Here is a 57,671-nt window from a genome sequence, read left to right as displayed (position 1 = left end):
TCACCTACTTTCAAGGAAGTTACGCCTTCTGCCACCTTTTCTATAATGCCCACACCCTCATGTCCGGGGATAAGCGGAAGCTTGGGTTTTACCGGCCAATCACCATGTACCGCATGTAAATCGGTATGACACACGCCACAGGCTTTAATTTTCACTAATATCTCACCATATTCCAATTCTGGGATGGGTACTTCTTTGATCTCAAGTTTTTGGTTAAATTCATTGACGACCGCTGCTTTCATTGTCTTGACCTGTTGTTTTGCATTTACAGTGCTAGCCCCTTGTTTTACATTCATGATTCATATTCCTCCCTTAATCTAGTGGATATTATTTCTTACTACTACTTAACAAAATGCAAGTGCCATGCCACTGCAAAAAGGCCAAGACGACAGCGTTCACTTAAAAAAAGTGCCGAAAAATCGGCCCATTTGGACGAATTAACGGCTCAAGTTGGACGAAATCCGGTTTGTATATTGCAGAAAAAATAGCTCACCCTATAAATAGGAGGTGTCCAAAACATGGACCAATTTGAAAAAGCCTATGAATCATATAAACAGCAGGGAACACCGCAAGCAAACCAACTTGATGCAGCAGGAAAAGAAGAAATCATCGCCGTAAGGAAAAATGAGGAGGACAATATTATCGCCATCAAGACGAACTCCGGCCGCGAACTCGACTACCCCACTGCCCTTTCAGAAGCCAAAGCAGGCATCCTGGCAAATGTTGACGTCTTTCATAAATATGGACGTGACATATTGCGGAGTGAGCCCGATGGAATAAAAGAAAATAACCTGGACCAACTGCCGGAGTTTTGAGGGGGAGACTGCCTGATATGGGCAGTTTTTTCTGTTTGGATGCGTTAAAAAAGAACCAGCATGATTAGCCGGATCTTATTTTTCATACTGATAAGATTCAGAGATTTCGAGCAGTCGGCCACAGGACTCGACAACCTCGATGATTTCCATCCATGACATGTCCAGACCCAATTCATTAGCATGGGAAATCTTATCCCGTAACTTCCGGATGGCATTCGCATCCTTCTTCCCTTTACTTTTCGAAGGGATTTGGAAGAAGCGCCTCAAATCTTTATCTTTATGTATGATATCGAATTTATCACTGATTTGCAGGCACTCTATTATATTGATATCCTCGTTTTTATCGATTCTCCTTCTATATAATTCGGTTGCCTTTTCTAAACGGTCTTCGCTGATCATTGGATACCAGCTGCCATCGCCGAATCTATCCTGGATGATATCGCTCATCCTCATTTCCAATAAAGTAATGTATCCGAATATCAGCATCCTGATCGGAGGCTTTTGAAGATCTGCATGGGTAATCAACTTTTTAATCGAATTATTCTCTAATACGAACACCCTTGTTTTATTCTTGAAAATCTGGAGAAGCTGGATCAAAGGGGTTGAATCCGAAACCATTTCCCTTGGTGAAAAGTTTCTCAAATATTCAGAGATGCTTCCTTCACCGAGTTCCTCCCTTTCGATATACCCGATGATTTCCCCCTGATCTTGCACTGCCAATATATCAAAATTCTTTTTTTCCAATGCTTTCTGGATATCCACCGCCAGATCGTTTTTATGGCAAAACTCAAGCTCCTGGGCAATGCTCTTAACCGTTATATTCTCTTCATAAAGAGTTTTAAGACTAAGATAGCTGTTATTGCTTTTTCTTTTGCTTTCATTTAACATCTTTCAACCTCCGCTCAGGAACACTTTCTGCCCGATTTTCCGCTTAAATCATAGAAAATGTATGCGGTCGCCACTAAAATAAAGTCCACCATAGTGGACTCAATTCCATTCATGTGGATTTTTTGAAACCATCAAAGGCCATCAACTGCATTGCCTACCGCCGTTTCCTCATTCACTTTCTCTTCCCAACCTTTGCAAACATCCACCCAACCCTCTGCGCCTGAATATTCAAACAACTCAGCGAGTTTAAGTTCTATTGCAGAGTTCGCACTGCCGCATGCCGGGAACAATGACTCAAAGCGTTTCATCGATACATCAAGAAAAACAGCTAGATCATTTGCCAGACCAAACGGGCAAACTCCTCCGATGGCATGGCCGGTCTGTGCAAGCACTTCTTCAGGTGAAAGCATTCGTGCCTTGAAACCGAACGTCTGACGAAATTTCTTATTATCCACTTTCGCGTCCCCTGCGGCAACAACCAAAATGGCTTTTTCACCTTCCCCCTTAAAGGAAAGAGTCTTAGCAATCCGCGCTGGGATAACACCGATGGTTTCCGCTGCTTCAATCACCGTAGCACTCGATGTTTCGAACTCCATTACATCGCCTTCCCGATCCCATTGTTTAAAATGGTTTTTGACACTCTCGATCGACATACTATATTCACTCCTTTGAAGTACATATTGAAATAATATCATCCTTCATTGCAATAAATCAAAATCCAATTGAGCTACTTCCCGTGCTTGGAAACTTATAAATTAAAACCATTCTTTACAAATTGACGAAACAAGCTTACATGGGATACTATTAAACATCGGGCAAACGCCTAAACGTGGTTCGTAACCATCCCACGATAAAAAACTAGGGAGAGAGTAAAATGAATGTTCGTACACTCGTGATAAGCGGGTTATTGGCTGCCTTGTATGTGGCGGTCTCATTGGTGTTCCAACCAATATCATTTCAGATGTTCCAATTTCGTGTACCGGAAATATTGAATCATCTGATTGTATTCAATAAAAAGTATATCTACGGTATCGTCGGCGGAGTCTTCATATCGAATCTGCTCTTTTCGCCGATGGTGCCATATGACTTGATTTTCGGGGTGGGGCAATCTCTGCTCGCCTTATTGCTTGTCATTTTTGTTTCTCGGTTCATAAAAGGCATTAAAGGACGGATGACCGCCACGACTATCTTTTTCACTTTCACAATGTTTTTAATTGCAATTGAACTGAACCTTGCCCTGGGGTTCCCATTCTGGTTAAGCTGGATGACCACGGCTGTCGGTGAATTCGTTGTCCTCTTGATTGGAGCGCCAATCATTTATGGAATGAACAAAAGAATTCAGTTTGAAAAGTGGCTTTAATGGAATCTTCGCGTCGCGAACCCACTATAATGAAAAGAGCTGTCTGCATGATGCGGCAGCTCTTTTTTTTCACCAATGAACTCGAAAATGATAAACTACTAGTAAGAATGGTGGTGGCCCTTTGAAAAAAGTCCTGACCATAATCGGTCTATTGGTAATTGCAATATTTATTTTTTCTAATGCAGAGTTATTCACTTTGGTTTGGAAAAGTGATCTAGATTCTGTTATTGGCATTTTGAAGGAAAACCTTTTGCTTACATTTATTGTGACATTCGTATTAATGTTTGTACAAAATTCTTTTACAATCATTCCCTTAATTTTGCTCCTGACTATCAATGTCACGATATTCGGATTCATATATGGATATCTATGGAGTTGGTTTACAAGCGTTGTTGCCTCAGGTTTCATTTTTTATGCAGCAAGAAACTGGTTTCAGGAGCTTCTCTTAAAGAAGATTGGCGAAAAGTGGCAAGAATCTGTTGTGGAGCATGGCTTCATGTACGTTTTTACAGGCAGGATTTTCCCTCTGATCCCAACAAGCTTAATTAACTTGGTAGCTGGAGTCAGCACCGTCACTTTCAAGGATTTTTTATTAGCGACGTCACTTGGCAACCTTATATACTTTTTCTTCCTTTCGCTCATTCCATATGGACTGCTATCTGTTGAAATGAACCAATATACGCTAGCAGCACTCGCACTCTTCTTCTTACTATTTTTCATTATCTATAAGCGTGCAAAAAAGAAAAAGAAACAAACCTTCTTCAGAAAAAACAGGTGACCACTTTGGCCCCTGTTTTTTATTTAGGATTCTGCATATATTTTTTTCCGATAGTTTGTTAAAATGTGTATGTAATTTTACCTTAGAAATGTCTTAAAATCAGGGAGAATCTCCATGTCCAAACGCTCCATCTTAGCAATATATATCCTATCCGGGATTCTTACACTAGTCGTGTTCGACTATTTTTTAACTACAAATATCCAAAACAAAGAGGTCTTCATTCAACTTCAAAGAGCGGAAGGATTTGTTTTCCTTTTATCAATAGGCTTGGTTTTATATCTTTATTTAGCTAAAAGGGAAGAATTCAAGCAATTAAAAGAAGCGGAACAACGTCGGCGTACACTCATCAATTCAATGGTGGATTTCGTTAACTTCAAGGATGGTGATGGCCGTTGGCTTGAATCCAATACCTTCGGCCTTCAATTATTTCAATTGGAGCATGTAGACTATAAGGGAAAAAGAGACAGTGAGCTCGCAGAATACTCCGAATTTTATAAAGAGTCGTTGATTTACTGTGAAGTTTCCGATGAAGAAACGTGGGTAAAAGGGGAAATCACAAGGTGTGAGGAAATCGTCCCTCTTCCCGATGGCAATCACAAGACCTTTGATACGATCAAAGTTCCCCTGTTCAATGAGGATGGTTCACGAAAAGGCTTAGTCGTCATCGGCAGGGATATTTCTGAAAGAGTAGTCGCGGAGAATCAATTATTCGATAGTGAACAACGCTATAAATCATTGTTTGAACACAACCCTTATCCGATGCTGATGCTTGATTTAAACGGAATGATCACGACCGTAAATCCAAGGTTTGAAACGGTAACAGGCTTTCAACAAGAAGAAATACATGGAGCCTCATTCATTAATTTGAACTTCTCAGCAGAAGACGCGGAATTGATCCGTACATCTTGCCAATATGTCATGGAAAACCAAAAGGGGATAAAAAAAGGGAAAGATATAGAATTCCTGACGAAGTACGGGAAGTCCATCTTACTTTCTTGTTCGTTTGTCCCGATGATGGTTGGGGAGGATTTAGTCGGAATCATTACTTATGCTAAAGAAGTCACTCAAATTCGGGAAACCGAAGCACGCTTAAGAAGAACTGAAAAATTATCGATAGTCGGCGAACTTGCCGCAAGTGTGGCCCACGAGGTACGAAACCCTCTGACTTCTTTAAAAGGTTTCGTCCAGCTGCTTAAAAAGAACGACCATCCCTATGAACAATACTACACGATCATGTTAAGTGAATTGGACCGGATCAATCTTATTGTAAGCGAGTTACTCGTTCTGGCAAAACCACAGGAACTTCCATTCAGCAAACATCAAATCATCGACCTGATGAATGATGTCAAAACCTTGTTGAAACCAGAGGCGGACTCGTACCCCACCCAAATATCAATATCTGTTAAAAACGAAATACCGCTTCTATTATGTGAGGGAAACCAATTAAAACAAGTATTCATAAACATGCTCAAGAATTCAATGGAGGCATCCGCCGATTACATTTGGATTGATTTCGAACGCATCGACAATAACCTTTCCATTACCATCAAAGATAATGGAAGCGGAATTGAAAAAAACCGGATAAAGCATCTTGGCGAGCCTTTCTATTCTTCTAAAGAAAAAGGAACCGGATTAGGACTGACAGTCAGTTGCCGAATCATCGAGGCGCATCGGGGAAAGGTCCGCTTTAACAGCGAACTAAACCAAGGAACCGAGGTCCAAATCATTTTGCCCATAAAAATATAAACCTGAGGACAAGCCTAAACCTTGTCCTTTTTTTGCAGGATTCAGACTCATCCTATTTAATCAGGGAGGTGAAGAAACCCTTTATATTCCCAAAAAATGACCCGGTCTCAACAGGTTGTTTGCGATTAACCTGGCCTCCAGTATTATTGGATGTATCGCTCCCCGACTTGCCGGCTGTACTCATTTGCGTTGCCTCAACTTCCACCTCTTTTGTTTTGACATCATCCACGGTTTCTTCCTCATCCATTTCCACATCCATATCCTTTTCGAAAACAAGGACGTAAGTACGGCGCTCCCCATCCTTTGAAACGGTAACGGAAATGGCCGTTTTCGCTTTATCCTTGATTTTCACTTTTTTACTGCTCTCACCGTCATATTCAATCGTTGCTCCGCTGGCATTTGTCGTTGCATTCATTTCGACTGAAGAAATATCATTATCGACCTCGATATGATAGGTATGCTCATTAGATTCAAAAGATTTGTTCCATACTCCTGATGATACAGTCAGATTGTTCAACACTGGTGCATTATTGCCCTCAACTCCTAAGGAACCTGCTGACGTTACCTTCTCTATAGAATCGGTTTTCGCCTTTTGTGTTGAAACGCTTTCAAGTTGCTGTGCTTTCGGTACTTGGCTGACACCACTGCTTGGGTTTAGATTATTGGTGGATTCCGTTGATGTTACAGATGATTTATTCCCCTTATCCGTGGATTCCGTTGGTGTTACAGATGATTTATTCCCCTTATCCGTGGATTCCGTTGGTGTTACAGATGATTTATTCCCCTTATCCGTGGATTCCGTTGATGTTACAGATGATTTATTTCCCTTATCGGTGGAAGGTTGAGTTTTACTCGTTCCTGTTGAGGGCTCCTGCTGAACTTCACCCTCTTTAGGTGCAGTATTCGATTCTTCTTTTTCCTTGGCTGCCGCCCGTGTAATCGTAAGCGTATATGTTTTTTCATCTCCATTTTCTGCTGTAACGATAATCTTCACCGTTGTCTTACCGATTGGAAGGGTAACCTTTACACCTGCACCGGTTGCATCCTTTCCATTCACCTTTACAATTGCGGTACTGTCACTCAATGTCGGAGTTACTGTAATGGACTGGACTTCATTTTCAACAGAAGCATTATAAGCTGTCACTTTAGAATCGAATGTTAATGAGCCTTTTGATAATCCAATCGATGTTAAAAGGTTATTATCACTTTCAATTTTTTCGACCTTGAGAGTATAGGCAACCGTTTCATTTTGCCCATCGCTGACGGTGATTTCAAATGTATTCATGCCAGTTTGAAGCGGTAAGTCCTTCACCTTCCCCTCTGTCATTTTGACACCATTCACGTATATAGCTGCATTCTCGTTAGGACTTGCTGCAAGTAAGTTGATCTTTTCCACATCATTCCCCACTGCCGAGCTATAGTCGTGTACATCTTCTGAAAATTTTTGATCCAGTGCTATACCCTCTATTTCTAGCCTTGAAAGACTATTTACCGTTTGTTCCTCTTTTTGAATGACGGAAGTGCCTTCCGCAGCCCCTGCCACGGGCATATAAGTGGATGTTCCCATCCCCACAAGGGAACCAACCAAGATCACCTTCACACTTTTTTCTTTTAATCCCTTCTTTAGCAAAGCCTATCCCTCCTATAATTCCTGCAAACATGATAGGGTCAGGTTATCAAAGGAACCTTAATTATTTCTTAATGGAGTTTATACCAACAGGATGCCTATTAATGTTTTGCAAAGCGGAATTCCAAACCAATATTTATGGCTATAATGGAGGAAGGAAGGTAAATCTAAACTTATTGTTATACTTTTCTAGCGAACCTTTCAAACTGCCTTTAGATAACTAATTTATTTTCACTGTTTTTTCACATTTTCCTTTTATAATGAGCTTACATGATTTGATGAAAGGGTGATGGCACACCAAGATGAAAAAATATTTATGGCTGGTAGTCAGCCTATTCAGTTTGCTTTTATACCCGGCAATGGCTTTTGGTCATGCTACGGTAATAAGCTCTAATCCTAGCCCGAATGAAGCGATGGATACTCTTCCTGAAAAGATCAGCATTCAATTCAGCGAGAATATTCAACCATCTTTCCATTCGCTTGAGGTATTCAGCCAAGGTGGGGACAAAATTCAAATTCAAGACAGTACAATCTCGGAACAAAGTGAAAAAGTACTGGAAGCTAAGTGGAAGGGCACTATCGACGAAGGGATTTATTACATTAAATGGAGAGTGGTTTCAAGTGATGGACATCCCATTGAAGGAACAATTCCCTTTCAATTCGGAGATTCAGAGGGCCTTTCAGACCAAGAAAATCCCGAAGTGAATGCAAGTTTTCCGAATTCCATCAATGTTATCCTTCAAAGTCTTCAATACATATGCTTCGCTGCACTTACTGGAATCCTTTTTTTTAGATTATCGTTAATGAAGGATTCTCGACTTTTTGAAGCAAGCAGAAGAACACGTCTATACCTTTGGCTTTCATATGCAGGTTTAGCATTTTCCATCTTCTTTAATCTGCCTTTAAAAGTTACGATTGACGCTGGCGTGGGTTGGGCAGATGCATTTAAATTGAGTTATATAAAAGAAGTATTGAATGCTACAAACTTTGGAACGGTCTGGATCATAGAAGTTCTAATATTGCTGCTTCTATTTTTAGTGATTTATTTCATGCTCGAGAACTCCCTGAATAAATCATTGCCTATCTTTTCCTTCATCATAATAGCCAGCTTAATGATTTGTAAGGCTTTAACTGGACATACAGCAGCTGTTCCTAATCAGGTTCTGGCCGTTTTGATGGATTTCCTTCATTTGTTGTCCATGGCTTTATGGCTCGGCGGCCTTATGGCCTTATTGGTGATTTTACCTGGGCTTGCTGATCGGCAGGCAGTCCAAGAAGATAAGAAAACATTTTACTGGTCAATCATTCAAAGGTTTTCCAGATGGGCATTTCTGTTTGTAATCATACTGATTGTTAGCGGGATATATAGCAGTTTACAGCATGTTCCGACTATCCATTCATTGTTCAACACAACATATGGACAATTGTTACTGGCGAAAATCGGTCTCATGTTAGTCATGATCGTTTTAGGAGGCTTTCATTTTCTCAGAGGGAAAAAGCAAACGAAAAGACTTGGTTATAGTGTGGGAATGGAGTTTGGTTTAGGGATCGTCATACTTCTCATTGCAGCTCTATTAACAAATGTCCAAACTGCCATGTCTTCTCCCGGGCCCATTGAAAAGACGTTACGGACTGAAGAAAATAATGAGGTTACATTAATGGTGACTCCCAATGAAGTCGGGGATAACGTGATTCAAGTAAATCTCTCCAATGAAGGCAAGCCCATTGCTGAAATAGAGCAGCTTACAATCACTATGCAGCCGTTAGATACGCCACGCGGTGAAATAAAACTGCAAATGAAGGAGAAAAACACAGGTACATTTACATCAAAGTCATTATTAACCATGCCAGGAAAGTGGAATATCCATGTTCACGGATTAACTGAAAGCCTGGATTCAATTAATGCTGATTTTATCATTTTCATAGGGAATTCATAACAGGAGGTTTATACTAATGAAAAATATTTCAAAACTACTTATTTTCACATTTGCTGCATTATTCATTTTTTCCGGTTCAGCATATGCTCACGTTACAGTCAAGCCTAGTTCATCTGCACCTGAGGCGTGGGAAACTTATACACTCAAAGTACCAGTAGAGAAAGAAACTGCCACTACAAAGGTGACTTTAAAAGTACCTGAAGGGGTTACTTTTGAAAGCTATCAGCCTGTACCAGGGTGGAAAGTAACAACAGAAGGTGACAAAGATGGGCATGTAAAAACGGTAACTTGGGCAGCAACTGATGAAGGAATAGCTGCTGGACAATTCCAGCAATTCTCTTTTGTAGCACAAAATCCTAAAGAAGAAACGAAAGTTGCCTGGGATGCATTTCAATATTACGAAGATGGTGAAATTGTTGAATGGAGCGGTGATGAAGGCTCAGACCTACCGCATTCTGTAACGGAGATTACGGTTGCGCCCAAGGCTGATTCAGAACCAGCGGACCATGGTCACAAAGATGAGGCTGAAACTAATGATTCCACGGCAACTGACAATTCAAAGGATTCAGCAACAACAGAAGGTGATGGCAATCAAACGCTGATCATCACTCTGGCTGTCATTTCACTAATTCTGTCCATTGTAGCGCTTTTTGCAGCTCTAAGGAAAACTAAAAAATAATCATTATGGAAGGTGTCCCAAATTTCTTGGGACACCTTTTTCAATTTTATTATTCCATAACCATTGTTTTACTCGGTAACTATGAGGTTTTCTGCGGAAACCTTAATGGATTGATTAACCCTTTGTTCCGCTATAGTTAAGTTAAGCAGTCCATTCCCTTGTGCTTTTTTGCTTATTCCGAGATCTTCCGTACTTTTCACTAACTGTGCATATAATTCCGCTTCAGTTAGCGTGCGGCCAAACTCTTTTTCAGCAATCACTTTCAAGAGAGCTGCTGCACCGCTTACATGAGGCGTAGCCATTGACGTTCCGCTCAGCCTAGCATATTTATTTCCTGGATACGTAGAGAGAATATCAACCCCTGGCGCCACCAAGTCTATTTCATCATTTGTATTTGAAAAATCCGCTAAATTTCTGCTTAAATCCACAGCACCGACTTCCACCACTTCTGGATACGCACCCGGATAATCCAATTCGTCCGTTTCATGACGCCCATCCCCACTATTTCCAGCTGCGCAGACAACAAGGATATCTTCCTGAAGCGCCCTTTGAATGAGCTTATGTTCTGCCTCGTCCGCAGGACCTCCAAGTGATAGTGAAATAACTGAAACCTTTTCTTCATTCGGTCCCCGCCAATTGATCGCATACTCTAAAGCTCCATTGATCCAATTAATATCGCCTTGGCCTTGTCCATTTAAGGCCTTTAACGCTAATATGCTCGCTTTCGGGGCCACTCCCACTACACCAACACTATTAATGGCCGCCAAAACCGTACCGCTCACATGTGTTCCATGCCCGTTATCATCTTGAAAATCACCGGTATTGGTAAAATCTTTCCCGCCAATGATTCTTTCTTTGAGGTCTGGATGTCCCTTATCAATGCCTGTATCGATGACGGCAACCACCACGCCCTCACCATGGTTACTTTTTTCCCAGATTGCCGGGGCTTTCACAAGCTCGACACCCTCAGGAATCTTTTCTTTCACAGTCTCCATTACTTCAAGAACTTTGTACGGTATTAATCTTTTTTCTCTTGTCATTTGATTACCCCTTCCTTCGTTCAAAGTTAAACCGCCATCATTGTAGGGATTTTCATCCCGTCTGGCTGCCGTCTACCGTTGAAAGAGATGAGATCAAAAAACTCTTCTCCCTTATATATACCAGATTTTTGAAAATAATAAAGAAGTTTTCGGAAAATTCCGTCTAAATGACTACTTTTTATTCCTTTTAATGCTATTATCTGGTATTCTCATTATAGAACAAACGTTCGTAAAATGCCATGTTTTTTTTATTTATTACACAATTCGTTTTCAACCGTTACGATTTCAAAAAAAAAGAAGTGACTCCTAATCGAGTCAACTCCCATGAATGATCAAGCTGCGCCGCAGCACTTTTTGTATTTTTTTCCGCTTCCGCATGGACAAGGATCATTCCTGCCGATGACCGGCTCCGTATGAACATGAGGCATTTTAGCTGCCTTTGCACTTTCCATGATGATTTGCGTGCCTTTTTCCTTCATATGCTGATATCGCTGTTTAAATAACTCCATTACGTCTTTACTGTATTTTAACGTGTCCTCCGCAATATCCATTGCCTTTTGCTTGGAAATATTATAATCCTCTAGGGTAAATTGATTATCCTTGAAAGAAACCCTCACTCCAAAATGCTGTCTTGCCTGTTTATTGGTCTTGCGCTCCTCAACGAATTCAAGGTATACTTCCTGGCAATCACATGTCTGATGCATGCAATAGTAATCATATATCCAATACGTTTTGTCTTCGTACTTACTCTTTAAAGCAATTCCATCCTCCACGCCAAAAACATCCAAATATTTTATCGCTTTTCCATCAAGTATCTCAAATGGATCAATCGTTCTCATCTATAGACACATCCTAATTCATCAAAATTTATTCTTCCTCTGTATTGTACAACCTAATTCATCAATCGTCACTTGAAACGAAGCCTGACGAATCCAAATCCCTTTTATTAGATTTAAGGAAGCCTTATTGAAGGCAAAAAAAAGCTGCATCAGTGTGTTTACACTGATGCAGCTGCCCCTCAACCCTTCATCCGATCCAAGTGGTCAATTCATCAATCGGTGTTTTCTTAGCAGGTTTTGGCTCCATATCAGGATAACCCAAGTATATGAAAGCCAATACTTCTCCTTTTGAGGATAAATTGAAAAATTCACGGACCTTTTCATGATAAGTTATTTTTCCCGTTCTCCATACTGCTCCCAGACCTAGGGAATGTGCTGCAAGAAGCATGTTTTGAATGGCACTGTTCACCGCCGCATATTCTTCTGCCACGAGGACATTATTCTTATCACTAGGCTCTATGCCCACTGCGATGATGACTGGAGCCCTTAATGGATTCTTTTTTTGCCTTTCGAGCTTGCTGATTAAACTTTCAGGGGTATCATCAGCATTTTCAATTCTTGTGATTTCTTCGAACACCTCTCCAAGTTTATTTCTTCCTTCTCCTGTCAATACAAAAAAGCGCCAAGGCTCCGTTCGATGGTGATTAGGTGCATACGTTCCAGCTTCAATGATTTGCTCGATCATTTCCTTAGGTACCGGATCTTGCTTAACGATTCCAATGCTTCTTCTCGTTTTTATAGCCTCGATAGTTTCCATGTTATCTCCCCTTATCCTTTTATCTCTAATAGTTTCTGCTTCAGTTCATTTTCCATTGAAGCCAATTCCTGTTCGGCTTGTCGGCGTTTATGCCTTCCTTCTTCTTGAATCCTCATGGTTTCCTCAAGTGTGGAAATCAAGTTGGCTTGGGTATTCTTTAATGTTTCGATATCGACAAGTCCGCGCTCATTTTCTTTTGCCGTTTCAATGGTATTCGTTTTCAGCATCTCAGAGTTCTTCAATAACAAGTCATTTGTAGTCTTGGAAACCTGCTTTTGTGCTTCTACAGCATGCCTTTGCCTGATTAAGGTCAATGCAATCGCAACCTGATTTTTCCAAAGGGGGATGGCTGTCATGATCGAAGATTGTATTTTCTCGACTAGCGCCTGATTCGTGTTTTGGATCAGCCTGATTTGCGGTGCGCTTTGAATCGTGATTTCGCGACTCAATTTCAAATCATGAAGCCTTTTATCCAACCGTTCAGCAAATTGCAGCATATCATTGACTTCTTGAAACTTCATTTGATCATTGCTTGATTCAGCGGACTTCCTTAGCTCCGGAATCGTTTTCCCATGGATTTCTTCGAGTTTAATTTCCCCGGCTGCAATATAGACATTCAATGCCTGGAAGTAATCCTTATTCGTTTCATATAGCTTTTCAAGGATTACGATATCCGATAGCAGGATATTCTTGCTCCGATCGAGTTTCACACTGATTCGATCAATTTGGGCACCAGTTTTTTGATATTTGGATAGCACTTCCTGTACAGATCCCGAGAGCTTCCCGAACATACGCGCAAAGAAAGAGGGCTTATCCGGTTTTAGCTCATCCGGGCTCAGCTCGTTTAACTTTTTCATTAAATCATTGATAATGCTGCCCACTTCACCCACATCTTTTTTCTGGACATGCTCAAGCATGGAATTAGAAAAGGTCAGAAGCTTTGATTGGGCGGGTGTACCATAGGATATCATCGCCTGATGATTCGTTGGGTCGATTTGTTCGGCAAGCTGATATGCCTTTGCCCTGTTCTCTTCAGGAATGACATCAATCAGCTTAACCGGTTTCGCTTCCTGGGAAGATACTTTCTCCAGCTCCTGCACCCCATCAAATGGATTGGCTAAAAGATCATCGATCAAACTGGCATTATTCGTTTTATTCAACAGGTTTGGATCATTGTTATTCATTTTAACCTCCTGCTTTCATCAATTACTTGTGACTCTTTTCTAGTTTTAATGGATTGCTTAGCAACATCCAATTCGAAGTTAAGGTGATCGATATCATCGGCAATCACTTTATATAAATCCTTTTCTATCGTATTAGTGAGTTCCTTTAAAGTTTTGCGAGTCTCTGTTAAGGAAAGTTCGAGTTCCCTATTCTTTTTTGGCTGCTGTGCTAAAAAAACATATTTCTCCGCAAGCTCCATAGCGGAATCCAGATGCGAGTAATAAAATTGTTCCGCCTGGTAAAATCGCTTCGGTTCTTTCTTTGTCAGACTATATATTTTTCTGATCATTTTAATCATATCCTTCCTCTGTTTAAAAGAAGAGATATGCCTGACCGAGATTAATGCTTTTTGAACCCGCCATATCTTGGATTTTGCTTCAATTAAATTTTTCTTTATATATTGATATTCTTTTCTCGTCAATTCATGTTTTTTGAGGTATCTTGATGAAAAATATACGGAACTTAGCCAGTATGAAAGCGCCCCTCCTGCTAAAGAAATGACAACGGATAGGGCAAACGGTTGATTCAATGCAAAATAGCTAATCATCCAAACCGGCAAAACCATTGGAAATGCAATCAATATCGGAACAAAATCAGCAAGAAATCGATTCATAATCATTACACTCCTGACTTACACTCTTTTCTATATATACGGATTATCCCATGGATTGGTTTCAAGATGGATTAAAAGAATTTCTCCTATCCTAAACGATATAGGAACCGGATGGTTTCTGCAAATTTATTGAAATTTTTTCTGTAAATTAACTCTTCTCCCCATTCGTATGGGCTAACGCCTAGTCACTTCATCGGAACTTACATAAGTTATAACGTATCCATCCTGATTTTAAAAAAGGAGAGTTGACCATGAATTCATACGGATTTTACCCTATTCCACAACAAAATGGAAATCACCAGTACTTTGAGCCTAATTATAACCCATATTTCCAACAGCCCGAACGATTTGATTACATGCCACAGCAAGATTGGAACCTTCAGCAGGTACAAGAAAATCCATATAGCCAGGTGCCCGACCAATTCGATGTTGAAAGGCAGCCTCAACAACTTGAAAGAAGAGTCCGGGAACTTGAGCGTCAAAACGAGCGTCAATCAAGGGAACTCACTCGGCTGAACCAAGAAATTACAAGGATAAATCGAGAAGTGAACCGTGTAAACCAGGAAATAACCAGACTGAGTCAAAATGATCAACGTCAAACGAATAGGCTGAATCGACTAAATCAAAGACTTCGTGCCGTTGAACGAAACCTTAACATCCCCTTCACCGCAACAGATGATGGTTTTTAAAGAAATAGCAGGAGCTCCTTATGGGCTCCCGCTTTTTTACTTTCTCCATGCTTTTATCGAAGGCTCTGTTAGTCAGCCAGTACATGAGGTTTAATCAAACGATTGATTAAATCTTTAAATTAAAATGATTAATCAATTAAGTAGTTATAATTATTGATGCGTTGGTTAAAAAGAAAATAGGAGTCAGCCATTCCCGCGGAATCCTTTAAATCATTTAACAGAAGATTCCATAATGAAAAAACAAAAAACGAACGGGAGTATACTTGCACTCTCGTTCTTTCTCTTTTACAGCATTATCCGTTTCAACTTTTCGTTTCTAGATTCCTGTTCCTCCTGGGTAGACAAGTCATACTTCTTCAATAGATGAAAAAGTTCATTCAATGTTTCTTGCGAATTCCCTTTTTCAAGATATCGATCTAATGTTTGACTCAATTCGGTTGGTAAAAATGCCTTTTGACTCTCAAATTTCAGCCTGACATCTTGTTGCGAATGATTAAGATTGCATGCACCCATTTAAAATTCACCTCTTATTTGATTCTACCATCGTATTATGGACATTACCTTGTCAATTCTTCCTCTTGCTTATAGTAGTCCTCTACCTTAATGAACTCTGGTGAGGTATGTGTGGCCATAATGCCATGATAACTAATATCCAACCCAAGTTCTTCTTCTTCTTCAGTGGATCTTATAGGCAGCCAAACATTTATAACTTTAAAAACGAGCCATGTTACTGAAAAGCCCCAAATGCATAACACCACTAATCCTAACGTTTGAACTCCGAGCAAATGCCATCCCCCACCTGCAAACAATCCGTTTTCAGTGGAAAAAAGCCCGACCGCTATCGTACCCCACATTCCTGATGCCGCATGAACGGGAAAGGCACCAACCGGATCATCGATTTTTCGGGCTTCCAACCAATTGGTCGCAGCTAACATCAACATTCCAGAAACCGCTCCAATCAGTAATGCTGCCAGATCACTAACGAATGCACATCCAGCTGTAATCCCGACAAGACCTGCAAGTGAGCCATTGATGACGGAAGGTGCATCCGAGCGTCCATATCTAAATAGTGTATAAAGCAAGGTCACCGCTCCCCCTGATGCTGCTGAGAGCATCGTGACAATGGCAATATGGCCAATGCGTACATCTGTAGCCTGCAAGGTACTTCCTGCATTGAACCCAAACCAGCCAAACCATAAAAGGAATGCCCCGACAGATGCCAGTGGGAGATTACTCGGCAGCGAAATGGAGCTAGTCCCCCGTGAAGTGAATTTACCTGCTCTCGGACCGATTACAATGGCAGCCGCAAGTGCAGAAAAACCGCCTAGTGCATGAATGACTGCAGACCCTGCGAAGTCCTGCATGCCCAACCCGCTTAACCAGCCAGCCCCCCATACCCAGTGACCGGCAATCGGATAGATGAATGCCGTCATCATTACGACAAAAATAAGATAAGCCCGAAAATTGATCCTTTCCGCAACCGCTCCCGAAACTATCGAAATAACGGCGATGACGAATGCCCCTTGAAATAACCAAAATGCATCCATGGAAATCGTAAGGTCGATGTGCGACAAATCGCCTTTCAGCAGAAAGCCACTTGATCCAATGGTTCCAAATACATCGGTTCCATACATTAAGCCAAAACCAACGACGAAATAGCAAAGCGTTCCGATCGTAATATCAGCAAAAACCTTCATGATGATATTCACATTATTCTTCGTACGGACGAACCCCGCCTCCAATAAAGCAAACCCGCCCTCCATTAATAGAATCATGGCTGCTGTCAGCACCACCCAAACCGTATCCAATCCAGCGTTTAACGTTTCTAGAGTCATCTTGGTGTTCCCTCCGCTTTCTGCCAGTCCTTTATTTCTTTAATGATGTCCGATGGTAAATTCATTTCCCGTTTTTCCGTTTCAGCTTCGAGTAAACCAATCACCTGATTTAAAAAAGCAACCTTCTGTTTTATCATCTCAATTTTTTTATATCTATCCTTAACATTCACCAAATGCTCAACGGCCTGGTGATGACTTGGGGCACGCCCTGTAAAAAAACGTTTAAATGGTGATAGGGATTGATACCAAGCTTCCTCAGCTCTTCGTTTTTGCTCATATTTATGTATTTTACCTTTTATCGATTCAATTTCCGACTCCTGTTTGCTTTTATAAAATAGCAGGCCTTTTAACACTTCTTCAGTTGAAATTTCAAAAACAACTCTACTATACAAATCGTCCCGAATATAAATGTCATATCACCTCACGTAATCACGTTATGTTTCCTGTAATTATATTAAGAATTCTGAATTCAGTCAATAATTAAACAATAAAACAATTTGCGTATCAAATAGGTGGAGAATGATATTAACTACACTTCTGCCTGTTCCCTTTCCATTAATCAAACGTTTGATTAATTCAATCCTAGAGAAATTTGGAAGGTATAGATAATCATTTTTTCCTTACTCTAATAAGGCAGTTACAAACTAAGGAGGTTCATACATGACAGTAATAAACGATGTCAAAACAACTATAGCAGGGCTAAAAAGCGCTCAAGCGAGCTTTGAAACCTTCGCTCTTTCCACAGATAATGAGCAAGCCAAACAGCTATACCAACAAGCTGCCCAACAAACACAAACAATCGTGGACAGCATCACGCCTCGCATTGAAGAGATTCAAAACGAGGAACCTCAATATAAACAATAATCATTCATATAAAAAGGTTGGTTAAAGCAACCAGCCTTTTTTATATCTTTAATCCATAAGGAGAATGAAGCCTTCCATTCTTTTTTCTTTAATAAAGGACGGGGCTTGAATATACCATAGGGTTACATACAAGCAATCCAATTGACCGAAATGCAGGCAATCAAGCCTAAAGCTAATGAAACAGGATGAAGTCGCTGAAGCTATTAATTCATACGCTTACAAATTTTCGTAAGACCTTAATAAAAGGATTTCAAAAGGAATTGACTCAAGGATCTATGTTTATTCCAAGGTTTTATCTTAGCACTGACAATACTCTACAATGGGGTGGTTAATAATGCTTACGGGGCATCGCACATGGGTGTTTGATCAAAAGCCTGTCATCGTCTCCACAGGAACCGTTGGCGGTCCATTTGAAGCAGAAGGTTTGCTTGCGGATGATTTCGATCTTCTCCATTCCGATTTATGGATAAATCAAGATACCTATGAAAAGGCACATAAAGTCTTATTGGAAGAAGCGAGTACAAAAGCAATCGAAAAGGCGGGTCTTCAGAAGGAACAGATTCAATTTTTCCTTGGAGGCGACCTTATCAATCAAATAACCCCTACGAGTTTTGCCTGTCGTACACTGGGAACACCTTATCTCGGCTTATTTGGTGCTTGCTCCACCTCCATGGAGGGACTGGCTCTTGGTGCATACCTTGTCAATACCAAAGGGGCAGAGTACTTATTGACAGGAGCATCAAGTCATAACGCCGCAGTAGAAAAGCAATTTCGCTACCCAACTGAATACGGAGGGCAAAAACCTCCAACAGCCCAATGGACCGTTACAGGGGCAGGGGTGGCTTTATTAAGTAGTGCCGGGGAAGGCCCTAGGGTCACTTCAGCTACGATAGGCCGTGTCATCGACATGGGATTGACTGATCCTTTCAATATGGGCGGTGCCATGGCCCCAGCTGCTGTAGATACGATTGAAGCCCATTTAAGAGAACGGAACCTAGACCCATCCTATTATGATTTAATAGTGACCGGGGATTTAGGGAAGATTGGACATGAAGTTTCTCTGGCATTATTTGAAAAACATGGTACGCCGATTAAAGAAGAGCAATATAAAGATTGCGGTTTAATGATATACAGGGATGGTCAACCGGTCTTGTCCGGGGCAAGTGGCCCTGGATGTTCCGCAACCGTCGTTTATGGTCATTTATTGAATCGCATGAAAAAGGGAGAAATAAAACGATTGCTCGTCGTGGCTACCGGCGCCTTATTATCTCCCCTATCCTTTCAACAAAGTGAGACGATCCCATGCATTGCCCATGCCGTTTCGATTGAATATGAATGAATGACAACCATGATTCACTTGTGTAATCGGGTCATATAAGGTTTGAAGTGCCTGCTCATCCGGATGAACTTTCGCAGCTGAGGATATTGTTTTCAGGAGGGTTAGCGGATGCGGAAAAGCATGGATTGATCGGTTGTTGTCACTGGCACGATTGAAGTAACCTGTGCCGGTAAAAACAGCCTCGGAGTGTTACAAGCCATTATATTTAGAGCCAAAGGATAAGGAGGATGCTGTATGACAATAGCTTCTAATGTAAAACAATGTGTCTCTAGCCTTAAAGGAGTTGAAGCAGGTTTGTCCAGCTTAGCACTCCGGACTCAAGATGATGAATCTAAACGCATCTTGCATGAAACGATGCTGGTGGTGAATGAAGTTATGAAGGATGTACAGAAGCGCGTGGGAGAGTTAGAACGGGAAGAACCACAATATAAAGGTTTTTAAATACCATGATCAAGCAGGAGGTGTTTGGTAATGCCGGATTGGATAGAAATTGTTTTGCGTTCTTTATTCTTTTTAATTGTTCTTTTTGTGATTACAAAAGTGTTAGGAAAAAAGCAATTGTCACAGCTCTCCTTTTTTGAATATGTAACGGGCATAACCATTGGTAATGTTGGGGCAGAATTAGCTACGAAAGTTGAGGGCAATGTTATACATGGTGTACTGTCCATTCTTGTTTTTGCCATAGCACCCTTCGTTGCAGGATCAATATCCCTAAAAAGTAAAACTTTCCGTGATCTTGTGGAAGGAAAAGCATCGGTTTTCATCAAAGATGGAAAAGTCATGGAAGATAATTTAAAAAAAGAGAAATATACCATCGATGAATTATTGGCATTGCTCCGGAAAAAGGATGTCTTCGATATTTCTGAAGTTGAGTTTGCCTTATTGGAAGCCAACGGGGATTTTTCCGTAATGTTAAAGAAGCAAAATCAACCTATAACACCTAAGGACCTTAACCTGTCAGTGGCTGCAGTGAAGGAGCCACAAACCATCATTATGGACGGCAACATACTTGATGAACCGCTTTCCACGATTGGACTGAACCGAAATTGGCTTCATACTGAACTGGATAAGTTGGGTGTAATCCTTGATAATGTGTTTCTTGGTCAAGCCAATTCCAACGGGGAATTAACCGTGGACCTTTTTGATGATAAACTTAAAGTTCCTTCTCCTCAAGAAAAACCGCTTATGCTCGCGACCTTGAAAAAATGCCAAGCGGACTTAGAGTTGTTTGCACTTGGAACTGAATCAAAGGAAGCTAAAGAGATGTTTAGCAAAAATAGCGAAAAGCTGCAAAGGGCAATAGATGAAGTGGCCTATATCTTAAGGAACTGATAATATATTCATTTCCTGACTTTCATAAGCGAAGTGATCAGTCCAATGATGACGATCGTCACACATGAAAAAAGAAAAATTTCGATACCTAAGGTGAATGCTGCAGCTGAAATGATTAGTGTATCTATGACGATAATCGCCAATGCAATATCCATGGAAGTAGACTTCGAGATAATTTTGGCTAACATATCCGTTCCCCCGCTGCTTGTCTCATATCGAAGCATGAGACCTATACCCATCCCTATGATGGCACCGCCAATCAAAGAACTTGTTAGTATCGACATGGAAAAGACCTTTTTCAATGGATTAAGCCAATCCATAAAAAGGGATGTCAGAAGCAATCCGTGAACACTGCTATAGAAAAAAGACCGTTCATAGTACCAGGCATATAAAAATATGGGAATACTGAGGATCAACATGGATAACCCTGTTTGAAAACCAAAGAAATAATGAAGGATGAGTGCAATCCCAATAACGCCGCCATCTATTAAATGGTGCGGAACTAAAAAGCCATTGATTCCAATACCCACCAAAAAGCTACCAACAATTACAGCAACCGCTTTTTGAAAATTAATAAAATCACCTGCCTTACATTTTATATATCCTTACTATATGTCCAAGTCAGAGCGTCAAGAATATCCATCCAAAAAAAAATTCCCCTCCTTTCACTTCAATTTAACTACGTGAAAAAGGGTCCGGTCAATGACCGAGACCCACAGTTTGTAGGTAAAAGGGGTTCGGAACACATATCTTTCATCACATGATGCTCCGAACCACCTGCCCCAAAGCAACACCTTCAACTTCTCAGGTATGGTTTCTATCTCTAAGCTTAGAAAAGCGCGTCTGGGGGAGACCCCCGCAGGCGCATGCCGAGGGCTGACCGCCCGCGGAAAGCGAGTGCCTGGAACGGAAATCAACGTCCAAATTGTACAAGCCATAAAAAAACTGTAGACAAAATGGGTTCGGAAAACGTAGGTTATGGTTTCTATCTAAATTTAAATAACAAAGTTGATTGGAGTGGAAGGCACGAGACTCCTGCGGGATAAGCGCGTCTGGGGGAGACCCCGCAGGCTCATGCCGAGGAGGCTCCCTGACCGCCCGCGGAAAGCGAGTGCCTGGAGCGGAAATCAACGTCCAAATTATACAAGCCATAAAAAAACTGTGGACAAAATGGGTTCGGAAAACGTAGGTTATGGTTTCTATCTAAATTTAAATAACAAAGTTGATTGGAGCGGGTGTGCGAGACTCCTACGGGATAAGCGCGTCTGGGGAGACCCCGCAGGCGCATGCCGAGGGCTGACCGCCCGCGGAAAGCGAGTGCCTGGAGCGGAAATCAACGTCCAAATTGTACATGCCATAAAAAACTGTAGGGCCCGGTCATTTAGACCGGGCCCCATTCCATCATTTCAATTCTAATAACACTACATTTTCAACATGTGTCGTCATTGGGAACATATCGACAGGCTGGATATCAACTGCTTTATATCCGCCTTCTTCCAAGATATGAAGATCACGCGCTAGAGTGCCTGGGTTGCATGATACGTATACGACTTTGTTTGGCTTCATCTCGATGATCGTATTCAGAAGGGACTCTTCACAACCTTTGCGTGGAGGATCCATAACGATGACATCCGCAGTGTTGCCCTTTTGATACCATTCAGCAATAACGTTACCTGCATCGCCAACCATGAATTCTGCATTTGAGATATCATTCAATTCAGCGTTGCGGCGTGCGTCTTCTATCGCTTCTTCGACCACTTCGACACCGATTACTTTTTTCGCTTTTTTAGCTAAAAATAAAGAGATGGTTCCAATGCCGCAATAGGCATCAATCACCGTTTCTTCACCAGTCAGCCCTGCATAGTCAAGAGCTTTATCATAAAGGACTTTCGTTTGGTCTGGATTGATTTGGTAGAAGGATTTAGCTGATATCGCAAATTTCACATCACCGATCATATCATGGATCACTTCGTCGCCCCATAGTACAGTCATTTTATCGCCTAAGATAACATTCGTTTTCTTGGAATTCACGTTTTGAACGATGGATTTCACTTGTGGAAGACGTTCAACGATTTCCTTCACGATTGTTTCGATGAAAGGGATACTTTTCGTTCTCGTAACGAGAACGATCATTAATTCACCTGTTTGCTTGCCATAACGGGCCATGATGTGCCGCAATACACCTTTATGCGCCTCTTCATTGTAAGCAGGGATACCAAGTTTACTGAAAATCTCTTTAACAACTTGAACGGATTCATTGATCACTTCATTTTGGATAATACTTTCTTTTGTTTCAACAATTTCATGTGTCCGCGGTTTGAAGAACCCTGCTATTAGCTTGCCATCCTTTTCACCAACAGGCACTTGCGCTTTATTACGATAATGGGTCGGATTCTCCATCCCGATGATCGGATGAACCTTCACATCCTCAAGTTTCCCGATGCGTGTCATCACTTCACGCACTTGCTTTTCCTTGTATTCCAACTGTCCTTCATAGCTCATATGCTGCAGCTGACAACCACCGTATTTATGGTAATCTTCAGTCGTGACCTCAACCCGGTATGGACTGTTTTCGATAATCTCCATCAATCGTCCGAAGCCATAACCCTTATTAGCCTTCATCACTTTAATTTTTGCTTTTTCACCTGGAAGGGCGCTCTGAACAAAGATCGGGTAGCCATCGACTTTAGCGACGCCAGCTCCTTCATGCGTTAAATCTTCAAATAAAACCTCTATAATATCATTTTTAGCAACTGGTGCTGTTTTTTTCATATCATCTTCTCTTTTCTTTTTTATGCTAGCCTGTATTTTACCACAATAGAGGCCTCGCCACAAAACCACTCACCAATTTACCCTGTTTTTCATAAAAATATAGTGGAAGGAATTTACGGATTTTTCAAGTTCCATGAATAAAAGTTCAATAAAAAATGAAAAATAAGGAAAAACAGATGAGGTGAGGAAATGGGTTTATTTAACTCTATATCGGCCTGGAATGCTACAAGGTTAGAAAAACACCGAGCAAGTATGGAGGAAAAAGGCCTCTGTCCGGATTGTTACGGACGTGGATACAGCTCCTTCGTACCTACGGAATATCATTTTTCCGATATACATGACTGTCCCGGCTGTAATGGCACCGGAGTTTATTCTGATTGGGCAGCCATGAACGGGCAGCAAATGTAATCGCATACAGTGCCAAATTCCAAATGACTAAAAAGGACCTCCTGTTAAACAGGAGGTTCTTCTATTTCCTTCACCATATAGCGAAATTCATGGCCGCTAATCGAAATGGTTTTCATTTCCATATATCCTAATCTGCTATAGAGACGATTCGCCGCTTCATTTTCATTTTCAACGACTAAAGAAATTCTTGGATATCCCTTATGTTTAGCGTAACCCTCTACATATTGAATCAGGGCACTACCAATTCCTTTTCCTTGAAAATTCGGGTCAACGGACACAGTATCCAAATAAAAATCTCTCATTTCCGCTTCCTTATCGAGCGTAACGCTTGGGTCTTTCATTTTCATTCTTAATTGTTTCACTATCGGTTCATCCAAACTTTCGGCATCCTTACCATGGTAAGCAATGATCAATCCAGATACTTGTCCATCATGTTCACTGACAAGCGTATTTTCATAGCTGATTCGATTCCCACTTTTCCTGAACAAATCGGCAAGAACGGAAAGTATTCTTTCTTCTTCCGTTTCGCCTGTCAATACCTCTGCAATTTCCTTAATCGCTAACCGGGTCAATACGGCTGCCTTTTCAGCATCCTCCGGTGTCGCTTTCCTGATATACATGTTTGCAATTCTCCTTGCTTCATTAAACTGAAAAGGCCACCAGATTCAGTGGCCTTTTCAACCTATTTATTTGCCGGATCGTCCGGCAGTATTCCTTGCGGGATGAATACATCAAAATGGCGGTACTGATTTACGAATTCAGCTGGGGCCATCCCGCCAAATTCCCCATCCAAGTTAAGCATCATGTCATTTTTGGCATGTACTTTAATTCGATTGGCTTTTTCATAAATGACGTTTTTATCATGGATATGTTCACCGCGCATTGCCAATGTCGCGACACGGACAATATCAGCGAGGTTTGCCTTTTTCAAAATAAGCAACGTGAACATCCCATCATTCAAAGAGGCGTCAGGAGCCAGTTTCTCGAAGCCGCCGACAGAATTCGTGTTAGCCACCAAGAAAAGCATAATCTCTCCTTCAAAAAGCTTTCCATCATATTCAATAGAAACTTCCGTCGGCTTTATTGAAGGAAGCATTTCAATTCCTTTAATATAATATGCTAGCTGACCAAGCATGGTTTTCAGCTTGATCGGCACGTCGTAGGTCAATTCGGTCAATCTGCCCCCGCCAGCAATATTGATGAAATACTTATCATTCATTTTCCCAATATCGACCGGCATCGTATGCCCACCGGCAATAATTTCGGCTGCCCCTTCGATCGACTTCGGTAAATGCAGCGCCCGGGCGAAGTCATTGGTCGTTCCCGTCGGAATGATTCCTAGTTTCGGACGTTTCTCTGCAGTGGCCAGTCCATTAACAACCTCATAAATCGTACCGTCGCCCCCTGCTGCAATAACTATATCATAGCCGCGTTCAATCGCTATCTTAGCGGCTTTCGTCGCATCCCCGGCACCGGTCGTCGCATGTGCAGAAGCTTCATAACCAGCTTCTTCAAGTTTTGCTAGCACACCTGGCAGGCTCTTCTTAATGGCTTCCCGGCCCGAAGTCGGGTTGTAAATCAACCTTGCTCTTTTCATTTCCCATCATCCTTATACATATTGATTCCATAATTTACATCTTAATCCTTCATTACATGAAAAGCAATATTCGAAAAAAAGAGGACCGTAATTCGGTCCATACCTTTATATGCATTTTACTAGAAATCGTATCAGGGAAATTATAATGCTTTTTACAATTTTATTCTAGTAAATGATTTCAATCATGGATATTGAACATTCACGTTAAATGTATCGGTAACCGTTAAAGTATGTTTCCCTTTACCAATATTGAATATCCCATTCTTTTTTACAATGCCTTCTTCACTTGTTTCTTCTTTCACTTCAGTCATCTTCCAGCTATTCTCAGGACCTTCAAGTTCCTCGACTCCTCTAGCATCTATCTTGATATCACTATTATCCTGAAGGAATACACTTAGATTTCCGCTATCCTTCACACTCCAGTCATTCAAGAGTTTTCTAGGCTTCAAGACAAGATCGGTACTTTGTCCGTCTATCTCCACTGCCAACTCAGCAGGGATTATAAGAGTTGCCTTAATATTCTTTGTACCACTGTCCAAAAGTCCATTTTGAATCGGCAAATCCTTGAAGCTAATATAAAGCGTATCACCTTTTCTCTCAACGAGTAAATAATCTTCAGCGTTCTTCAACAACGAATCAGCATCTTTCATTACCCTCTCACCATATGTACCAAAAACGGAAACTTCTCCGTCATTACTACTTTCAATAGTCAATGGGTATGTACCAGAGTCCAGGACAACTCTCTGTATGCCTTTCCCTGCCTTTTGATTGAAACCAGGCAAATTGACCGTTTTCTCTTCACTATTCACGGCAGCCCTTACTTGATCCATCAATCCGCTTGATGTTAGCAGAATTAAAACTATTCCCGTCGTTCCAAGCAATCCCACGAAAAGAATGCTAAGAATATCATACTTTACAAAAGAACTTTCTTTTCTCGAAAAATAAATATAGAAGAGAATCTCTGCACCCAAGATTATGAACAGCAACGGCCACCATGATAGCAGAATCGTCGTCAAATTCATATCCGCAATTTGAGAAACCAGTAAAACCAAACCCAAACCAACCAGGGAGATCCCCATTGAAATCGTTCCGACTCTCCATGTTCTCATTTTGTCTCCTCCTTGGCTCTCCCTTTTTTACTTCCCGACAGCAGTTTGATTCCCCCGCCTATAAGAAGGATGCATACAAGACCTTTTTGAAAATAATCTCTAAACCAGTATTCCAAGTTGCTTCCAATCCATTCATCTAAATGAGGAGCAATCGCCGGGACGATTATATTACTGGCCAAGAAATAGATTCCAAGGCCCACCAACCCCAACCCTACCCATTTTTGATGATTGACCATTCCCGAAATGATGGGCGTATCCTCTACTGGACCCTCTTCCATTTTCGAAGCTTTTTGCAATCCATCAAAAAAACTATAAAACCAGATAATCGGAATAAGGAAAAAGAAGAAACCTAACCGGAGTAAATCCAGAATATAAATGGCGAATAAAAAGCCGGCCATCAGCTGTATCCCACGTTTTTGCAGCCCCAAATATAAGTGACCTGCACCAGGGAAAATAGCGAATAAAGTCGCGACCGATTTACTCTTCTTCCCGGATTCCCGTCTCTCCTCGAAATCTTCCAAAACGGTTCGATCGATAAGCTCCTCACCTCTTTGCTTTTTATTCAGCTGTTGAACTGAATCAAAAAAGCTGTAAATCCAGATAACAGGCAATAGTGCCATGAAAATTAACAGACCTTCCATTTGTGTCATCAAACTGATGAATATCACCATGATGCCAAGGCCTAAAAAGCCGATGAGAAAAATAAGACCACGGTTCATGAGGCCCAGCTGAAAATGCCCTAATCCAGGAACGAATGAAAGGATGATTACATAAAATCTTTCCGCTTCCGGCTGATCTGTCATTCCCTCTACATCCTCTTCACTTTTAGGATTCCTCAATGAGGTGACCACCAAATCAAATATACTGATGAAATAAAACACCATTCCAATAATGGAAAAAGCCAGAAACGCATCCGATTGACTGATCAACGAAAGAAAAAGACCACCAAGCCCCAATCCAGCCGTGGCAAGAAAATAAAATAACCCTTTATATTTCCTTCCTAGGTAAAAATGTCCGAAACCTGGCAGAAAAGATAATAAAAAAGCTAATACCGGACTTTTATTCATTTCTAAACCCCTCCTTATTTTTCTTTTCGATAGTTTCCATCCAATTAAATGTTTTATCAATAAGTCCATCGGTTAAGGACTGTGCTTCCTTTTCACTGCTTGATTCCACAGAATCCACGTATTCTGTCAATGATTGAAATACTCCGCCTGCCATCAATAAGATCGTAAATCCGGCCGCAATCAGGTAATGTCTTGTTATCGTCCGAAGTGATTTCTCATTTCGGGGTTGCTTTTCCTCTTCAACAGAGCCGCCTTTCAATCGGCCAATCGAGTCCATGACAGGACCTGCAATATCAATATCAAATCCTTCAATGTCCTGACTGATTTCTTCTTTTTCCATCGCTTCCATATAGGCGGACAAACACTTGTCACAGGAGTATAGATGATTTTCATATTCAATTTTTAGAGCCTCTGGTATTTTATCTGCCAAATATGCAACCCATTCTGCTTCAGGAACATGATTCATGAAAAATCCTCCTCTTTCCAATGTTTTCTCATCCAATTTCTCGCCCGATATAGCTTTACCTCCACAGATTTCACTTGAATCTGCTGTTCCTCTGCAATTTGCTTGAAAGTCTTTTCCTTTATGTAATAGCCATATACAACATCCCGATATCCCTCTGGAAGGTCATTCAGCTTCCGTAATACTTGCTTTCGCCTTTCATTCCGAAAAAATACTGCCTCGACATCATCAGTTAAGCCCAAATTAGCTTCCGATGAATGTTCGTCCTGCAATTCTTCCTTTTGGCGTTCCCTTTTTCTCTTTAAATCGATTGCATGATTGACCGCAATTCGGGTAATCCAAGTTTTGAAACCTTGGTTTTTATATTGAGGAAGAGAAGTGTAGATTTTGATAAAGACTTCCTGGGTAACATCTTCTGCATCCTTTTGATTCCGCAAGACGGAAAAGACGGTTCTATAAACCGTCTGTTTATAAGTTTCAATCAACATTCGGAATGCATGATCATTCCCAGCCCTAACCTTCTCAACTAACTCATCCGTCACTTCTCTTCCTCCTTTCCTGTTAAACATTCATGTAATAGACGACACAAAAAGGAGTTACCCCTACAGATAACTCAAAAAAAATCAAAAATTATTTTCAAGCTTTTCACAGTGAAGCCTTTTCTTAATCAAGAGAAAACCGTACCACTTTAAAAGTGATACGGTCAATATTAACGTTTATTGATTTCTTCCACCAAAATTTTATTAACAAGCTGTGGATTGGCTTGTCCTTTTGTCGCTTTCATGATCTGCCCGACAAGGAAGCCGATTGCTTTTTGTTTACCGGCCTTAAAATCTTCAATTGATTGCGGGTTATTATTCAATGCGTCTTCAACGGCTGTACGCAATGCGCCTTCATCGGAAATTTGGACTAGTCCCTTCTCCTTGACGATCGTTTCCGCATTTCCGCCGTTTTCAATCAATTCTTTGAAAACTTTTTTAGCGATTTTAGAAGAGATCGTGCCATCTTCAATCAGCTTGATCATTCCAGCCAACGATTCAGCAGTCAATTTGACTTCATGCAGCTCTTTACCTTCTGCATTCAAGAAAGCTGAAACCTCACCCATGATCCAGTTAGATGCTAGTTTCGCATCCGCGCCTGAAGCGACTGTCGCTTCAAAGAAATCAGCACTTTCTTTCGTTACCGTTAAAACGGCTGCATCATATTCAGGTAAGCCGAATTCTTCGACATAACGTTTTTTCCGGGCATCCGGAAGTTCCGGAATCTCGGCAGCGATACGTGCTTTCCATTCTTCATCGATATGGATTGTCAATAAGTCAGGTTCCGGGAAGTAACGGTAATCATCGGAGCCTTCCTTAATTCGCATTAGTACCGTTCTGCCTGTAGCTTCGTCGAACCGGCGAGTTTCCTGTTCGATTATGCCGCCTTCATTCAAGACTTCCGCTTGTCGGATTTCTTCATGCTCCAATCCTTTGCGAACGAAGTTGAATGAGTTCAAGTTTTTCAATTCGGTTTTCGTACCGAATTCCTTTTGCCCAACAGGTTTCAAGGAAATGTTAGCATCACAGCGAAGTGAGCCTTCTTCCATTTTACAATCGGAAACGCCTGTGTATTGAATGATCGATTTCAACTTTTCCAGATAAGCATAAGCTTCTTCTGGGGAAGTGATATCCGGTTCAGATACGATTTCAACAAGTGGCGTACCTTGGCGGTTATAATCACAAAGTGAATAGTTCCCTTTATGTGTCAGCTTTCCAGCATCCTCTTCCATATGAATGCGGGTAATGCCAATTTTCTTTTTCTTGCCGCCCACTTCGATCTCAATCCAACCATGCTCACCGATCGGCTGATCGAACTGTGAAATTTGGTATGCTTTAGGATTGTCCGGGTAAAAATAATTTTTCCGGTCGAATTTCGTAATTTCCGCCACTTCGCAATTCAGGGCAATTGCAGCCTTCATTGCAAAATCAACAGCCTTTTTATTGACGACAGGCAATACACCTGGGTAGCCTAGGTCGATTACAGTCGTGTTACTATTTGGAGCGGCACCAAAATGATTTGGGCTCGCCGAGAAAATTTTAGAATCCGTTTTTAATTCTACGTGTACTTCTAGACCAATCACCGTTTCAAAGTCCATTTTTTTCACCCCTTACAGCTTAGGAAATTGTTTATGAAAATCTGTTGCTTGCTCAAATGCGTGAGCCGCGCGGTAAATCGTGCTTTCATCAAAATGCTTTCCAATCATTTGCAGTCCAAGCGGAAGCCCATTCGCCGCAAATCCACATGGCACGGATATACCCGGTACACCAGCAAGATTGACTGGAATCGTCAAGATATCATTTGCATACATCGTTAATGGATCGTCGACTTTCTCACCAATTTTAAATGCAGGCGTAGGTGTAGTCGGCCCAACGATGACATCGTATTTTTCAAACACATCTTCAAAGTCTTTTTTGATTAACGTACGTACTTTTTGAGCCTTTTTATAATAAGCATCATAATAACCGGAACTTAAGGAGAACGTTCCAAGCATGATACGGCGCTTCACTTCGTCACCGAATCCTTCTGCACGGGTTTGCTTATACATTTCTATTAGAGTTTCTGCATTATCTGTACGATGCCCGTAACGCACACCGTCAAAACGTGAAAGGTTAGCCGAAGCTTCAGATGAAGAAAGCAGATAATAAGCAGCTAAGGCATATTTGGAATGCGGCAAGGATACCTCTTCCCACTCAGCTCCAAGCCCCTCTAATACTTTTAACGCTTCAAGTACGGAATTACGTGCTTCTTCGCCAACGCCTTCACCAAGATATTCTTTAGGCACGGCTATTTTCAATCCTCTAACATCGCCTGTTAACGAATTCACAAAACTCGGCACGTCAACATTAGCAGAGGTCGAATCCATTGGATCTACACCTGAAATCGCTTCAAGCAAATAAGCGTTATCTTCAACCGTTCTTGTGACCGGCCCAATTTGGTCCAATGAAGACGCAAAAGCTACAAGTCCGAACCGGGAAACCCGTCCATATGTAGGTTTTAAGCCGACAACTCCACAATATGCCGCTGGTTGGCGGATCGAACCACCCGTATCGGAACCTAAAGAGAATAGGACTTCACCGGAAGCGACGGATGCAGCTGAACCACCCGAAGAACCGCCTGGCACATATTCCGTGTTCCATGGGTTGCGTGTTGCTTGAAATGCGGAGTTCTCATTAGAGGAACCCATCGCAAACTCATCCATATTCAATTTTCCGATCGTAACCGTTTCTTCCTTTTGTAGTTTTTGAACTACGGTTGCATCATAGATTGGATCAAAGTTCTCCAAAATTTTGCTCGCACAAGTCGTACGCAAATTTTTAGTGACAATATTATCCTTCACTCCGATTGGCATACCAAATAAAGCGCCTTCGTTCTCGCCTTTAACCAATTGATCATCCAATCGTTTTGCTTGACTGCGGGCGTTTTCTTCATCTAGTGTCAAAAATGCCTTCACCTTGTCCTCTACCTGTCCGATTCGCTTATACGATTCGTTAACAAGATCAGTGACACTTATCTCTTTCTTATGTAAGCGTTCATGAAGCTCAGAAACCTTTTGTTCGAACAACGACATCATTGTCCCTCCTTATTCAATTATAGATGGTACACGGATATATCCTTCTTTGCTATCCGGTGCATTTTTAACTACTTCTTCTACTGGCAACCCTGGTTTTGCGACATCTTCGCGCATAACATTCTTCATATCCAAAACGTGAGAAGTCGGGTTTACTTGATCCGTATCAAGCTCATTCAACTGCTCCGCGAATGAAATCATTTGGTCAAGCTGATGCTGAAACTGTTGTGCTTCTTCTTCCGTAATGGCCAAACGTGCCAAATGGGCAACGTGTTTAACTTGTTCCATAGAAATACGTGACATTCTCTTCACCTCCGAAAAAATATCCAAATCGACTGAATTTCGTCGCTTTTCTCCATATAATCATCGTTTAAATCATATCAAACTATTGCACAGTAAAGCAACAAGAGATAGAATGTCGAAAATCAATTATTTCATAAAGAAAAAGAGATATTTTCCGGGAAATATGGGGAAGTTGCCGAAATTTCCGGGGAAATGACAATAAGGCCTTTAAAATTCGACAAATGTTCCCTTTATAATGAATTTGCCCCCTAAGATGGAAGGGTTTACTTCCTATTATATATTTTTGTTCCAGGTTAAAGGTTATTTTGAAAATCACAAAAAATAGATCCAAATTTTAAAGCGGTTCACAAAAAAGATGAAGCCGTTAAGCTTCATCTTTTTTCATTCGTATATATGCACGGTTGGTTCGTCTTGATTTGCTTCACGGACTATAAGCGCTTCAGGTCCATTTACAGAGGTAATGGATACCTGTACGGCAATGTAGTTCGGGAAACGTTCCATTACAAGCCCGGCAACATATTGGGTAAAGCCGATCGCTTCCGAGTTCCCATAAAATTGAATGGGGATATCGATGTTCAGACTTTGCAATTGATCATCCATATAGAACGCCCTGCCAATGACTCCGTTAAAGTTAGGGAAGTATTCTTCGACATCTTCTTTAAAGTTCGTGAAAGTATTGACGTCATCACGGTATTTTTTTTCAGCACTAGCAGAAGGAAATAGGAAATACTCTTCATTTAAGTTCGTCCATTTTCCAATATTGTCAGAGTTTTTATCGATATTTGTATAGGAAATGAAATTCCCAGGGACTACTGAGGATTTTTCATTTTGCTCGAATAAGGCAATCGTAATCGGAACATTTTTCAGCTTGTCCATTTTACGCAGCCTTTTTAAGACTTCTGCAGCAATTTTCTCCCCTTCTTGCTTTAGCTTTTTACTATCGATTTTATTTTCATAGGTGGCACCGAATGCCTCTTTTTGATAGTAATGCACTGAATTCAAAGCAAGACCTATAACAACCCCGCCAAGGCTCACCGAATTATCCTTTGTTTTGACCAAGTAATTATGTTCTAAAATATGAGCAAGATAAATTGGATTTTCTTCATTCCGCTTATCAATGTCTCCTTTACCTGGATCAACCGGATTCAAGCCAAGGTTCTCTGAGGCCTTCATCTTCTTTTCTTTCAACTGACTATCGGTATATTTTCTGTTCAGCCAGGAAGATATCGTGGAACTATCCAGCATTTGCCCCTCTTGAAACAGGTAATCTTCCGGGTCGAATTGCGTTTGGGCCAACCGCATCAATCCATTTTCGAATTCTTCAATGTCATATCGGGTATTTAGATTGGATACGACCAAACCGCGTGCTTTTGATGGTTCAAACGGTAGGATTGTTTGATAGTATTCTTCCGAAATTTTATACTTCGGAATAATTGCTGTTTCTTTTTTGTCTTTGGAGTCTTGAACTACCTCTTGCTTTTCCTCAAAACTAGGCGCACATCCAGCAAGAAGCAGTATAAGAATCATCCCCAAAATAGAGTGTTTCCTCATAGCTACACCTCTTATTTATTTAGTTCCTCAATCAGTCTCTCTTCATCCCATACCATGACGCCTAGGCTTTCCGCTTTTTCCAGTTTGGAACCGGCATCTTCGCCAGCTATGACCAAATCGGTTTTCTTGCTGACACTTCCAGCAACGTTAGCTCCTAGCGCCTCTAATTTCTCTTTTACTTCGTTACGTGTTAACTGATGCAATTTACCCGTTAAAACGACTGTTTTACCGGCAAAAGCGGAATCGATTTCTTCAATAGCAACAGCTCTTGGCCCTTTAAAAGTAAGGTTCACACCGGCTGCTTCCAATTCATTCAGTAACGCATGGACTTCTTCCAACTCAAAATAGGCTACGATGGAATCGGCCATCTTATCACCTATTTCATTAATGGCCGTTAGGTCTTCACGGCTCGCCTTGCTTAATGCTTCCATCGTCCCGAACTCCCGTGCCAGCGTCTTGGCCGCTTTTGAGCCAACATGGCGAATGCCCAGCCCGAATAGTAATTTTTCCAACGAATTGGTTTTCGAAGCTTCTATTGCTTGAAGAAGTTTATTGACGGATTTATCCCCCATCCTTTCCAAAGCAATCAGTTGATCGTATGTAAGCTTATAAATATCAGCCACATCTTGTATGAGTTCTTCTTTAAACAACAAGCTAATCACTTTTTCACCAAGACTGTCTATATTCATTGCTGTACGGGAAACAAAGTGAATCAAGCCTTCCCTTATTTGTGCAGGACACTTCGGGTTGATGCAGCGTAAAGCAACCTCCCCCTCCAGCCGGACAAGTTCACTGTTGCATTCCGGGCACTCAGTCGGCATCTTAAACTCGACTTCTTCCCCTGTACGGCGCTCTGCCAGTACATTGACCACCTCTGGAATGATATCACCCGCTTTTTTCACGACCACTTGATCTCCGATTCTGATGTCCTTTTCACGGATTAAGTCTTCGTTATGAAGTGAAGCTCGCTGCACAGTCGTACCTGCTACCCGAACGGGATCCAAAACGGCGGTCGGAGTCAATACACCCGTACGGCCGACATTCAGCTCGATATCCCTTAGGGTTGTAATGACTTCTTCAGCTGGGAATTTATAAGCAATGGCCCATCGCGGACTTTTTGCAGTAAAACCTAATTCATCCTGCTGTTCAAGGGAATCCACCTTAACGACAATTCCATCAATATCATAGGCTAAGTTTGGACGTTGTTCCGTCCATTCTACTATATAAGCTATTACTTCCTCTATATTGGAGCATGTTTTTCTTTCCCGATTCGTCTTAAACCCGAGGCGATCCAATAAATCCAGACCCTCACTGTGGGAACGGACCCCTGTTTCCCCAAAATTCGCGATCGCATAAAGGAAAATATCCAAGTTCCGTTTTGCAGCAAGTTTTGGGTCAAGCTGCCTTAACGAACCGGCAGCTGCATTTCGTGGGTTTGCAAATGGTTCCTCACCGCGTTCCTCTTTAGCCTTGTTCAATGATTCGAATGATTTTTTTGGCATGAAGGCCTCACCGCGCACTTCTATGGCAACCGGCTCCCGCAACTTCAATGGAATCGACTTGATCGTTTTCAAATTAGCGGTAATATCTTCACCGATCGTTCCATCTCCACGAGTTGCCCCTCTTACGAAATATCCATTCTCATATTGAAGAGTGACGGCAAGTCCATCAATTTTCAATTCACATACATAGGAAAAATCGTCACCTACAGATTGTCTGACCTTTCTGTCAAAATCCCGTAAGTCACTTTCATTGAAGGCATTGCCTAAACTAAGCATCGGTGTGGTATGCTCCACTTTTTCAAACATATCCAAAATGGCGCCACCGACCCGTTGTGTCGGTGAGTCCGCCGTTTGCAGTTCCGGAAATTCCTCCTCATACTCAATAAGTTCACGGAGTAGACGATCATATTCAGCATCAGGTACTGATGGCTGGTCCATTACATAATATTCATAGCTGTATTGGTTCAATAACGTTTGCAGTTCTAAAACTTTCTTCTCTGCAGCTTGTAAGTCCATACGTTCAATCCTTTCTAAAGAAGACTCCACCGCACTTCTTTTAGAAGAGCGGTGTCTAAAGTCAGATATCCCTATTCTTTACCAGTAGAAGCATATTAATAGCTTATGCTTTTTCAACTGGTGCAAATTTCGCCAATAGGCGTTTGATGCCAATTGGACTTGGGAAGGCAATATCCAGTTCTTTCCCTTCGCCTTCCCCTTTTACGCTCACCACGGTTCCTATACCCCATTTTTTATGGGATGCACGGTCGCCGACAGCCCAGCCGATTTCTTCACCGCCCGTTGCGGATGGTGCAGAAACAGCTCTTCCAAAAGCAGGCACTTTTCTTGTTGAAGCAGTTGAAGGAGATCCGGTTCTTGAAGAACTGAAAGGTGTTTGCCTTGCTCTAGGAGCCGGTTTCGGTTTTAAATCTTCAAGTAGTTCCTCTGGTATTTCATTAATGAAACGTGAAACAGGATTCATGCTCGTCCGTCCATACAATGTCCGCATTTGGGCATTGCTTATGAATAGCTCATTTTCAGCCCTTGTAATTCCCACATAAGCCAGACGGCGTTCTTCTTCCATCTCCTCTTCATCCATAAGTGAGCGGCTGTGAGGGAAAACACCTTCTTCAAGGCCCAATAGAAAGACCACCGGATATTCAAGTCCCTTCGCTGAATGCAGTGTCATCAACGTTACCGTATTTGTAGCTTCTTCGGAATTCTCATCAAGTTGGTCTATATCGGCAACCAACGCCAGGTCAGTCAAAAAGCCCACCAATGATTTGTCCTCGCTGTTATCTTCGAATGCTTTCGTAACAGATAAAAACTCATCTATATTTTCAAGCCGGCTTTGAGATTCAATCGTTTTTTCCGCCTGCAGCATCTCACGGTAACCGGTTTTCTTAATGACTTCCTCCACAAGTTCCGTCACGGATAAGTATTCCTGCTGATTTGTATAGTTAGTGATCAGCGTATGGAATTCCCTTGCCGCTTTGGTAGCCTTCCCGCTTATCCCTACCATTTCAACGGATTCGAGTGCTTTATAGATGGAAACATCATATTGATCTGCATAATCTGCCACTTTGTCCATTGAAGTTGCACCAATTCCGCGTTTTGGTACATTGATTACACGGCGAAGACTGATGTCATCATCAGGATTCGCAATAAGGCGAAGATAGGCAAGTAAATCCTTAATCTCTTTACGGTCATAGAACTTGGTGCCCCCGACTATTGCATAATTTATATTGGATTTAAGCAGAACTTCCTCCATGACACGTGATTGTGCATTTGTTCTGTAAAGTATTGCTATATCTGAATATTTCCTGCTGCCGGCCTGAACTAACTCATTTATTTTACCGGCTACAAATTGCGCTTCCCCTTGTTCATTGTCCGCACGGTAATAGAATATCTTATTGCCATCTGCATTCTCGGTCCAAAGATTTTTCGGCTTCCGGTTTTGATTGTTATCGATGACCTTATTCGCCGCTTCAAGAATCTTTTTCGTCGAGCGGTAATTCTGTTCAAGGAAAATCATGTTGGCATTCGGGTAATCTTTTTCAAATGAAAGGATATTCGCAATATCCGCACCGCGCCAACGATAGATCGATTGATCGGAATCCCCGACAACACAGAGATTACGGAAGCGTGAAGCCAATAGTTTAACAAGCATGTATTGAGCCCTGTTCGTATCTTGGTACTCATCAACATGAATGTATTGAAATTTACGCTGATAATATTCAAGCACCTCAGGTACGAGCTGGAACAATTGAATCGTCATCATGATCAAATCATCAAAATCGAGCGCTGAATTTTTACGCAGCCGTTTTTGATATTCCGTATATACATCGGCAGTTACTTTAGTGAAGTAATCAGACGCCGTCTTCAGGTACTCTTCCGGCCCGACCAATTCATTTTTCGCTGAACTGATGCTACCCAAAATGGCACGGTAATCATATTTCTTTGTATCCATATTACGATCTTTCATGATTTGTTTTATGACCGATTGCTGATCCGTCGTATCCAATATCGAGAAGTTCCTATTAAAACCGATACGATCGATATCTCTTCGTAAAATGCGGACACACATCGAGTGGAAAGTCGAAATCCAGATATCTTCGGACGCACCGCCTAGTATGGCACGGATCCTCTCCTTCATCTCACGTGCCGCCTTGTTGGTGAACGTGATTGCAAGGATGTTCCAAGGCGCTATTTCCTTCTCGACCATCAAGTAAGCTATTCGGTGAGTCAGCACACGCGTCTTTCCACTTCCTGCCCCAGCCATGATTAAAAGTGGGCCATCAGTTGATTTCACTGCTTTTTGTTGCTGTTCATTCAAACCTATTAGTAATTTTTCCGCTAAATATTGCATTATCACACCACCTATACGAACATTCGTTTCTGTTTTAGTATACTATATTTATTACATGTTTTCATTTAACTGCCGCAACTGTTGCAAGTGCCACTTTCAAATCTTCATAAATCACATTGCCGACAACGATGACATCCGCAATCTTAGACATCTCTTTGGCTTGTTCAACCGATTTTATCCCACCGCCATAGAATAGTACGGTATCCTCCAAACTCTCTTTAGCTGCTTCCACCATCTGGACATCGCCGTAATCACCGCTGTATTCCAAATAAAAAATCGGCAGGTTGAACATTTTTTCCGCCATCATCGCGTATGCACCCACATCATCCATATCCAAATCGGTATTGGCTTTCGTCAATTGGGCCGCCTTGCACTCAGGATTCAGGATACAGTACCCTTCAACGAAAATTTCATCCCAATTCAAAAGGTATCCGTATTCCTTGACTGCTTGCTGATGCAGTTTCATCATCCAATCCGGGTTGGTGCTATTCAGGACACTCGGAATGAAATATAAATCAAACCCTGGCGTCACCGTTTCAACAGAAGAAATTTCCATCACACATGGGACTGTATATCGTCTGACACGTGCCATTAAATGAAGCACATTCTCAAGCGTGATTCCATCCGTTCCCCCGACCATTATTGCATCGGTACCGGATTCACAAACTTTTTCAAGGGCTTCATCACTTATTTCTTTATTTGGATCGAGTTTGAAAACATGTTTCCACTCGCGAAAATCGTACATTATAATCCTCCATTCACACTTCCCATTACACCATTATAGCATTAAGATTTTTCATTAAAAAAGAGAAGTATCGATAAAATGTTATTACCAAATGGAACCTCTGAATCTAAAATCCAATATAACATGGATACGGCTGAAAGACAGCCGGCAAAGAGAGTGCTGGACTCAAAGTAAAAAGCCGGGAAATGAATTCCCCGGCTTTTTATTATAATCGAAAGAATTAAGATTCAGTTGTTTCCTCGACGTTATCCTTAATACGGTTAAGAGCCATGGAATAAGCGTCATTTCCGTAATTCAAGCAGCGTTTGACCCTGGAAATCGTAGCCGTGCTTGCACCCGTTTCCGTTTCGATTTTATGATAGGTTTTCCCTTCTTCAAGCATGCGGGCTACTTCAAGACGCTGTGCCAGTGATGAAATTTCATTAACTGTGCATAAATCATCAAAAAATCGATAGCATTCGTCCAAATCACGCAAGGAAAGGATCGACTTAAACAGCTGATCCGTTTCTTTTCCTCTCAACTTATCAATTTGCATGTTACTCCCCCTCAATTTCATGGGTATCAAAATGAGACGTCTCTTACTAAACCAGGTTCATCCGGAATAATATTGACCCAAGTTTTCCCTGGAATCAACCCTACTTCTTTATCGTTTTTCACTGGTATAATCCGACCATCCTTATTAACCCATTCTACTTCATTCGCTTTTCCTTTTTGAAGTAAATAACCTTTTCCGCCACTTTTCAAGTCGATTTTACGACGCCCTTTATCGTCGATCACTTGATGAGCAGCCTCAATGATCAATATATTATCCAGTAAAATAGGTTTATTCGATTTATGCTCGACTGTTTGCTCTCCATTCGAATAACGTTTATATTTCTCTTCCGTGACTTCGTATTCATACTGAACATCATACTCGTCTGATCCGTAGGAAACCTCGGTTTTCAATGCCGGTTCCCCTTGAAGGCCAGCCGCCTCTTCCTTTGTAAGGAAGGCATAAGGCTCCGGTGCACCATTCAACTCATATCCCTTTTCCTTCGCACCTTTTTGGATATCCTCAAAGGAGGTGTAGGAATTATGCGGTGCTTTTCGATCTGCCGAACGTTGAAACAAAGTACCATCATAATATAATCCGTTCAAGTTATCAATATACCCTTTGTCCAGCATGGTTTTTGCCTCGGGGCTATTCCCATGACAGACATAGATGCAATCAAGGCCTTTAGCCAATTCGATATAATAGTCCCTTGCACTCCGAATCGGACCGATTTGGCTTGGCATTTCACTTTGGAAGATAGCTAAAAATCTGGTTATGTCACCTTCTGCAAGCATTTCGTAGACCATATCGGCTTCTGAGAGGCCCGATTGTGGGCGTGCTTCTGGATGATTATTAATCATCACTGCTGCAGCCCTTCGCTCACTGCCTGCATCGGTGGCTATACCTGTAAGTGGAAACTCATTGGAAGGTTCATTTTTCACATCTGTATTTTTGATGACAGCTTGGTCTTTCGGCTTACTGTCATCCGATGCAGGATCTTCTTTCGTAGAACAGCCTGCCAGCAGTAAAATAGCAATAACCATGAAAAGAACTCTCTTAAAATTCATCTTTCCACTCCTCTGATTTATTAGCCATTTCTTCTCTTATATTTTAACGCATTATAGTGGGAAAGAGTATAGTTTTATTCATTACATCATATACTCCTCGCTGGGTTAGCCTTATATATGGCAGATGGGTTGTCGAAAAGAATGAAAGGGTGTACACAGGATCGGCGAAACGATAACCTCTGTCTCGCAGCAAATGTTTCAATTCATTTTCTTCTTCTATCAGTTCAGGAACCTCCTTAGTGGACATGACTCCCTTTAATTTCAGAGGAAGTTCATGGATCACCTTGCCTTGTTCCGTTAAAATGATTCCACCGCCGATTTCCTTCAGCCGGTTAAATGCCAAATGCATATCCTTTTTCCTTTTACCGATTAGTATGATATCACCTGTATTTGTATAAGAGCCAGCAAAGCCACACAATTTGTCCGCAAACCCTTTTAATATCGTATTGATGCGCCATTTCCCTTCCCGATCGATAAGCATGAAAAAGCATTCATCATCCTCAAAGTTCAGTTCTTCATACCCAACATCATTGGAAAGGGAGTACGGTTTCGTAATGACATTATTGACCAATTCAATCCCAAACGGCATGGAAAACTCAAAATCTTCCTTTAAACTAAGATCCCAATCAAGATCAAGTGGTTTAAAATCGAAATCACTCCATTCGATTTGCTGTTTATCCGGAATGATTTCACCATCCCTTTTAACCCATTTCCCTTTTGCCATTACCGAAACCGGTGCTGGTTCCTTCACATCGGTCAGGAAGTTGATGTTAGCTACCCTTCCAGTGGCAATATTGCCATGAAGGTATTCAATGTTATAATATCGTGCAATGTTGATAGTTGCCATATTATATGCATCTATGACCGGAACGCCATTTTCTATCGCTATTTTGATCAGGCAGTCTATGAAACCACCTTCATAAAAGGAAGGCGGCGATCCATCTGTCGTATAAAAGAATTTGTCATAATGATCGATGCCCAGTTCATGGATTTCCTGTATCATCTTTGGTAAATCCGGCCGGATCGAAGAATGTCTTAACGATACATAATAGCCCTGCAGCAAGCGCGACATGACTTCATCACCTGTCATTGCCTCATGATCACAATCGGCGCCGAACAGGGTCATTTTTGCTAAAGTCTTCTCTGAAGCACCTGGAAAGTGTCCTTCTATTTTCTTCCTCATACGCTTTGCTTCCTGGATCCAGTGCAGCATCATGTCATCCCCATCGAGAAGCTTCGGCCATCCAGTTAGTTCCCCGCCCTGTAATACGGCATCATGCTCCAGCCATGATTTAACGGCCCCGTGGGAAAAGACCATATCTTCATCGATCAATTCCGTTTGTCCGTCAAAACGGCTCCACCAATACATTGTTACAGGAATGTTACGTAATTCTTTCAAAAGAGAAAACGCTTTCTTTTTATCTAACTGCAATAGAAACGGCAAGTTATCATTGATCAATGTCGTTGTGCCAAAATGAGATGCATAACGTGAAAAAGAAAGGGGATTATATAATTGAGAAGGGTGTGAATGCGGCTCAATATAACCCGGGACTAAGTACTGGTTTGTACAGTCTACCATTTCACAGCGGTCTATATTATCAGGAAGCTTATCGCCGACATATACGATGCGATCATCATATATCCATATATTCGCTTTTACCCATTTTCGTAATGCCTGATTTAAATAAGTCGTATTTTTAAGCAGAATGTGTGGTGCCCTATTGCCATCCAGCACATCTATATGTTCTCTTAGATGTTTATTTTTCCATCTATAGCGCTGTTCAAGCATAAACATTCCCCCATAATTTTATAGAAACAGATGTATGAAAAAAACCATTTTCAATCCAATTTTATTTCATAGTAACATACTTGCCTCATTAGAACAGTAATGTTAACCAGAATATTGTTAAATTTTTGTGAAGGGATGGACTTTAAGTGAAGTTTAAACAAAATATCAGTATAATAAATGCATTAATGCGAATTACCTGTGGTTTTACATTGCTAACATGGGCTATGGCTAAAATGGTTAAAAAACCATGGAAAAACCAATCTTATATATTTGTGGTCATGCTTTCTGCCATGAAAATAGGCGAAGGCATTCTCCGATATTGTCCTGTTGTCGATGCAATGGAAAACGGACAAACCTTAATGAAGAATGAACCAAAACAGGAGAATCACACTAATCAATCTGATTCATATTAAGTTTTTTCTAAAGAAGAAGCTGACTCCGCTTAGAGTCAGCTTCTTTATATTATGATGAAAAATTGTATTTTATTGCACGGTAGCCAATATCCGTTCGCCAGAATAAGCCGCCTTTCTCAATATGCCCTAACTCTTTATATACTTCAGCTTGGGCAGATGACAAATCTTTCCCTTTTGCAGCAACCAGAAGTACACGTCCGCCATTCGAGATGAAATTCCCCTCACTATCGAGAGCCGTTCCAGCATGGTAAACATGGGCGTTCGGATCAATCTTTTCCAAGCCTTTAATGATAGAACCCTTTTTATATTCCCCTGGATATCCATCAGCTGCGACGACCACTCCAAGAACGGCCTCTTCATGCCACTCAAGTTCTAAATCCTCTCCAGAAAGAACCGCTTCAAGCGTATCTACGAAATCTGTTTTTAGGCGCGGTAAAACAACTTGCGTTTCAGGATCGCCAAAACGGGCATTGAACTCAATGACTTTTGTGCCTTTTTCGGTAGCGATCAACCCGGCATATAATATTCCTGTAAAACTCCGATTCTCCGAAATCATCGCATTTACCGTGGGCTTAAGAATTGTTTCGACTGCGGTCTGAATCATTTCATCGGAAATTTGCGGCACCGGTGAGTATGCACCCATTCCACCTGTGTTCGGACCCTGATCTCCATCAAAAACCCGCTTATGATCTTGAGCAATGACCATCGGATACACTTTTTCCCCATTAACGAATGCCATCAATGAAAATTCCTCACCATCAAGGAATTCCTCAATAACGACTTTGGCAGATGCTTCGCCGAACTTTGCTCCGACTAGCATATCATGGATGGCGTCTAACGCTTCTTCCATCGTCATGGCAACTACGACACCTTTTCCTGCAGCCAAACCATCCGCTTTAATGACGATGGGTGCACCCATTTTTTCGATATATGCCTTTGCTGAATCATAATCAGAAAATGTTTCATATTCTGCTGTCGGAATGCTGTAGTTCTTCATTAAATCTTTAGCAAAGGATTTACTCCCCTCGATGACTGCAGCACGGCCATTAGGGCCAAATACCTGTAATCCTGCCTCCGTAAAATCATCGGTAAGTCCATTCAACAATGGGGTTTCGGGCCCAATCACGGTTAATGAAACTGCATTCTTCTTGGCAAAGGCAACCAAATCCCCGTGATTGTTTTCATCAATCGGAACAAGAGTCGCTACATCGGTCATCCCTGGATTTCCCGGTGCTGCAAAAACAGTCCCAACCCGTTTACTTTCAAATAGTTTGCGGGCTATGGCATGCTCCCTGCCGCCCCGGCCAATTACTAATACATTCATTATCGCACCTCATTTTTGATTAATGTTTAAAGTGACGAATTCCTGTAAACACCATCGTAATCCCATATTCATCAGCTTTCTTGATTGAATCCTCATCTTTAACAGATCCACCAGGCTGAATGATTGCCGTGACGCCCGCTTTCGCTGCCGCTTCTACAGTATCATCCATTGGGAAGAAAGCATCTGATGCCAATGCACTTCCTGTCGCTCTTTCCCCAGCTTGTTCCAGAGCAATTTTTGCAGCTCCCACACGGTTCATTTGACCTGCGCCAACACCTAATGTCATTTGATCGTTACTAACCACTATTGCATTCGACTTGACATGTTTCACGATTTTCCAGCCAAGCTCCATGGCTTTCCACTCTTCAGGGGTAGGCTCACGTTTCGTTGCCACTTTTATCTCAGCATCCTTTAAGCTATGTGCATCCCGATCTTGAATAAGTAATCCGCCTTCAATGGATGTCAATTTGCGTTCAGGCTTTTTAACCGCGTCGAAATCGATCGTTAATAAACGAAGGTTTTTCTTGCTTGTCAATACTTCCACTGCCTCTTGTGTAAACCCAGGAGCAATGATGATTTCAAGGAAAATTTCATGAAGCTTCTCCGCAGTCGCCTTATCAACTTCACGGTTCAAAGCGATGATCCCGCCGAAAATGGAAGTGGCATCTGCCTCATAAGCTTTTTCATATGCTTCCAAAATGGTCGCACCGACACCGACGCCGCAAGGATTCATATGTTTGACTGCAACGGCAGCTGGCTCATTGAATTCTTTAACGATTTGAAGTGCTGCATCAGCATCATTAATGTTGTTGTATGAAAGTTCTTTTCCATGTAATTGATTCGCTTCTGCAATTGAGAAAACGGAACCAAGCGGTTTTTTATAAAATGCAGCTTTTTGATGTGGATTTTCTCCATAACGAAGCGACTGTTTCAATTCATAGGTAACAGTCAATGATTCAGGATTTTCTTCATCGGCAAGCTCTGTCATATACTCTGAAATAACGGCATCATATGCTGCTGTATGGCGGAAAACTTTTGCAGCCAGGCGGCGATTCGTGGTTTTTGATACCCCGCCGTTTTGTTTCAGCTCAGCCAATACGGTAGGATAGTCATTGGAATCAACGATAACAGTCACATATTCGTGGTTTTTAGCAGAAGAACGAAGCATTGTCGGTCCACCGATATCGATGTTTTCAATAGCATCTTCCACAGTGACTTCCGGTTTGGAAATAGTCGCTTGGAATGGATATAGGTTCACACAGACAAGTTGAATGGGTTCAATATTATGCTCTGCAAGCTGTGCTGCGTGACTTTTGTCATCATGTTTTGCCAACACTGCTCCATGGACATTCGGGTGAAGTGTCTTAACACGTCCATCCAATATTTCCGGGAAACCGGTGACGTCACTGATTCCAATTACCTCAATACCATTATCCTGCAGCGTTTTTTTAGTACCGCCTGTAGAAATGATTTCAAAACCTGCTTCAATTAAACCTTGAGCAAATTCTACGATACCTGTTTTATCCGATACACTAATTAATGCACGTTTCTTCATGTTATGTTGGTCCCTCCATTAAGTAAGTTTCTTGTGGCATAGATCCTGCAAAACTGACGGATACAAGTCATGCTCCATTTCCTGAATCCTTTTTTGAAGGATGTCTTTCGTATCCCCCTCAAGAATTGGCACTGCCTTTTGGGCAATGACCGGTCCTGTGTCCATTCCATCATCGACATAATGAACCGTTACCCCCGTTTCCTTCACTCCGGCGTCAAAAGCCTGGCCAATTGCATCCTTGCCTGGAAAACTAGGCAGAAGTGAAGGGTGGATGTTCACAATCCTCTGTGAATACTTTTGTAATAATGTCGGACCGATCAAACGCATATAACCAGCCAGAATGATAAATTCTATCTCATACTGGCGAAGTTTTTCGAGGATTTCCGATTCATACTCAGTCTTGTTCGAGTAATTCTTCGCTGAAAAGGAGAAAGAATCAATCTTCTCAAGCTTAGCTCTCTCAAGCACATATGCGTCTTCACGATCGCAAACGACAAGACAGATTTCCGCCTCTAGCTTTCCACTTTTTATTGCTTCAGCAATTGATTGAAAATTACTACCGTTACCTGATGCAAAGACAGCAAGGCGTTTCATTATTTGAACGACACTCCATTTCCATCCACAACCGTTCCAATAACTGAGGCTTCTTCACCGCAAGAACGTAGGTGGGCTAGCACATCGGATGCCACTTCTTTTTTCACGACGGCCGTCATTCCGATTCCCATATTGAAGATATTGAACATTTCCTCTTTTACAAGGTTCCCTTTTTCTTCAAGGAATGAGAATATAGTTGGAATTTCCCAGCTTCCGAGCTCGATTTCAACACCGCATCCTTCAGGAAGAATCCGCGGAATATTCTCGATGAATCCCCCACCAGTGATATGGGCAAGACCATTAACTTCAAATTTTTCCAACGTCGATAAAACGGACTTCACATAGATTTTTGTCGGTTTTAATAATTCCTCTCCCAACTTGCAATCCAGTTCCGGTACGAAGTCATGAAGCCCCATACCTGAGTCTTCAAGAAGGATTTTACGAACAAGGGAATACCCATTACTGTGGATGCCGCTTGAAGCGAGTCCAATAACAACGTCACCCGCCGAGATTGCTTCACCAGTAATTAGACGTGATTTTTCAACGGCACCTACAGTAAAACCTGCAACATCGTATTCTTCCGTCTCGTACATGCCAGGCATTTCAGCCGTTTCTCCGCCGATTAAAGCACAGCCCGCCTGCTCACAGCCATCTGCAATTCCTTTGACGATCATTTCAATTCGTTCAGGATCTGCTTTACCGCAGGCAATATAATCTAAAAAGTATAAAGGTGCAGCACCTTGAACGACAACATCATTGACGCACATAGCTACACAATCCACTCCAATTGTATCGTGTTTATCCATCATGAAAGCCAACAAAAGTTTTGTACCCACTCCATCCGTACCTGAAATGAGCACAGGTTCTTTAAGGTTCAAGGAAGATAAATCAAACATGCCGCCGAAACCGCCAAGACCATTCATTACTTCTGGACGAAATGTGCGCTTTACATGTTTTTTCATTCGATTTACCGCTTCATAACCAGCCTCAATATCCACACCAGCCTGTTTATATGCATTAGCCATTTGAAATCCTCCTCCGAAAATCAATCATCATTGCCGACTTGATTAACATTTTGTTTTTTCTCGTTCGTATTCAAAAATTTCAGTCGGATAATTTCCGGTGAAACAAGCTAGGCATGAACCGCGCGTTTCTCCAGGAAACGGTCGTCCAATTGCTTCGACCATACCTTCGACACTTAAAAAAGTTAAGGAATCAGCACCGATGATTTCCCTTATTTCCTCCACCGATTTAGAGTTCGCAATCAGTTCTTCCTTTTTAGACGTGTCTATGCCATAAAAACATGGATTCTTGATCGGTGGTGAGCTGATTACTACATGAACTTCTTTAGCTCCGGCATCTTTTAACATGCGGACAATCCTTCTGCTCGTTGTCCCTCGGACGATTGAATCATCAACCATTATGACCCGCTTACCTTCCACTACCCCTCTTACAGGTGATAGTTTCATCTTCACGCCTTGTTCACGCAGACTTTGTGATGGCTGAATGAACGTCCGTCCAACATACCGATTTTTTATTAAACCCATTTCATATGGAATGCCTGCAGCTTCAGCATAGCCAATCGCTGCCGAAATGCTGGAATCAGGTACACCTGTAACTACATCTGCTTCAATTTTGGTTTCCAGTGCCATTTGCTTGCCAAGGTTTTTTCGTGCCGTATGGACATTGATACCATCAATGTTGCTATCCGGACGGGAGAAATACACGTACTCCATCGTGCACATTGCCTGTTGACTGGAAAGCGAAAAGTACTCGGATGTGATTCCCTCATCATTAATGATAACGAGTTCACCCGGCTCAATATCGCGGATGAATTCTGCACCTACAATATCAAGTGCACATGTTTCTGATGCAGCGAAATATGCATCGCCTATTTTCCCTAAGGAAAGTGGACGGAAGCCATGCGGATCTCTTGCCATGATCATTTGGTTTTCGGTCATGATGACAAAGGCATAGGCTCCCTTCAGCATGCTTAAACTGTTCTTCACGGAATCTCTTACATCCGAGTAGCCGGAGCGTTTAATCAGATGTGCCAGAACTTCCGTGTCAGATGTCGTTTGAAAAATGCTTCCCTGTCCTTCAAGCTGTGCTTTTAACTGATGGGCATTGACGATATTCCCATTATGGGCAAGAGCCAGCCCTCCTGTATGCGAATTGAACAAGAAAGGCTGAACATTTTGATACCCGCCGCCGCCTGCCGTTGTATAACGGACATGGCCGATTGCCGCTTTTCCGGTACCGGAAAGTGCCTGCATTTTTTCGGCAGTGAATATCTCTGTGACAAGTCCTTCGCCCTTAGAGATGGACATCTGCTCACCATCCGTCACGACGATGCCTGCTCCCTCTTGACCACGATGTTGCAAGCTATGCAAACCGTAGTAAGCAAGCTGTGCAGCATCCTGATGTCCCCAGACTCCAACAACACCACACTCTTCGTTTAGGCTTCTTATTTCAGCAAGCATGGTATGGCTCCCTTCCAAGCTGTTTGTAAATCTTCAACGTCCGCTTCCAATACTTTGCTATCACTGCTTGTCTCCACAACTAATTTATTATCAGCAGTTACTGAACCTATGCATATCGCATCTTCAACAAGTGCCTCAAATGCGGCTTTGTTTTCAGGATTGATGGACAGTAAGAATCGTGATTGCGTTTCACTGAATAATTCGGATACCGGTTCGCCGGATATATTCACTTTTGCCCCAAGTTTGCTAGCCCCGAATAAAGATTCAGCTAAAGCCACTGCCAAACCGCCTTCCGAAAGGTCATGGGCTGATGCAACAAGTCCTTTTTGGATTGCAGTTAGAATTTGCTGCTGACGTTTTTGTTCAATGGCCAAATCAAGTTCTGGAGCTCGTCCAAAGATTTTACCCTCAAGCATTTTCTGTAATTCACTGCCTCCAAATTCAACTTTCGCTTCGCCGACCACATAAATCAAATCGGATTCATTTTTAAATGTTTGTGTAGTGATGTGCTGAAGGTCACTGACAAGACCAACCATCCCAACTACAGGTGTCGGATAAATCGCTTCACCATTCGTTTCATTGTAAAGGGAGACATTTCCGCCAATTACAGGAGTACTTAAGCTTCTGCAAGCTTCACTCATACCGTCTGCCGCTTTTTCCAATTGCCAAAATATTTCAGGTTTTTCTGGATTCCCAAAATTCAAGCAATCCGTAATCGCCAAAGGCTCTGCACCCGAGCAAATGATGTTACGGGCAGCTTCAGCCACTGCGATTTTGCCACCTGTTTCAGGATCTAAATAAATAAAGCGGGAGTTGCAATCCGTCGTCATGGCAAGGGCCTTATTCGTACCCCGAACACGCACTACCGCCGCATCCGATCCAGGTGAGACGACTGTATTCGTGCGGACCATGTAATCATATTGGTCGTAGACCCATTCCTTACTCGAAATTGTCGGTTGCTTCAATAGTGATACCAATGTTTCTTTATAATCTCCAATGACTGGCACTTCTGCAGTCATGCTTTGGAAGTCACGGAAATATTGCGGTTCTGCAGAAGGCTTGTGATAAATTGGAGCTTCTTCAGCCAATGCATCAACCGGAACCTCAGCAACGATTTCACCTTGATGGGAAAGTGTTAGATTTTTGTCATCTGTTACTTCTCCAACAGCAACCGCTTCTAGGTCATATTTCGTAAACAAGTCAACGATTTCCTGTTCGCGTCCTTTAGTTACAACGATCAGCATCCGCTCTTGTGATTCAGAAAGCATCATTTCATATGCTGTCATTCCTGTTTCACGCTGCGGTACCAAATCAAGATTCATTTTTATTCCTGATCCAGCTTTACTCGCCATCTCGGCAGATGAGCTTGTAAGACCCGCTGCTCCCATATCCTGAATGCCAACAAGGGCATCATTTTGAATCAATTCAAGGCATGCTTCCAAAAGCAGTTTCTCCATGAATGGATCGCCTACTTGTACGGCAGGCCGTTTTTCTTCCGAAGACTCTGATAGCTCTTCAGATGCAAATGTTGCTCCATGAATTCCATCACGTCCAGTTTTGGCACCCACATACATCACTGTGTTGCCCACTCCATGCGCTTGGCCTTTTTTAATGTCCTTATGATCGATCAATCCTACACACATGGCATTGACTAGAGGATTCCCCTCATACGATGGATCAAATTGTATTTCTCCGCCGACAGTTGGAATACCGATACAATTCCCGTATCCTGCAATCCCGGCAACCACTTCTTTAAATAAATATTTCACGCGATCATTGTCTAACTCACCAAAGCGAAGCGAGTTCAACATCGCAATCGGACGGGCACCCATGGAGAAGACATCACGGATAATACCGCCGACACCAGTAGCAGCACCTTGATAAGGTTCTATTGCCGAAGGGTGGTTATGACTTTCAATTTTAAAAACGACAGCCTGATCGTCACCGATATCAACGATACCTGCACCTTCACCAGGACCTTGTAGCACTTTCTCCCCTGTAATCGGGAACTTCCTTAAGATGGGTTTCGAATTTTTGTAGGAACAATGCTCTGACCACATAACCGAAAACAATCCAGTTTCCGTATAATTCGGCAGTCTGCCTAAGATTTTCTCCACCATTGCAAATTCATCATCGGATAGTCCCATAGTTGCGTACAAACGATCCGATTTAATTTTTTCCGGACTTGGTTCAAGCTGTAATAACATGTGATTCCCTCCAGTTTTTTACGATGGATTGAAAAATCTTTAAGCCGTCTTTACTGCCAAGCAGCGAATCAACAGCACGTTCGGGATGAGGCATCATTCCGAGGACATTTCCTTTTTCATTTGTAATTCCCGCTATCTGTTCCAAGCTTCCGTTTGGATTTTCACCATCATACGTGAACAAGATGCGGTTATTTCGTTTTAATTCAGCCAATGTCTCATTATCGCAGTAGTAATTCCCTTCACCATGGGCAACCGGGATCGTAATCGTTTCATTTAATTCATATCCTGTCGTGAACATCGATTGATTATTTTCAACCTTCAGTCCTACATTGCGGCAAATGAATTTCAAGCCTTCATTACGGCGCATCGCTCCAGGTAAAAGTCCTGCTTCAAGTAAAATCTGAAAACCATTGCAGACACCCAAGACAGGCTTTCCTGCTTGTGCAGCTTTTACGACTTCGGCCATTACATTCGAAAATCGTGCAATTGCTCCAGAGCGTAAATAGTCTCCATAAGAGAAACCTCCTGGAAGGAGAATCCCATCATACTGATCTAGATTGTCTGTAGAGTGCCAAACATACTCCACTTCTTCCCCCAGTGCATCCTTTATCGCATGGTACATATCGACATCACAATTGGAACCAGGGAAAACTATGACAGCAAATTTCATTGGGTGATAACCTCCTCAACATCATAACGGTAAGCTTCAATTACCGTATTGGCCAATAGTTTTTCACACATTTCCTTCACAAGTTGATCTAAATCACGATCCGTATCTTTAATTGTAAGTTCAATGTATTTCCCCACTCGAACATCACTAACTTCGTTATATGTCAAGCTATGAAGTGATTGTTGCACTGCTGCTCCCTGTGGATCTAGTACACTTTCGCGTAGTGTGATATATACCTTAACCTTATACATGTTGAGTGCCCTCCAACTTTGCTAGTATTTTTTCGTAAGCATCTGTTAAACTTCCTAAATCACGGCGGAATACATCTTTGTCTAACTTTTCGTTCGTGTTAATATCCCATAATCGGCAGGTATCAGGTGAAATTTCATCTGCCAGCAAAATGTCTCCATTCGGGGTTTTACCGAACTCTAATTTAAAATCAATCAATTTAATGTCCAACTCTTTAAAGAAGGAAGTTAAGACGATACTGATTTCTTGTGCTTTTTCTTTTAAAATCGCTACATCTTCCTTGCTTGCAAGTTCCAATTCTTCAATATGGTCTTCCGTTAACAGAGGATCGCCGAGCTCGTCGTCTTTATAGTAGAACTCAATCAGCGTTTTCTTTAGCGGCTGGCCTTCTTCAATGCCAGTCCTTTTGGAAAAACTGCCGGCAGCCGTATTTCTGACAACGACTTCAAGCGGAATGATGGATACCCTCTTTACTAGCTGCTCCCGGTCGGAAAGCATTTCAATAAAATGGGACGGGATATTTTCTTGGGCAAGCTTTGAAAATAGTAAGCTAGTAATTTGATTATTCAACTTACCTTTTCCGGCTATCTCTGACTTCTTCTCACCATTGAACGCTGTTGCCGAATCCTTGTATTCCACCCATACTATTTCACTGTTGTCCGTTGCAAAAATCTGTTTCGCTTTTCCTTCATACAACAATTCTCGTTTTTCCATCTGTCCAGACCCCCACATTGTGAATATTATGAATCTTCCTGCCATTGGTCAGGCTTGGCAAACATATCACCGTTTAGAGGTGCCATGTTTGCCGCCTTCACTTTTATAAACCTAAACGATCAAAGATTACATCAACATTTTTCAGGTGATGTGTAGGATCGAAACAATCATCAAGTTCTTCTTTCGTAAGCAAGCTTGTGATTTTATCATCCTTTTCGATCAAGCTTCTGAATGGAACCTGAAGCTCCCATGCTTCCATCGCTTTCGGCTGAACCGTATCATAAGCTTCTTCACGGACAAGTCCTTTATCGATAAGGGAAAGCAGTACACGTTGTGAGAAAATCAATCCAAGCGTACGGTCCATATTACGTTTCATATTTTCTGGATAAACGGTCAAGTTCTTCACTATGTTGCTGAAACGGTTCAGCATGTAGTTTAATGCGATCGTTGCATCCGGCAAGATGATGCGCTCAGCAGAAGAATGGGAAATGTCACGTTCATGCCATAATGGCACATTCTCATATGCTGTCATCATGTAACCGCGGATTACACGAGCCATGCCCGTCATATTTTCAGAACCGATTGGATTCCGTTTATGAGGCATCGCCGAAGATCCTTTTTGTCCTTTTGCAAAGAATTCTTCCACTTCGCGTGTTTCACTTTTTTGCAAGCCGCGAATTTCCACTGCGAACTTTTCAATTGATGTCGCTATTAAAGCCAATGTGCTCATATAATGAGCGTGGCGATCGCGCTGCAATGTTTGTGTTGAAATTGGCGCTGCTTCAAGGCCAAGCTTTTCACAAACGAATTTTTCAACGAACGGGTCGATATTAGCGTAAGTTCCGACAGCTCCAGAGATTTTCCCAACCTCTATGTTCTTTCTTGCTTCTTCAAAACGTTCGACATTGCGTTTCATTTCTTGATACCAAAGAGCCAGTTTCAACCCAAAAGTGGTCGGCTCAGCATGAACTCCATGTGTACGCCCCATTTGAACCGTGTATTTATGTTCTTTCGCTTTATTTTTCAGGATCTCCACGAAGTTATTTAAATCCTTGGCAAGGATCTCATTCGCTTGCTTTATCACATATGAAAGAGCTGTATCCACCACATCAGTGGAAGTCAGTCCGTAATGGACCCATTTCCGTTCTTCACCTAACGTTTCAGAAACCGCCCGTGTAAAAGCAACAACATCGTGGCGTGTATCTTTTTCGATTTCATTGATACGGTCCACATCGAATGTGGCATTTTCACGAAGAAGCTTCACATCTTCTTTTGGAATGACACCTAGCTCAGACCATGCTTCACAAGCTAAGATTTCAACTTCCAACCACGCATTAAAGCGGTTCTTTTCTGTCCAAATGTTTCCCATCTCTGGGCGGGTATAACGTTCAATCATTTTACTTCCTCCGTTTCAACCTGTTGATTCCATATTTTGCTTCGATCACTTTCCAAAAGAGCTTCCTCAATCGTTGGACGTAAAATATTCACATGACCCATTTTCCGCTTAATCTTGGCTTCTTTCTTACCGTAAAGGTGAACCTTCCAATCTGAAAGCGTCGGAATTTCATCCATTAAAGGCCCGATATGCTCACCAAGGATGTTTATCATTACCACAGGCTTCAATAACGCCGTATTTCCGAGCGGCCAATTGCATACAGCCCTTATATGCTGTTCGAACTGTGAAGTCTCACATGCTTCCATTGTATAATGGCCTGAGTTATGAGGTCTTGGCGCTAATTCATTAATGATGATCTCATCCTGAGCGGTTAAAAACATCTCGACTGCCAATGTCCCCACCAAATCAAGTTTCTCTGCAAGCTGCAAAGCTTCATTAATAGCTTTCCGTTCAGCTTGTTGACTAATACGGGCGGGAACAATACTTTTATGAAGAATGTTTTCAATATGAATGTTTTCCGCAATCGGAAAATGACTTGCCTCGCCATTTGCCTTGCGCGTCACGATAATGGAGATTTCTTTTACGAAAGGAATCCAGGCTTCCAGCACACATTTACCTGTTTTGAGCAGGGATTCAGCCTTTTTGATATCAGCTTCTTCCTTAATGACCAACTGCCCTTTTCCATCATAACCGCCCCGCGTCGTTTTTAACACACTAGGGTACCCTAATTTCTCTATATGAAGGTAAATTTCTGAAATATCCTGTATTTCCTGATATGGAGCAACGGAAGCTCCCGCATCAGATATGGCTTTTTTTTCCGTCAATCTACCCTGTGTCAGCTTTAATAATTCTGAGCCCTGTGGAAGAAATGCATGTTGCTTTAACCAATCCAGGGCTGCTGAACTGATATTTTCAAACTCGTATGTTATGACGTCACTGACCTCAGCTAATCTTTTCAATGCTTCGATATCATCATAAGCACCAGTGATTTCAATATCCGCCACTTGAGCACATGGACCTTCTGCAGTCGGCTCAAGGACCGCTATCTTAAAGCCCGATGCCTTAGCCGATAAGGCCATCATCCTGCCCAATTGCCCACCGCCGATTATTCCAATGGTCTGTCCCGGTAAAATGACTGTATTATTTAAGTTGTTCACTGCTCTGTAACACCTTTTCTCTGGTTTCGTTTCTTAAAGCCTCTAACCTATCAGCAATGTCAGAATCAAAAGCTGCTAATATTTGAGCCGCAAACAAACCGGCATTGACTGCGCCCGCTTTTCCGATCGCAACCGTTGCAACCGGTACGCCACCAGGCATTTGAACAATCGATAATAACGAATCCATCCCATTTAATGCCTTCGACTGTATTGGCACGCCTATCACAGGGACAATCGTTTTAGCGGCGGTCATACCTGGAAGATGTGCAGCCCCGCCTGCTCCGGCAATAATCACTTTAATATCTCTCTCTTTTGCACTCTCTGCATATTCAAATAGTAAATCCGGCGTCCGGTGGGCGGAAACGACTCTTTTTTCATAGGGAATCTCAAGCTGTTCCAATGATTCACAAGCGTATTTCATCGTTTCCCAATCCGAGACACTTCCCATAATAACCCCAACTTGCGGTTTCATATCATCTTTCCCTCCAACACTCATATTATGGCGTCCCGAGTATGCAGACGGACGCTTCTCATTATCTATAACATGTAAATAAAAAAACCGGACAGGATGCTTCCTCATCGAGAAAGCAACCTGTCCGGAAAAGAAAGCCTTTTTGAAAAAGTGCAAAAAGACTTGGCTAGTTTCCGAAATAGTCAGATGCTTTTCTCATAGTCCGATGATTTACGGTCATCAGGTAGAAACTTTTGGGCCATATCCCCATGATTATATGAGATGTATTAATGTAACTTCATCTTACCTTCCGGCCATTTTAATGTCAAGTTAAAATCGAATATTTTTACATGATATTAATTAATCGTTCGTGTTTTACTCAATTAATTTTGCTTCGAATACAATTTTTCGATCAACTGGCACATATTGGACTTTGCCATTCTCAATTCTCTCGGCAAAGATAGGCTCCTCCGTCCGCCTTACAGGAAAGTATCCTGCATCTTTAATTCGATCTAAACATGCATCAATCGTCTCGCCCTCGATGACTTCAAACTTTTCCTTACTCTTTTTACTCACAATACCGATCCCTTCCATAATTCTATTTTGTCTATCTTCTTCCTTAGCATCCAACTTGCATTAATAAGTTCTTCATCAACAATAAATTCTTCCTAGTATAATGAAAAGAACAAGTAAAGACAAGAATACATTTTAAAAAATGTGTTTTCATCATAATTGAAAATTCCATAATGCCTCAAATTATGATATCCCTGTCTTCAGTTAAAGCCCTACGCTCATAAATTATGCATCCCCTTCATTATCCTACCCTTCTCCCCCTCTGATTTACTATAGCCTGATTCATGAAATTAACCATTGCTCCATAATCGGTACATATTCGTATCTTACTCACATGAATTATTTCAATTCAAGTGTTAACGTTAGGTCGAATTAAATAGGATCCAGGCCGATTTTTCCAATTTTGGTTGCAATTAATAGTCTGCCGGTATAACCATTTCGTTTCAGGTCGACTAGATTAGTCTACAAGCCGAACTAGATTTTAATCTACATCACTTCTCCCTGAAAGCTGAAAGTATATCAATACAAAAAAAAGACCAGCCGGATGGCTGATCTTTTCAAATGGCTTGGCGGCGTCCTACTCTCACAGGGGGAAACCCCCAACTACCATCGGCGCTGAAGAGCTTAACTGCCGTGTTCGGAATGGGAACGGGTGTGACCTCTTCGCTATCGCCACCAAACATGAAAGGAACGTTGTTCCTTCAAAACTAGATAATAATAAGAAGGTATTTCATTTTTCAAAAAGCGTTGGTTAAGTCCTCGATCTATTAGTATCAGTCAGCTCCACATGTCGCCACGCTTCCACCTCTGACCTATCAACCTGATCATCTTTCAGGGATCTTACTAGCTTGCGCCATGGGAAATCTCATCTTGAGGGGGGCTTCATGCTTAGATGCTTTCAGCACTTATCCCGTCCGCACGTAGCTACCCAGCTATGCCTTTGGCAAGACAACTGGTACACCAGCGGTGCGTCCATCCCGGTCCTCTCGTACTAAGGACAGCTCCTCTCAAATTTCCTGCGCCCGCGACGGATAGGGACCGAACTGTCTCACGACGTTCTGAACCCAGCTCGCGTACCGCTTTAATGGGCGAACAGCCCAACCCTTGGGACCGACTACAGCCCCAGGATGCGATGAGCCGACATCGAGGTGCCAAACCTCCCCGTCGATGTGGACTCTTGGGGGAGATAAGCCTGTTATCCCCGGGGTAGCTTTTATCCGTTGAGCGATGGCCCTTCCATGCGGAACCACCGGATCACTAAGCCCGACTTTCGTCCCTGCTCGACTTGTAGGTCTCGCAGTCAAGCTCCCTTGTGCCTTTACACTCTACGAATGATTTCCAACCATTCTGAGGGAACCTTTGGGCGCCTCCGTTACTCTTTAGGAGGCGACCGCCCCAGTCAAACTGCCCACCTGACACTGTCTCCCACCCCGATAAGGGGCGCGGGTTAGAATTTCAATACAGCCAGGGTAGTATCCCACCAACGCCTCCACCGAAGCTAGCGCTCCGGCTTCTCAGGCTCCTACCTATCCTGTACAAGCTGTACCAAAATTCAATATCAGGCTGCAGTAAAGCTCCACGGGGTCTTTCCGTCCTGTCGCGGGTAACCTGCATCTTCACAGGTACTATAATTTCACCGAGTCTCTCGTTGAGACAGTGCCCAGATCGTTACACCTTTCGTGCGGGTCGGAACTTACCCGACAAGGAATTTCGCTACCTTAGGACCGTTATAGTTACGGCCGCCGTTTACTGGGGCTTCGGTTCAAAGCTTCGCTTGCGCTAACCTCTCCCCTTAACCTTCCAGCACCGGGCAGGTGTCAGCCCCTATACTTCGCCTTGCGGCTTCGCAGAGACCTGTGTTTTTGCTAAACAGTCGCCTGGGCCTATTCACTGCGGCTTTTCTGGGCTATTCACCCTAAAAAGCACCCCTTCTCCCGAAGTTACGGGGTCATTTTGCCGAGTTCCTTAACGAGAGTTCTCTCGCACACCTTAGGATTCTCTCCTCGCCTACCTGTGTCGGTTTGCGGTACGGGCACCTTACATCTCACTAGAGGCTTTTCTTGGCAGCGTGGAATCAGGAACTTCGGTACTATATTTCCCTCGCCATCACAGCTCCGCCTTAATGGAAACGGGATTTGCCTC

Annotated in this window: 55 protein-coding genes, 2 rRNA genes, 1 pseudogene and 2 riboswitches (2 of these 60 running past the window's edge); of the genes and pseudogenes, 13 read left to right on the top strand and 45 right to left on the bottom strand. The window is 42.1% G+C overall.

What is annotated here, in order from left to right; all coding sequences use genetic code 11:
- Window positions 1-242 carry the 5' end (the start) of an alcohol dehydrogenase AdhP gene (gene adhP / locus AC3ISB_RS02275; RefSeq protein ID WP_063235775.1) on the bottom strand. It extends 772 nt beyond the left edge of the window, so the window shows 242 of its 1,014 coding nt (coding positions 1-242); it begins with the start codon at window positions 240-242; its stop codon lies off the left edge, out of view.
- Between the two features lie 276 nt (window positions 243-518).
- Here adhP and AC3ISB_RS02270 point away from each other — a divergent pair, with 276 nt between their 5' ends.
- A complete protein-coding gene (locus tag AC3ISB_RS02270) occupies window positions 519-815 on the top strand; it encodes a DUF3892 domain-containing protein (RefSeq protein WP_098370398.1) in 297 nt (98 codons plus the stop codon).
- Window positions 816-890: 75 nt separating this feature from the next.
- On the opposite strand, the gene AC3ISB_RS02265 is transcribed toward AC3ISB_RS02270, so the two are convergent.
- Window positions 891-1,703 (bottom strand): hypothetical protein, encoded by an 813-nt coding sequence (locus AC3ISB_RS02265; protein ID WP_489275432.1) that lies wholly within the window; start codon window positions 1,701-1,703, stop codon window positions 891-893.
- A 131-nt stretch (window positions 1,704-1,834) separates the two neighbouring features.
- Window positions 1,835-2,356 carry a YbaK/EbsC family protein gene (locus tag AC3ISB_RS02260; protein WP_489275431.1) on the bottom strand — a complete coding sequence of 174 codons (522 nt, stop codon included), beginning with the start codon at window positions 2,354-2,356 and terminating at the stop codon, window positions 1,835-1,837.
- A gap of 170 nt (window positions 2,357-2,526) precedes the next feature.
- A riboswitch (PreQ1 riboswitch) is annotated at window positions 2,527-2,571 on the top strand.
- Window positions 2,572-2,577: 6 nt separating this feature from the next.
- Between AC3ISB_RS02260 and AC3ISB_RS02255 the strand changes: the two genes are divergently transcribed.
- The 3 genes from AC3ISB_RS02255 (at window position 2,578) to AC3ISB_RS02245 (ending at window position 5,587) form a co-directional block, all read left to right on the top strand.
- The gene (locus AC3ISB_RS02255) at window positions 2,578-3,063 is read left to right on the top strand and encodes a QueT transporter family protein (RefSeq protein WP_489275430.1); all 486 of its coding nucleotides are present in this window, start codon (window positions 2,578-2,580) and stop codon (window positions 3,061-3,063) included.
- Window positions 3,064-3,184: 121 nt separating this feature from the next.
- Window positions 3,185-3,841 (top strand): TVP38/TMEM64 family protein, encoded by a 657-nt coding sequence (locus AC3ISB_RS02250; RefSeq protein WP_144529682.1) that lies wholly within the window; start codon window positions 3,185-3,187, stop codon window positions 3,839-3,841.
- Window positions 3,842-3,955: 114 nt separating this feature from the next.
- A complete protein-coding gene (locus AC3ISB_RS02245) occupies window positions 3,956-5,587 on the top strand; it encodes a PAS domain-containing sensor histidine kinase (RefSeq protein WP_141992734.1) in 1,632 nt (543 codons plus the stop codon).
- 52 nt (window positions 5,588-5,639) lie between these two features.
- Here the strand turns inward: AC3ISB_RS02245 and AC3ISB_RS02240 are convergent, their stop codons facing one another.
- A complete protein-coding gene (locus AC3ISB_RS02240) occupies window positions 5,640-7,217 on the bottom strand; it encodes a cadherin-like beta sandwich domain-containing protein (RefSeq protein ID WP_489275429.1) in 1,578 nt (525 codons plus the stop codon).
- Between the two features lie 299 nt (window positions 7,218-7,516).
- Here AC3ISB_RS02240 and AC3ISB_RS02235 point away from each other — a divergent pair, with 299 nt between their 5' ends.
- Window positions 7,517-9,151: a copper resistance CopC/CopD family protein gene (locus AC3ISB_RS02235; protein ID WP_098370392.1), complete on the top strand. Its 1,635-nt coding sequence runs from the start codon at window positions 7,517-7,519 to the stop codon at window positions 9,149-9,151.
- A 16-nt stretch (window positions 9,152-9,167) separates the two neighbouring features.
- Complete coding sequence (locus tag AC3ISB_RS02230) at window positions 9,168-9,830, top strand: YcnI family copper-binding membrane protein (RefSeq protein ID WP_480339782.1); 663 nt, start codon at window positions 9,168-9,170, stop codon at window positions 9,828-9,830.
- 68 nt (window positions 9,831-9,898) lie between these two features.
- On the opposite strand, the gene AC3ISB_RS02225 is transcribed toward AC3ISB_RS02230, so the two are convergent.
- The 5 genes and pseudogenes from AC3ISB_RS02225 to AC3ISB_RS02205 form a co-directional block, all read right to left on the bottom strand.
- Window positions 9,899-10,870: a S8 family peptidase gene (locus AC3ISB_RS02225; RefSeq protein WP_480339781.1), complete on the bottom strand. Its 972-nt coding sequence runs from the start codon at window positions 10,868-10,870 to the stop codon at window positions 9,899-9,901.
- 332 nt (window positions 10,871-11,202) lie between these two features.
- A pseudogene (locus AC3ISB_RS02220) lies at window positions 11,203-11,280 on the bottom strand (SEC-C metal-binding domain-containing protein); the annotation flags it as partial.
- Window positions 11,281-11,896: 616 nt separating this feature from the next.
- Entirely contained in the window at window positions 11,897-12,466 is a 570-nt protein-coding gene (locus tag AC3ISB_RS02215) for a nitroreductase family protein (protein WP_098370388.1), read from the bottom strand.
- Window positions 12,467-12,477: 11 nt separating this feature from the next.
- Window positions 12,478-13,650 carry a toxic anion resistance protein gene (locus AC3ISB_RS02210; protein WP_098370387.1) on the bottom strand — a complete coding sequence of 391 codons (1,173 nt, stop codon included), beginning with the start codon at window positions 13,648-13,650 and terminating at the stop codon, window positions 12,478-12,480.
- Complete coding sequence (locus AC3ISB_RS02205; RefSeq protein ID WP_144529672.1) at window positions 13,647-14,303, bottom strand: 5-bromo-4-chloroindolyl phosphate hydrolysis family protein; 657 nt, start codon at window positions 14,301-14,303, stop codon at window positions 13,647-13,649. The genes AC3ISB_RS02210 and AC3ISB_RS02205 overlap by 4 nt, the downstream gene beginning before the upstream one ends.
- Window positions 14,304-14,554: 251 nt before the next feature.
- Between AC3ISB_RS02205 and AC3ISB_RS02200 the strand changes: the two genes are divergently transcribed.
- Entirely contained in the window at window positions 14,555-14,992 is a 438-nt protein-coding gene (locus AC3ISB_RS02200; protein WP_098370385.1) for a coiled-coil domain-containing protein, read from the top strand.
- Between the two features lie 285 nt (window positions 14,993-15,277).
- Here the strand turns inward: AC3ISB_RS02200 and AC3ISB_RS02195 are convergent, their stop codons facing one another.
- From AC3ISB_RS02195 to AC3ISB_RS02185, 3 genes are read right to left on the bottom strand one after another with little or no spacing between them, the layout of a single operon-like run.
- Window positions 15,278-15,505, bottom strand: a complete 228-nt coding sequence (locus AC3ISB_RS02195) for a group-specific protein (RefSeq protein ID WP_076372781.1) — start codon at window positions 15,503-15,505, stop codon at window positions 15,278-15,280.
- 44 nt (window positions 15,506-15,549) lie between these two features.
- Window positions 15,550-16,827: an ammonium transporter gene (locus AC3ISB_RS02190; protein WP_489275427.1), complete on the bottom strand. Its 1,278-nt coding sequence runs from the start codon at window positions 16,825-16,827 to the stop codon at window positions 15,550-15,552.
- A complete protein-coding gene (locus tag AC3ISB_RS02185; RefSeq protein ID WP_489275426.1) occupies window positions 16,824-17,219 on the bottom strand; it encodes a hypothetical protein in 396 nt (131 codons plus the stop codon). Before AC3ISB_RS02185 ends, AC3ISB_RS02190 begins: the two co-directional genes overlap by 4 nt.
- Before the next feature lie 268 nt (window positions 17,220-17,487).
- On the opposite strand from AC3ISB_RS02185, the gene AC3ISB_RS02180 reads away from it, so the two are divergent.
- From AC3ISB_RS02180 to AC3ISB_RS02165, 4 genes are all read left to right on the top strand, one after another.
- Window positions 17,488-17,691: a DUF1657 domain-containing protein gene (locus AC3ISB_RS02180; protein ID WP_057278507.1), complete on the top strand. Its 204-nt coding sequence runs from the start codon at window positions 17,488-17,490 to the stop codon at window positions 17,689-17,691.
- A 334-nt stretch (window positions 17,692-18,025) separates the two neighbouring features.
- Complete coding sequence (spoVAD, locus tag AC3ISB_RS02175) at window positions 18,026-19,030, top strand: stage V sporulation protein AD (protein ID WP_098370382.1); 1,005 nt, start codon at window positions 18,026-18,028, stop codon at window positions 19,028-19,030.
- 234 nt (window positions 19,031-19,264) lie between these two features.
- Window positions 19,265-19,471, top strand: coding sequence for a DUF1657 domain-containing protein (locus tag AC3ISB_RS02170; RefSeq protein ID WP_076372773.1), 207 nt, complete (start codon window positions 19,265-19,267; stop codon window positions 19,469-19,471).
- 30 nt (window positions 19,472-19,501) lie between these two features.
- Window positions 19,502-20,362: a DUF421 domain-containing protein gene (locus AC3ISB_RS02165; protein ID WP_489275423.1), complete on the top strand. Its 861-nt coding sequence runs from the start codon at window positions 19,502-19,504 to the stop codon at window positions 20,360-20,362.
- 8 nt (window positions 20,363-20,370) lie between these two features.
- Here the strand turns inward: AC3ISB_RS02165 and AC3ISB_RS02160 are convergent, their stop codons facing one another.
- On the bottom strand, window positions 20,371-20,892 hold the full coding sequence (locus AC3ISB_RS02160; RefSeq protein WP_397270879.1) for a YitT family protein: 522 nt from the start codon (window positions 20,890-20,892) through the stop codon (window positions 20,371-20,373).
- Between the two features lie 871 nt (window positions 20,893-21,763).
- Window positions 21,764-23,134 carry a 23S rRNA (uracil(1939)-C(5))-methyltransferase RlmD gene (gene rlmD, locus AC3ISB_RS02155; protein WP_480339777.1) on the bottom strand — a complete coding sequence of 457 codons (1,371 nt, stop codon included), beginning with the start codon at window positions 23,132-23,134 and terminating at the stop codon, window positions 21,764-21,766.
- Between the two features lie 189 nt (window positions 23,135-23,323).
- Between rlmD and AC3ISB_RS02150 the strand changes: the two genes are divergently transcribed.
- On the top strand, window positions 23,324-23,542 hold the full coding sequence (locus tag AC3ISB_RS02150) for a hypothetical protein (protein WP_076372766.1): 219 nt from the start codon (window positions 23,324-23,326) through the stop codon (window positions 23,540-23,542).
- 44 nt (window positions 23,543-23,586) lie between these two features.
- On the opposite strand, the gene AC3ISB_RS02145 is transcribed toward AC3ISB_RS02150, so the two are convergent.
- The 16 genes from AC3ISB_RS02145 to AC3ISB_RS02070 all read right to left on the bottom strand — a co-directional run bounded on the left by AC3ISB_RS02145 (window position 23,587) and on the right by AC3ISB_RS02070 (window position 41,743).
- Window positions 23,587-24,162 carry a GNAT family N-acetyltransferase gene (locus AC3ISB_RS02145; RefSeq protein WP_430097440.1) on the bottom strand — a complete coding sequence of 192 codons (576 nt, stop codon included), beginning with the start codon at window positions 24,160-24,162 and terminating at the stop codon, window positions 23,587-23,589.
- A gap of 62 nt (window positions 24,163-24,224) precedes the next feature.
- A complete protein-coding gene (locus AC3ISB_RS02140) occupies window positions 24,225-25,139 on the bottom strand; it encodes a diacylglycerol kinase (protein WP_098370377.1) in 915 nt (304 codons plus the stop codon).
- Window positions 25,140-25,321: 182 nt separating this feature from the next.
- On the bottom strand, window positions 25,322-26,248 hold the full coding sequence (locus AC3ISB_RS02135) for a hypothetical protein (RefSeq protein ID WP_489275421.1): 927 nt from the start codon (window positions 26,246-26,248) through the stop codon (window positions 25,322-25,324).
- The gene (locus tag AC3ISB_RS02130; RefSeq protein WP_141992748.1) at window positions 26,245-27,315 is read right to left on the bottom strand and encodes a hypothetical protein; all 1,071 of its coding nucleotides are present in this window, start codon (window positions 27,313-27,315) and stop codon (window positions 26,245-26,247) included. Before AC3ISB_RS02130 ends, AC3ISB_RS02135 begins: the two co-directional genes overlap by 4 nt.
- The gene (locus tag AC3ISB_RS02125) at window positions 27,308-27,781 is read right to left on the bottom strand and encodes a hypothetical protein (RefSeq protein ID WP_141992749.1); all 474 of its coding nucleotides are present in this window, start codon (window positions 27,779-27,781) and stop codon (window positions 27,308-27,310) included. Before AC3ISB_RS02125 ends, AC3ISB_RS02130 begins: the two co-directional genes overlap by 8 nt.
- Window positions 27,778-28,320: a sigma-70 family RNA polymerase sigma factor gene (locus tag AC3ISB_RS02120; RefSeq protein WP_260397999.1), complete on the bottom strand. Its 543-nt coding sequence runs from the start codon at window positions 28,318-28,320 to the stop codon at window positions 27,778-27,780. The genes AC3ISB_RS02125 and AC3ISB_RS02120 overlap by 4 nt, the downstream gene beginning before the upstream one ends.
- Window positions 28,321-28,487: 167 nt before the next feature.
- Complete coding sequence (gene gatB / locus AC3ISB_RS02115; RefSeq protein WP_098370372.1) at window positions 28,488-29,915, bottom strand: Asp-tRNA(Asn)/Glu-tRNA(Gln) amidotransferase subunit GatB; 1,428 nt, start codon at window positions 29,913-29,915, stop codon at window positions 28,488-28,490.
- Window positions 29,916-29,927: 12 nt separating this feature from the next.
- Window positions 29,928-31,388 carry an Asp-tRNA(Asn)/Glu-tRNA(Gln) amidotransferase subunit GatA gene (gene gatA / locus AC3ISB_RS02110; protein WP_098370371.1) on the bottom strand — a complete coding sequence of 487 codons (1,461 nt, stop codon included), beginning with the start codon at window positions 31,386-31,388 and terminating at the stop codon, window positions 29,928-29,930.
- A 12-nt stretch (window positions 31,389-31,400) separates the two neighbouring features.
- The gene (gene gatC / locus AC3ISB_RS02105) at window positions 31,401-31,691 is read right to left on the bottom strand and encodes an Asp-tRNA(Asn)/Glu-tRNA(Gln) amidotransferase subunit GatC (protein ID WP_076372748.1); all 291 of its coding nucleotides are present in this window, start codon (window positions 31,689-31,691) and stop codon (window positions 31,401-31,403) included.
- A 381-nt stretch (window positions 31,692-32,072) separates the two neighbouring features.
- Entirely contained in the window at window positions 32,073-33,242 is a 1,170-nt protein-coding gene (locus tag AC3ISB_RS02100) for a CamS family sex pheromone protein (RefSeq protein ID WP_098370370.1), read from the bottom strand.
- Between the two features lie 11 nt (window positions 33,243-33,253).
- On the bottom strand, window positions 33,254-35,260 hold the full coding sequence (gene ligA, locus AC3ISB_RS02095) for an NAD-dependent DNA ligase LigA (protein ID WP_430097436.1): 2,007 nt from the start codon (window positions 35,258-35,260) through the stop codon (window positions 33,254-33,256).
- Between the two features lie 103 nt (window positions 35,261-35,363).
- On the bottom strand, window positions 35,364-37,610 hold the full coding sequence (gene pcrA, locus AC3ISB_RS02090; protein WP_144529660.1) for a DNA helicase PcrA: 2,247 nt from the start codon (window positions 37,608-37,610) through the stop codon (window positions 35,364-35,366).
- 61 nt (window positions 37,611-37,671) lie between these two features.
- Window positions 37,672-38,355, bottom strand: coding sequence for a heptaprenylglyceryl phosphate synthase (pcrB, locus tag AC3ISB_RS02085; protein WP_480339774.1), 684 nt, complete (start codon window positions 38,353-38,355; stop codon window positions 37,672-37,674).
- A gap of 220 nt (window positions 38,356-38,575) precedes the next feature.
- Window positions 38,576-38,890: a YerC/YecD family TrpR-related protein gene (locus AC3ISB_RS02080; RefSeq protein ID WP_034306094.1), complete on the bottom strand. Its 315-nt coding sequence runs from the start codon at window positions 38,888-38,890 to the stop codon at window positions 38,576-38,578.
- A gap of 26 nt (window positions 38,891-38,916) precedes the next feature.
- Window positions 38,917-39,954: a DUF3048 domain-containing protein gene (locus tag AC3ISB_RS02075; RefSeq protein ID WP_098370366.1), complete on the bottom strand. Its 1,038-nt coding sequence runs from the start codon at window positions 39,952-39,954 to the stop codon at window positions 38,917-38,919.
- Between the two features lie 43 nt (window positions 39,955-39,997).
- Window positions 39,998-41,743: an adenine deaminase C-terminal domain-containing protein gene (locus AC3ISB_RS02070; protein ID WP_141992753.1), complete on the bottom strand. Its 1,746-nt coding sequence runs from the start codon at window positions 41,741-41,743 to the stop codon at window positions 39,998-40,000.
- Between the two features lie 146 nt (window positions 41,744-41,889).
- Between AC3ISB_RS02070 and AC3ISB_RS02065 the strand changes: the two genes are divergently transcribed.
- A complete protein-coding gene (locus tag AC3ISB_RS02065; RefSeq protein WP_480339773.1) occupies window positions 41,890-42,156 on the top strand; it encodes a YgaP-like transmembrane domain in 267 nt (88 codons plus the stop codon).
- A 49-nt stretch (window positions 42,157-42,205) separates the two neighbouring features.
- Here AC3ISB_RS02065 and purD read toward each other — a convergent pair whose 3' ends face one another.
- The 15 genes from purD to AC3ISB_RS01990 all read right to left on the bottom strand — a co-directional run.
- A complete protein-coding gene (gene purD, locus AC3ISB_RS02060) occupies window positions 42,206-43,480 on the bottom strand; it encodes a phosphoribosylamine--glycine ligase (RefSeq protein WP_480339772.1) in 1,275 nt (424 codons plus the stop codon).
- 19 nt (window positions 43,481-43,499) lie between these two features.
- Complete coding sequence (gene purH, locus AC3ISB_RS02055) at window positions 43,500-45,035, bottom strand: bifunctional phosphoribosylaminoimidazolecarboxamide formyltransferase/IMP cyclohydrolase (protein ID WP_141992756.1); 1,536 nt, start codon at window positions 45,033-45,035, stop codon at window positions 43,500-43,502.
- 18 nt (window positions 45,036-45,053) lie between these two features.
- Complete coding sequence (gene purN, locus AC3ISB_RS02050) at window positions 45,054-45,629, bottom strand: phosphoribosylglycinamide formyltransferase (protein ID WP_144529652.1); 576 nt, start codon at window positions 45,627-45,629, stop codon at window positions 45,054-45,056.
- Window positions 45,629-46,654: a phosphoribosylformylglycinamidine cyclo-ligase gene (gene purM, locus AC3ISB_RS02045; RefSeq protein WP_098370360.1), complete on the bottom strand. Its 1,026-nt coding sequence runs from the start codon at window positions 46,652-46,654 to the stop codon at window positions 45,629-45,631. The genes purN and purM overlap by 1 nt, the downstream gene beginning before the upstream one ends.
- 42 nt (window positions 46,655-46,696) lie before the next feature.
- Window positions 46,697-48,112 carry an amidophosphoribosyltransferase gene (gene purF / locus AC3ISB_RS02040; protein ID WP_489275419.1) on the bottom strand — a complete coding sequence of 472 codons (1,416 nt, stop codon included), beginning with the start codon at window positions 48,110-48,112 and terminating at the stop codon, window positions 46,697-46,699.
- The gene (gene purL, locus AC3ISB_RS02035; RefSeq protein ID WP_098370359.1) at window positions 48,097-50,319 is read right to left on the bottom strand and encodes a phosphoribosylformylglycinamidine synthase subunit PurL; all 2,223 of its coding nucleotides are present in this window, start codon (window positions 50,317-50,319) and stop codon (window positions 48,097-48,099) included. Before purL ends, purF begins: the two co-directional genes overlap by 16 nt.
- Window positions 50,303-50,989: a phosphoribosylformylglycinamidine synthase subunit PurQ gene (gene purQ, locus AC3ISB_RS02030; protein ID WP_144529650.1), complete on the bottom strand. Its 687-nt coding sequence runs from the start codon at window positions 50,987-50,989 to the stop codon at window positions 50,303-50,305. The genes purL and purQ overlap by 17 nt, the downstream gene beginning before the upstream one ends.
- Complete coding sequence (gene purS, locus AC3ISB_RS02025; RefSeq protein ID WP_034306118.1) at window positions 50,986-51,240, bottom strand: phosphoribosylformylglycinamidine synthase subunit PurS; 255 nt, start codon at window positions 51,238-51,240, stop codon at window positions 50,986-50,988. Before purS ends, purQ begins: the two co-directional genes overlap by 4 nt.
- Window positions 51,233-51,952 (bottom strand): phosphoribosylaminoimidazolesuccinocarboxamide synthase, encoded by a 720-nt coding sequence (gene purC, locus AC3ISB_RS02020; RefSeq protein WP_098370357.1) that lies wholly within the window; start codon window positions 51,950-51,952, stop codon window positions 51,233-51,235. Before purC ends, purS begins: the two co-directional genes overlap by 8 nt.
- A 103-nt stretch (window positions 51,953-52,055) precedes the next feature.
- Entirely contained in the window at window positions 52,056-53,348 is a 1,293-nt protein-coding gene (gene purB, locus AC3ISB_RS02015; RefSeq protein ID WP_034306123.1) for an adenylosuccinate lyase, read from the bottom strand.
- Window positions 53,345-54,505: a 5-(carboxyamino)imidazole ribonucleotide synthase gene (gene purK, locus AC3ISB_RS02010; RefSeq protein WP_489275415.1), complete on the bottom strand. Its 1,161-nt coding sequence runs from the start codon at window positions 54,503-54,505 to the stop codon at window positions 53,345-53,347. The genes purB and purK overlap by 4 nt, the downstream gene beginning before the upstream one ends.
- Window positions 54,489-54,977 carry a 5-(carboxyamino)imidazole ribonucleotide mutase gene (purE, locus tag AC3ISB_RS02005; RefSeq protein WP_098370632.1) on the bottom strand — a complete coding sequence of 163 codons (489 nt, stop codon included), beginning with the start codon at window positions 54,975-54,977 and terminating at the stop codon, window positions 54,489-54,491. The genes purK and purE overlap by 17 nt, the downstream gene beginning before the upstream one ends.
- 178 nt (window positions 54,978-55,155) lie before the next feature.
- Window positions 55,156-55,257, bottom strand: a riboswitch (purine riboswitch).
- Between the two features lie 74 nt (window positions 55,258-55,331).
- Window positions 55,332-55,532 (bottom strand): NETI motif-containing protein, encoded by a 201-nt coding sequence (locus tag AC3ISB_RS02000; RefSeq protein WP_098370631.1) that lies wholly within the window; start codon window positions 55,530-55,532, stop codon window positions 55,332-55,334.
- A gap of 561 nt (window positions 55,533-56,093) precedes the next feature.
- Window positions 56,094-56,209: ribosomal RNA gene (rrf, locus tag AC3ISB_RS01995) — 5S ribosomal RNA — on the bottom strand.
- A 67-nt stretch (window positions 56,210-56,276) separates the two neighbouring features.
- A 23S ribosomal RNA gene (locus tag AC3ISB_RS01990) occupies window positions 56,277-57,671 on the bottom strand (it continues 1,538 nt past the right edge of the window).

It is taken from the genome of Peribacillus sp. GL_122 (genome assembly GCF_057835005.1).
This window is presented reverse-complemented; position numbering and strand designations above follow the sequence as displayed.

Bases quoted from the DNA above. Each gene is read 5' to 3' on its own strand.
- AC3ISB_RS02270 (WP_098370398.1), top strand. From the start codon at position 519: ATGGACCAATTTGAAAAAGCCTATGAATCATATAAACAGCAGGGAACA.
- AC3ISB_RS02265 (WP_489275432.1), bottom strand. From the start codon at position 1,703: ATGTTAAATGAAAGCAAAAGAAAAAGCAATAACAGCTATCTTAGTCTT.
- AC3ISB_RS02260 (WP_489275431.1), bottom strand. From the start codon at position 2,356: ATGTCGATCGAGAGTGTCAAAAACCATTTTAAACAATGGGATCGGGAA.
- AC3ISB_RS02255 (WP_489275430.1), top strand. From the start codon at position 2,578: ATGAATGTTCGTACACTCGTGATAAGCGGGTTATTGGCTGCCTTGTAT.
- AC3ISB_RS02245 (WP_141992734.1), top strand. From the start codon at position 3,956: ATGTCCAAACGCTCCATCTTAGCAATATATATCCTATCCGGGATTCTT.
- AC3ISB_RS02235 (WP_098370392.1), top strand. From the start codon at position 7,517: ATGAAAAAATATTTATGGCTGGTAGTCAGCCTATTCAGTTTGCTTTTA.
- AC3ISB_RS02230 (WP_480339782.1), top strand. From the start codon at position 9,168: ATGAAAAATATTTCAAAACTACTTATTTTCACATTTGCTGCATTATTC.
- AC3ISB_RS02225 (WP_480339781.1), bottom strand. From the start codon at position 10,870: ATGACAAGAGAAAAAAGATTAATACCGTACAAAGTTCTTGAAGTAATG.
- AC3ISB_RS02215 (WP_098370388.1), bottom strand. From the start codon at position 12,466: ATGGAAACTATCGAGGCTATAAAAACGAGAAGAAGCATTGGAATCGTT.
- AC3ISB_RS02210 (WP_098370387.1), bottom strand. From the start codon at position 13,650: ATGAATAACAATGATCCAAACCTGTTGAATAAAACGAATAATGCCAGT.
- AC3ISB_RS02205 (WP_144529672.1), bottom strand. From the start codon at position 14,303: ATGAATCGATTTCTTGCTGATTTTGTTCCGATATTGATTGCATTTCCA.
- AC3ISB_RS02200 (WP_098370385.1), top strand. From the start codon at position 14,555: ATGAATTCATACGGATTTTACCCTATTCCACAACAAAATGGAAATCAC.
- AC3ISB_RS02195 (WP_076372781.1), bottom strand. From the start codon at position 15,505: ATGGGTGCATGCAATCTTAATCATTCGCAACAAGATGTCAGGCTGAAA.
- AC3ISB_RS02190 (WP_489275427.1), bottom strand. From the start codon at position 16,827: ATGACTCTAGAAACGTTAAACGCTGGATTGGATACGGTTTGGGTGGTG.
- AC3ISB_RS02180 (WP_057278507.1), top strand. From the start codon at position 17,488: ATGACAGTAATAAACGATGTCAAAACAACTATAGCAGGGCTAAAAAGC.
- spoVAD (WP_098370382.1), top strand. From the start codon at position 18,026: ATGCTTACGGGGCATCGCACATGGGTGTTTGATCAAAAGCCTGTCATC.
- AC3ISB_RS02170 (WP_076372773.1), top strand. From the start codon at position 19,265: ATGACAATAGCTTCTAATGTAAAACAATGTGTCTCTAGCCTTAAAGGA.
- AC3ISB_RS02165 (WP_489275423.1), top strand. From the start codon at position 19,502: ATGCCGGATTGGATAGAAATTGTTTTGCGTTCTTTATTCTTTTTAATT.
- rlmD (WP_480339777.1), bottom strand. From the start codon at position 23,134: ATGAAAAAAACAGCACCAGTTGCTAAAAATGATATTATAGAGGTTTTA.
- AC3ISB_RS02150 (WP_076372766.1), top strand. From the start codon at position 23,324: ATGGGTTTATTTAACTCTATATCGGCCTGGAATGCTACAAGGTTAGAA.
- AC3ISB_RS02145 (WP_430097440.1), bottom strand. From the start codon at position 24,162: ATGTATATCAGGAAAGCGACACCGGAGGATGCTGAAAAGGCAGCCGTA.
- AC3ISB_RS02140 (WP_098370377.1), bottom strand. From the start codon at position 25,139: ATGAAAAGAGCAAGGTTGATTTACAACCCGACTTCGGGCCGGGAAGCC.
- AC3ISB_RS02135 (WP_489275421.1), bottom strand. From the start codon at position 26,248: ATGAGAACATGGAGAGTCGGAACGATTTCAATGGGGATCTCCCTGGTT.
- AC3ISB_RS02130 (WP_141992748.1), bottom strand. From the start codon at position 27,315: ATGAATAAAAGTCCGGTATTAGCTTTTTTATTATCTTTTCTGCCAGGT.
- AC3ISB_RS02125 (WP_141992749.1), bottom strand. From the start codon at position 27,781: ATGAATCATGTTCCTGAAGCAGAATGGGTTGCATATTTGGCAGATAAA.
- gatB (WP_098370372.1), bottom strand. From the start codon at position 29,915: ATGGACTTTGAAACGGTGATTGGTCTAGAAGTACACGTAGAATTAAAA.
- gatA (WP_098370371.1), bottom strand. From the start codon at position 31,388: ATGTCGTTGTTCGAACAAAAGGTTTCTGAGCTTCATGAACGCTTACAT.
- gatC (WP_076372748.1), bottom strand. From the start codon at position 31,691: ATGTCACGTATTTCTATGGAACAAGTTAAACACGTTGCCCATTTGGCA.
- AC3ISB_RS02100 (WP_098370370.1), bottom strand. From the start codon at position 33,242: ATGAGGAAACACTCTATTTTGGGGATGATTCTTATACTGCTTCTTGCT.
- ligA (WP_430097436.1), bottom strand. From the start codon at position 35,260: ATGGACTTACAAGCTGCAGAGAAGAAAGTTTTAGAACTGCAAACGTTA.
- pcrA (WP_144529660.1), bottom strand. From the start codon at position 37,610: ATGCAATATTTAGCGGAAAAATTACTAATAGGTTTGAATGAACAGCAA.
- pcrB (WP_480339774.1), bottom strand. From the start codon at position 38,355: ATGTACGATTTTCGCGAGTGGAAACATGTTTTCAAACTCGATCCAAAT.
- AC3ISB_RS02080 (WP_034306094.1), bottom strand. From the start codon at position 38,890: ATGCAAATTGATAAGTTGAGAGGAAAAGAAACGGATCAGCTGTTTAAG.
- AC3ISB_RS02075 (WP_098370366.1), bottom strand. From the start codon at position 39,954: ATGAATTTTAAGAGAGTTCTTTTCATGGTTATTGCTATTTTACTGCTG.
- AC3ISB_RS02070 (WP_141992753.1), bottom strand. From the start codon at position 41,743: ATGCTTGAACAGCGCTATAGATGGAAAAATAAACATCTAAGAGAACAT.
- purD (WP_480339772.1), bottom strand. From the start codon at position 43,480: ATGAATGTATTAGTAATTGGCCGGGGCGGCAGGGAGCATGCCATAGCC.
- purH (WP_141992756.1), bottom strand. From the start codon at position 45,035: ATGAAGAAACGTGCATTAATTAGTGTATCGGATAAAACAGGTATCGTA.
- purN (WP_144529652.1), bottom strand. From the start codon at position 45,629: ATGAAACGCCTTGCTGTCTTTGCATCAGGTAACGGTAGTAATTTTCAA.
- purM (WP_098370360.1), bottom strand. From the start codon at position 46,654: ATGGCTAATGCATATAAACAGGCTGGTGTGGATATTGAGGCTGGTTAT.
- purF (WP_489275419.1), bottom strand. From the start codon at position 48,112: ATGCTTGCTGAAATAAGAAGCCTAAACGAAGAGTGTGGTGTTGTTGGA.
- purL (WP_098370359.1), bottom strand. From the start codon at position 50,319: ATGTTATTACAGCTTGAACCAAGTCCGGAAAAAATTAAATCGGATCGT.
- purQ (WP_144529650.1), bottom strand. From the start codon at position 50,989: ATGAAATTTGCTGTCATAGTTTTCCCTGGTTCCAATTGTGATGTCGAT.
- purS (WP_034306118.1), bottom strand. From the start codon at position 51,240: ATGTATAAGGTTAAGGTATATATCACACTACGCGAAAGTGTACTAGAT.
- purC (WP_098370357.1), bottom strand. From the start codon at position 51,952: ATGGAAAAACGAGAATTGTTGTATGAAGGAAAAGCGAAACAGATTTTT.
- purB (WP_034306123.1), bottom strand. From the start codon at position 53,348: ATGATTGAACGTTATACCCGCCCAGAGATGGGAAACATTTGGACAGAA.
- purE (WP_098370632.1), bottom strand. From the start codon at position 54,977: ATGAAACCGCAAGTTGGGGTTATTATGGGAAGTGTCTCGGATTGGGAA.